The following is a 57671-nucleotide window of genomic DNA, read 5'->3' on the forward strand; positions in this document are numbered from 1 at the left end:
AACCTTGCCTACCTTTTTCTTTTCCTGCCGTTGCTCATCTATCGATAGTAGATTATAAAGGACTTCCCCAATCGCATAGACACCGATTATTACGATGAGAAAGTCGATTCCTTCACTTAAATGGGAAGAACCGAGCGTAAATCGGTATATCCCCGTCTGTGTATCGATTCCCACCGTGCTAAGTGCCAGTCCTATCGTCATCGCTAAAAAACCTTTCACCATTTTCCCGATCGATAACGAAACAATTGCTGATAAGGTAAGCAGCATCAATAAAAAATACTCAGCCGGCCCGAATTCCAACGCAAAAGAGGCCAACGGCTCCGCGAGAAAAATGAAACCCACTACTGCGATCAAACCACCAATAAAGGATGCAATCGCGGAAATCGCCAGAGCCTGACCAGCCATGCCCTTCCTGGCCATTGGATAGCCGTCAAACGTAGCGGCAATAGCCGAGCCATCACCAGGCGTATTCAATAGAATCGAACTACGCGATCCACCATACATCGCTCCGTAATAAATGGCCGCCATTAAAATGATGGCACTAACAGGATTCATGCCAAACGTCATCGGAATCAATACTGCCACGGCTGTTGCAGGTCCGAGTCCGGGAAGCATACCGACAATGGTACCGAGGAAACCTCCTATGATGATCCAGACAATATTAATCGGTTGGATCGCTATCGAAAAACCTTCCATAAAGCTGTTAACATCCATGCTGCAATCACCTCCCTAAGGTAAGCTCACACCCAGCAGCTGACTAAATGCATACCATGTCAAAAAGGAAAAACTGACAGCGACAATGCAGTTAATCAACCACTTTTTCCGACCGTTTATGAAAAATAATAAACCGCCTAAGAAGAATGCAGTAGACAGTAAAAATCCAATTTGATCAAAAACAAGGGCATAGCAGCCACCTAAACCAATCGTTGCCGCAATCAATTTCGGTGTCCTGCCGGAAAACAACTGACGGATTTCTTTATTGTCTTTTGCTGCATGCTTTAACTCTTGAAACAAATACACCACGCTTAATAGCAGCATCAAAATGCTGATACCAGCAGGAAAATACAAGGGAGCATTCGGATTTCCGAGATTTGCTTTTGGCAGCTGTAGCGAGCTGATGAAGAACAAACCGCTGAACACAATCAGAAATATTGGCACCCCCAGTTTGATCCCTTTCATCATCACTATCGCCTCCCTTCTTCTATAAGAAGCCTGTCTATCGAAATGACAGGCTACCTTTTATATCTTCTCTATCACTTCCTTCTGCCCATTAGTTATCAAGCAAACCAGAATCATTTACTAAGCGTTGATACAAGTCATGCTGTTCCTGTAAAAATGCTTTTGTTTCCTCGCTATTTTTGTAAAAATCCTCCCAATCATTATTTTCGAGGACCTGCTGCCATTGTTCTGTTTGGACCATTTCTCCCAGTTTTGCATCCCAATAGGCAATCTCGTCCTCTGTCATATCAGGTGGTCCCATTACCCCTCTCCAGTGTGGGAAGACCATATCCACGCCTTCATCCTGCCAAGTCGGCACATCCTCAATGTCTTCAAGCGGTTCATCCGAAGAAACAGCCAATATTTTAAGCTTTCCAGCTATATGTTGATCCTTCACTTCTGACAGTGAGGTTGTCACTGCATCAACATGGCCTCCAAGCAATGCGGTTACGACATCTCCTCCCCCCTCGTAGACAAGGAAATTAAGCTCCGCTGGATTGATCCCGAATTCACTCGCTGCTTGTACAAGTGATAAGTGGTCATCATTCCCTAGTCCAGGGCCTACTCCTATTTTCACGGAACTCGGATCCTCTTTTGTAGCCTCTAGAAATTCGGACGCTGTTTTATAAGGAGAATCTGCAGGAACAGCAAGTGCCTGCCATTCGGTCGCAAGCGTGGCAATTGGTGTGAATTCTTCATATGTTAATTCACTTTGTTCCAGTAAATTATTGGTAAGCACAAGACTGGAATTGACAGCGAGTGAGTGGGAGTCTTTCGACTTTAAGTACTTCCAGCCGACTTCACCCCCACCGCCCGGCTTGTTGACGACATTGATATTTTTATCGACCAAGTCCTGTTCCGACAGCACCTTCTCCAGCGAACGGGCAGTCAAATCCCAACCTCCACCCGGCGAAGCAGGAGCGACCATCTCTATGTTTTTATTGGGATATCCATCATTTCCGGAAGCATTCCCCGAACATGCTGCTGTTATAAAAATTACGGACATAGTAAGAAGAACCTTGATAAATTTTTTCATGTAACTCCCTCCTAATACTTGATTTATCTGTATCCTACTAATACACCCTCTTTATGTAAACGTTTTCAAAATATTGTTTTTTAACAAATTAAAAAACATTTTGTGCATTAAATGCACAAAATGCGAAAAAAGTGCTTCCCTGCTAACTCTTTTTTATTTTGTGGTAGAATACCGTCGCTCGGGACGTCCGACAATTCCATACATTTGTTCAACAACTGCTTCATTTTTGCCCACTAAATATTCCAAATACCTTCTTGCAGTTGTCCGTGAAGCACCAATCTTTTCAGCTGCCTGCTCGGAAGTGATCCCGTTTTGTTCGATGGAAAGTATTTCTTTTACCTTTTCCAGCGTACGATAATCGATGCCGGTTGGGAGGGTGGCCGTACTTTTTTGCTCGTTTTTGGAACCAAACACTTCCTGCAGTAGTTCTTCATCGACTTCCTTTGTCGATTGGATTATTTCTTTTTTCTTTTTATATTTTTGCATCGATTGTTGAAATTGTTCCATTGTTACCGGTTTGATCAAATAATCCTGTACCCCATAGCTTAACGATTTTTCCAAATATGCTTTGTCTGTTGCAGCCGTAATCATCATGATGTCTATCATCGGATAGCTTTCCCGTATACGATGAAGTAAGTCTGTTCCTAACTGATCTGGCATGTAAACATCCAGTAGAATCAAGTCGACAGCATACTCACTGAGTAGTTGCAACGTTTCCTTGGCATTAACAGCTTTACCGACCAGTTTCATGCCCGGTACTTTTTCCAGAAATGCTTCATGGATTTGTGCTACCCGAAAATCATCCTCCGCAATGATCACCTGTAACATCCTTCATCCCCCTACCCTCTTGTTATTTTCATGAATTAGCTTCGGAATAACCACCGTAAATACTGTACCCATACCAGGACTGCTATTTACTTCAATCGCTCCATTTTGTGAATAAACCTCCTCTTTCACATTTGCCAGACCATCCCCCCTGTTTGTGCCCTTTCTTGAATAACCTCGATCAAATATTTGGTGTTCAGCCCCTTTGTCCAATCCAGTTCCGTTGTCAGCTATTTCAAATATAATATCATTTCCTAAATCAGTGACAAAGAATGAAACCTCTGGAGAATCACACTCCCTCACTGCATCAAATGCATTGTTGATAAGATTTCCCAATATCACAATCAACGGTGATAATGGAATATGCTCTGGCAGAGGGGCTAGTGAACTTCCCTCTTCTACTTTAAAGCTAATCTTTTTTTCGGATGCCTTTGCAAATTTACCCAATAATATAGCCTGTACTTTTTCATCGCGAATCTGTGAAAAAAACATTTCTGAGACCTGTTCCTGTAAATTCGCCTCATTCTGAATCAATTCAATCGCTTCCTGCCTTTTACCCAGTTGGATAAATCCTAGAATAGCATGTAGCTTACCTGTAAATTCATGTGCCTGGGCACGGAGATCCTCGGAATACTGCCTGACCTCTGAAAGAGCATCCACCATCTTTTTTATCTCAGTTTTATCTCGGAAGCTTGCAACAGTTCCCGTCTTTCGTCCATTCTCCATTAATGGTCTTGTATTAACAATGATGATTTTATCCTTGTATTCCAGTTCCTTATTGATCGTTTTTTTCAGTGACTGGATCCTCTTGATTAATTCCTGAGAAGGGATAACATCCATGATGTTCTTTTCAATTACCTCTTCTCTTCGAATATCCAGCAAATCTTTCGCAGCCACATTCATCGTTGTAATTACTCCTTGATGATCTATCGCAACAATGCCTTCTTTGACAGACTGCAAGACGGCTTCCCGCTCTCTATATAAAGCCGAAATCTCAAACGGCTCCAATCCCAATGTATCTTTACGGATGCTTTTGGCCAACAGAAAGCTTCCGGCAATACCCAGCAGAAAAACCAATCCGGCAGCAAGTACAATTTTAGAAATATCGGACAAAATCTCGTTGTGGATCGCTTTCATTGGAAAATCCACCGTGACAACGCCCTCAACCTTTTTATAATCGTCGTAATCGATTGTAACCGGTGCAACTCCCTTTAAGACCTCGCCTTCTTCATTTCCTGTTTCAAAAACGTAACTGCTCCCGAAAACAATCGCCTGATATAAATCTTTTTCGGAAGCGGTTACATTTTCCTCGATAGCAACTGTTTCATCCTTTGCCGTCCCTATAACCCGTCCTGTACGATCCATTATAGTAATAATCGATGCACCGGCCTCTTCTCTGATTTGTTCTGTCAACTGCTTCATTTCTTCCAAAGTAGCTCCAGAGCGGAAGGCATCCTGAACACCAGGCATGTACGAAATCGTTTTAGCCGTTTGCAAAGCCAAGCTTTCCGCATTGGCTACATCTTCCCGGGATTCCATATAGCCTACCATAAAGGTAATCAGACTAATGACAAGTAATAGAAGGGTTCCTACCAAACCCAGAATTTTGATATGGAGTGAGACTTGCAATCGGTTTCTCATGGATACCCCCTGTTTTTACTTTTAGTAGGATAACTTTGTTTCCCCTATTAAATCATAATTCTCTCCTATTCTCACCAAGACTTCGGCACTATTTTACATAAACTGTGCTTTTTCTTTGAAGAAGTAGTTTGAAGAAGAAGAAGAAGGGGAACTTCTAAGTAACTTCGAGAAGCGTTCTATATAAGAAACACTTCTACTATATCGAAACAAAAAAGGGAGAGGACAACAGATGAAAAAGTGGCTGTTGATTGTTTGTGCCGGCTTGCTGGCTGTGCTGTCTGCCTGCAGCTCCGGAAGCGCTGACAATACAAACGCAGAAGGAAAAGTAGAGCTTGATTTTTGGACATTTTGGGGATCGGAGACAAGGCGCCCGATGATCGAAAAACTGATTGAGGACTTCAACAATTCCCAGGATGAAATAGTAGTCAAACATACATATGTACCGTGGGGAGATATTTGGACGAAAAACCTGGCAGCGATTGCTGCAGGGGATCCGCCTGATGTTATTGTCAATGATATCAGAACGGTAAAAATCAGAGCCTCTAACAACCAGGTAGAGGATATGAGTAAATGGGTCGATGACGATTTAAAAGACAGTTTCTATCCGCATCTATGGGATGCCGTGACATACAAGGACAAAGCATATGCCCTGCCTTTCACTACTGATACTAGAATGCTTTTTTATAACAAGGATGCTTTTCGTGAAGCAGGACTTGATCCGGAAAAACCACCCCGCACTTGGGAAGAACTCAAAGAATACTCCGACAAACTCACCGTCAAAAATGCTGACGGCGGATACGAACAAGTCGGTTATTACCCGAACTGGGGAAACTTCACCACCCATGATTGGATGATTAATGCCGACGACGGAAAAGGCTTGATGGAAGGCGGAGAACCGACCATCAACACCCCTGCTAAAAAAGAAGCCATCCAATGGATGTACGATTGGAAACAGGAACTTGGTTCTGAGGCCGTCCAAAATATGAAAGCGGAATTCGGCAATGAACAGCAGGATCCGTTTATATCCGGAAAGGTTGCGATGTGGGCAGAAATCGGTACGTTCTATAAGCAACTAGAGGAGTTCGGCGGCGACCTGGATTACGGGGTAGCGACGATGCCTGCTTATAACGAAGATACAAAACCATGGAGTACTGGCGGAGGATTTGTCATGGAAATACCGAAAGGCGCCAAAAACCCGGAAGCTTCCATGAAATTCATTAAATACTTAACGGATGTCGAAGCACAAACCTACTGGGGTGAAAATAACTTCGACAACATTGCCAATAAAGAAGCTACAAAACAAATCACGGAGAACCTGGATGGCAAAGGGGCCGAGATTTTCCAAAAATCGATGGAAAGCCTGGAATACACGTACTTGTCGATTACTCCACCAGAGTATCCGGAATACGAAAATCTGGTCAATCCGCTTATCGACGATGCGCTCAATGGAAAAATTTCCGTTGAGGAAGCACTCGATCAAGCACAAAAAGATGTAGAAAATTCCGAGCAATAGCTTGAACATTAGGAAAAGCGGCAGCGGCACCGCTTTTCCGTTCATCTTTCTGTAATAGCTCCTTCCCGGAGATTTCATCAAGAATGGCATATGATTCATCACTTCACAGGTATGGAGGCGAGAAAGTTGAGTGGAATAAAAGAGCATAATGTTGCAATCAGTACTACACAGCAAAAATCGGTACATAAAAGCAAGAGCCGCAATATCTCGGGAAGAAAACCGAAGATCAGCAAATTGTCGCTGAAAGAAAATATTTGGGGCTATATCTTTATTGCTCCCTGGATTATCGGTTTTCTCGGGCTTACTCTTGGCCCCCTGCTGTTCTCATTAGTAACCAGTTTCACCGATTATAATGTTACCTCCCAGATGAATTTTACCGGCTTCGACAATTACAAGCGGATGTTTACCATGGATCCATTATTTTGGACCTCCCTGTATAATACCGTCTATTTTGTGGTATTCTCTGTTCCATTGACCACGGCCGGCGCTGTCATTGTTGCCATGCTGCTTAACCAAAAAATGAAGGGCATTAAAATTTTTCGTACGATTTATTATTTACCCGCTGTTTTATCTGGAGTCGCCGTCTACTTTTTGTGGATGCAGCTACTCAGCCCATCTACAGGTCTGGTCAATACAGTCCTTGCCTGGTTTGGCATTGATGGACCTGCCTGGTTGTTTGAACCGGAATGGACCAAACCAGCGCTCGTCATGATGAAAATGTGGAGTGTTGGCGGCGGCATGCTGCTTTATCTGGCAGTCATGCAAGGCGTGCCAAAAGCGATGTATGAGGCCGCAGAATTGGATGGAGCCGGATCAATCCGCAAGTTTTTCCATATTACACTACCCATGATTACACCGATCATTTTCTTCGATATGGTGACATCGACAATCGGTGCCTTTCAAATTTTCCAGGAAGCTTATGTCATGACCGACAGCGGCGAAGGCGGTCCTTCCAATTCCTTGTTATTCTACAATCTTCATATGTGGAACAACGCATTTGAAATTTTCAATATGGGATATGCGTCAGCAATGGCCTGGGTGCTATTTATCATTGTCATGATTCTGACCTTCCTTCATTTCAAATTGAGTAAGAAGTGGGTTTACTATGAAAGCGGGGATCAAAAGTGAGCAATTCCATGATTGGCAGCAAGAAAAAACGGATAACCAAGAAAACGTTGATCTATCTGATTTTAATCGGCGGCAGCCTGATTATCCTGTCTCCAGTATGGTGGATGATCGCGACTTCTTTGAAAACACCACAGGAAATCGCCCAGTACCCGCCAAGCTTTTGGCCGGACAGTTTCCGGTTCAGTAACTATCTGGAAGCATGGCAGACAGCCCCTTTTACCCGCTGGACATTGAATACCCTGCTTATCTCGGGTCTTTCAACGATAGGCAGTGTATTTGCCAATGCGTTTATTGCTTATGGCTTTGCCGTCATAAAATTCAAGGGGAAGAATTTGTTGTTTGGTATCGTCATGGCAACAATGCTGATCCCCGGCTTTGTCACATTGGTTCCGCAGTATATCATTTTCGCTAAAATCGGCTGGGTAAACACATACCTTCCACTGATCGTGCCGTCTTTTCTGGGCAGCGCATTTTTTATTTTCCTGATCAGGCAATTCATGCGGACCATCCCGAAAGATATGGTGGAAGCAGCAAAAATGGATGGCGCCAACCATTTTCAAATTTGGTGGAGGATCATGCTGCCACAAATTAAACCAGCGTTAATTACCGTAGCCATTTTCTCCTTCAATGGCTCCTGGAATGATTTGCTTGGTCCGCTGCTCTACCTGAATGATGAAAATCTGTACACCCTGCAAATTGGACTGCAAACATTTAAAGGAACGGTTTCCACCCAGTGGAACTACTTAATGGCGATGTCTACCACCGTTCTTTTGCCGATCATTCTATTGTTCTTTTATTTTCAACGCTACTTTATCGAAGGCTCGAATCTTACCGGCGGGCAGAAGTTCTAAAACTAACGTCAAGATTCTATGTTTCTAGCAGATTTCGAAAGATAATAGACAATTATAAAGACGTCCCGCGATATGGGACGTTTTTTTGTTATGTTTGATGTATGGTTTACAAAAGCTAAGGTGAGCTATCAAAAAGCACTCCCCTAGTGCTGGGAATACCCAAAAAAATCAAGAATGATATGACGACAATTTTAGCGGCACAGTAAAAGCCGGGACAAAAGCATGGCCACTGAAGAAAAAACCGAACGAATTCTAAATGCTTATGAATTCGCTCGGTTTTTAGTTGTATATTCTCGTTTTATCCTGTCGTTTGATGTGTGCTTCTCATCGCTACGGAAATAGGCATAACAAAAAACACACCAGAAGAAAAATTATTTCTATCTAACGGAGGCAAGGTACACAGACTCCAGCGGGATGAGCGCGAGCTGAAGATCCACTTGACTTTAGTTAAAACGAACATCTGCAGCAGGAAAATAAGGGAAGTATATCGCCAACAGATAAGATGCAGAGATGAATATGATGAAGTATAACAGGAATATGGTATCTAACCAGGAGAACCCCATTTTGTAATAAAAAGTCCGGTTCGCTGATCCCTGAAAACTTTTTGCCTCCATGGCCACCGCAAGACGATGGGCCCTTCGAATACTTTGAGAAAGCAGCGGAATCGAGTAAAGACGGAATTTTTCAATAAAACCCCCAAACCCGGTCCCGTATTGTAATCCCCGTACTTTCAATGCATGTCGCCGATTTTGCATCTCTTCAACCATGATAGGGATCAACTGAACTGCTGCCATAAAACTGTATGCATATTTCGGCCTTAACTTCAGTTGCTGCATCAAGGAATAAAACAAATACACCGGTCTCGTTGTCAGCGCAAAAACTACCCCCAACACGGCAAATATAAGTCCACGTACACCGATATGGAGCCCTCTAAAAAAGCTTTCTTCCGTAATATGAACCAAACCCCACTCAAACCACGTTTCCTCCCCTTTTCCGAAAAAAATCATCGAGGTGGAAGAAGTCAAAAACAGGATGATAAATGGAACAGAAATAAGTAACAGCCGCTTACATGGATGTCCTGTAAAGCATAGATAAAGTACTAGTACAGCCAACATATAATTAATGATAAAATTTAGATTATGGATAAAGAGTACCTGGATACAAAGCAGGAAAACTAACACCAGTTTAAAACTTGGATTGATTTTATGAAGCCAGGTTTCTTTATAGGAAAATTCCCATAGCATTTATTCTCTCTCCTTATTACAAGACATAGGAAGGATAAATGTCGGTATATTCTTGTGCAGCAACATCTTTCGTCATCCTGCCATTTTCTATATACCAGCATCTACTGGCAAAATTCCTTACAATTTGCCCGTCATGGGTTGCCATCACGATAGTAGTACCTTCTCTTCGTAACCGCTCTAACTCTTCCAATATTGCAAATGTGTTGACTGCATCTTGACCAAACGTAGGCTCATCCAAAAGCAAAATCGGCTGGTTTTGGGCTAGTGCTACTGCGACACTCAATCTTCGCTTTTGCCCCATGGAAAGTTGATAAGGATGTTGGGTTTTATAAGTATCTAAATGAAATAACTGCAGCAAATGGTAAACCCGGTGATCAATCTTTCCTGCATCCCAACCTAGTATCCGCAATGTATAAGCTAACTCGTCGTAAACGGAATTCGTTACAAATTGTAATTCGGGATTCTGGAAAACAAATGACACAAAATCGGAAAGACGTTTTATTTTCTTTGTATTCTTTCCAAAGACATGATAGGAGCCGCTCGTTTTTATTAAATCCATCAAGGATTGAAGCAGGGTCGTTTTTCCAGCTCCATTTTCACCCAATACCGCTATCCATTCACCGGAATAAATGTCGGCATGATCTACTTCGACTCTTTTGTTCTTGCCCCTGAACCCGGAAAATTGATTCAATGAAAGGACTGGTATTTTCCTGATATTAGAGATATCCGGCTTGCTGGGGCGACTGCCTTGCAGATAATCGTCCCATATCCCTGAGTACCATATCCCTTGTTTGTAAAGAGTCTGTTTATACTGTTGAAAAATAACATCCTTTGGACCATCCCCAAGGAGTTCACCTTGCGCATTAAAAAGAACGACACGATCAACATAATCAACCACTTCATCTATTTTGTGCTCTACAATGATCACCGTTTTATCTGTTCCTATATCCTTAATTGTTTTCCAAACCTGGCTGGTTCCATCCGGGTCAAGCAACGCGGTTGGTTCGTCTAAAAATAGCACTTCCGGCTGAAGAGCCAGTATCGAAGCAATTGCTAATCGCTGCTTCATCCCACCAGAAAGTGTTTGGATATTAGTATGAATCGAATCAAGTTTCAGGCCGACTTGATGTAAATAATAATGTATTTGATCATTCATCTGGGCTTGCGGGATTTTTAAGTTTTCAAGAACGAACGCAATTTCCTCATCTACATAAGGCATACAAAATTGTGTATCTGGATCTTGAAATAAAAAACCCCAGCTTTCCGGTATCGTCCATTGATCTGCTTTTACCGGTACATCAATGGATTTGGGAATCAATCCAGCGAGTACTTGCAAAAGCGTAGATTTACCAGCACCGGATGGGCCTAACAACAGTACTTTTTCTCCCTGTTCAAAAGAAATCGAAAAATCTTTTAACAGCATAGAATCATTCCCTGGAAACTTCAAACGCAAGTTTTTCACACTGGAAACAGTAGTCATGGCCATCCACCTTTCTACTCCAAGGCCTTATAATCTTCTATTGAGGCTTGGCGAACCAAGCTGGTAACCCCTGTTTTTTCCAACGCTTGGACAATTGTGTAACCGACCATACCAGCGATAATAACGGAACTGAGTAATCGGAAGCCGACCATCAACAAGAAATTCCATAGCGCCAAATCATTGATATAACCGTAAAAATAATCAATACCAAGCGAAGCAAATCCTGAGGCAATACCTGCTAGACATACAACGAACAAGTCGTAACGCTTGTAACGAAAGACAGCAAAGATTAGTTCCGCAGCTAATCCCTGGCCAATACCAAATAATAGGGTGGATATTCCCCATTCCCCACCAAAAATAAATTCACCATGAGCAGCCGCCACCTCAGCAAGCAAAGCTACACCTGGTTTTCGAATAATCAGAAACGCAACTATGGCTGCAATAAACCACATACCATAAATCAGCTGTTCTACTTGGAGACCAAAGGTGGAGAGCACCCCATATAAAGGTCCCCATAATTTATAAATGATCCCGAAAATAATTGCGACAATAATCGTTACCAACAAATCTGTCAATTTCAACCCTTTACTCATGATTAAGTCCTTCCTCCTATTAATAAAATTTTTTTTTGCACAAAAAAACCACTTTCTTTACCAGCGCAAAGAAAGTGGTTGTATTGGATATATCATGAAGCACACAAGTCTATATGTATCCGCTACTCCACTTCCCTCCGCTGGTATCAACCAGATCAGGTTCCAAGGGTCTTAAAGTTTCACTTTAATCTCAACCTTTCTTCCATAGATGCCATCATCTATTTCAAGGTACCCCTAGTGGACAAACAACTTATTCTATTTTGTATCGTTATCTTAACACATAATGAACAGGTATTGTCAATGAAATAATGAATCCGTTCTTCGCTTTTTCAATCCTTATCCAAATCCGTATCAAACAAAGATTTCTTTGTGTCCTCTGGTTCTTCTAGGCGGTCCATATCGAAATGGCGACCGACATTTGATTTGTTGATTCCGTTTTTCACCGCTGTTTCAATGACAACATAGAGAATAAACAACGATATTACATAGGTAATAATAGCAACGAGTCCCATACATAATCCCTCCTAACCATCTATCCCCACTATAAGACAAAAGCGGAAACAAGAAAAGGTAACCGAGGCTCTGCGGTTACCTTTTCCCTATCTATAACGTTACCCGATCCGAGTATTTTTCAATCAACTGCTGGTTATGCTCATCAGCGCCTTCTATGTTACCGCTTAAAAAGACAGGCGGCTGAAAGCCATCCTCCGACATCCGTTTAATAGCTTCCGCAAATAATCCATTAATAATAGCAGCTCCAATCACCGTTGAGCTCGGTGCGAAATTCACTTGTACCTCCGGGTGGCTAAGCAGTGCATCTCCAACCGGAGCATGATTATCAATCACAAAATCCACCGCATCAAACAAATGCTTGCCACTTGTATGGCGTGATGGCTGGCTTTGTGAATACTGTATCGAGGTGATTCCGATGACAAAGGCGCCTTTCTCTTTGGCAATCCCCGCAACGTCAACGGGTACCGGATTGCGTCCAGAGGTAGACAACACCACCATGATATCTCCTTGGCGGATGTCCTGCTCCTCCATGAACTTTGCTGCATAGTCATTCTTTCTTTCCAACGTAGAAGAACGGACTGCTCCTTCGTGCAGCATCAACGGTTCATGAAGGATCGGATGCACGGGGACTAGTCCACCTGCACGATAATAAACCTCTTCCGTCAAAATATGCGAATGGCCACACCCAAACAAGTGGATCACTCCATCGTTCTGCAGCGAGGCAGAAATTTTTTCAGCAGCCTCGCGCAAAGCTGTAAACTCTTTTTCTTCGATTACTTGTAACAGAGAATGAACCTTTTCAAAGTAATTGGCTAACATCCAAACCCTCCCTAGTTTTGTTCTGTCTCCTGTTTAGCCGCTTCTATTAATTGAACCATGTTTTTTAAGGCGATATCAATTATATAAATCCCCTTATCCTCTGTCGCCAGGGTGGCATCCCCTAATACAGCGGTTTCCGTGAATTCCTCCCAAGGGGTAGGCGTGACATCTGCACTCAACGGAATATCAGGAATATCATTGATCGCCTTCTCCATTTCTACCAGTTCCGGGGCAAGATACAACATATAGGAAGTCTCTATTTCACAGGCATGGAAATAGGTGCCATGGGAGGACGGTGTTTCCCTCACTTCTTCTGCCGCCTTATTCATGCCCGGATAAAATAAATACAACACTTTCATTTTCGGGCATGTTTCATACAATTCACGAGCAGCTTCTTTCAAAGCTGTTCCATTGCCCAAATGGCCGTTCACCATGGCAAAGACCTTAATACCCTGTCGATAAAGGCTTTCGCCGATATCGTTAATATAGCTGATCAGGGAACGATTGCTGACGGTGATGCTACCAGGAAATTGACGCAGACTCCATACTTGTCCATACGGCAACGTTGGCAAAACCAAGCCATTTACCACTTCAGCAAGCTTGTCCGACAGCCGTTCAGCCAAAAAGTTATCGGTTCCGAGCGGCAAATGCGGACCATGCGCTTCCACTGCTCCAACCGGAAGAATCGCAATTTTGGAACGCTCGATTTCTTCTTTAATGTTATAGGAGTTTTGATATTGAAACTTCACAACAGCACCCCTTCTCTAGTTTTTGAATGTGAAACACCGTGCGGGATTTTCCACGAAAAATTTGGTGATCAGTTTCTCTCCGTCAAATCCGAGACTGTCTGCCTCTGTTTTGAAGCGGGGAACCCACTTGGCGATGATATTTTCCAATCCAAGTCCGTAATCATAGTGTTTATAATAAGACTTTCTGGCAGTGTCTCCGCTGACTAAAATTTGGTCCTCATAGCCTTTGCGGACCAGTTCCAAAATACAGTGGATCCGGGTGCTTTCTGGTGCATATTTAATTTTGGAAATACCATCAAACGAAAGAAACGCACCAGTTTTCGCCACTTGTTCGTGATAAAAAGGGTCCGGATTGCGATCCATATGCCCGAAGCTGACATATTCCAGGTTAATTCCTTCTTCCTTAAGCAGTTCGATTTGTTCGAGTACCATTGTGCCTGCTTCCGTGTGTGTGTGAATCGGGGCTTTCGTTTCATGATGTGCCCTCGCAACCGCCCGCAAAGTTTTTTCCTCTAATGGAGTGATCCGGTTATAACCCGTTCCAAACTTCACCTGCCCGCCTCTCCATTTTGTCCCTTCCAATCCTTGTTCCACTTCCTGAATGACGAAATCTGCAAGCTGATTAACCGTTTTATCTTTAATCCATTGATGATAAGTTTCGTAGTCACCGACAAGTTTTTTCAAATTGTCCCGCATTGGTGCATCCCATAAAAAGCTTTTGTTAAAACCGGCTGTTCCGATGATGGTGATCCCGGTCTCTTCGGATATTTGCTGTACGGCGTCTACATCCCTGCCATAATCCACTGCGGTGGCATCGACAATCGTTCGGCCGCCGTGCTTTTTAAAATCCAACACATCGAATTGCGATTTTTCCTTGTCGTCCAACAAAAGATCATCCGCCCCCTGTTCCACCCAGTAAGGCGGACGGCAGACAATGTGCTCATGTGAATAGGTAAAACCCAATTGATCAGGAGAAACATCCCCCGCAAAGGTACGTACAAAACTCATTTTATCCCCTCCAGAGTAAGTGGAAAAAGGGCAAGACTGCTGCCCTTTTTCTCCTTTGTATTTTCGTTAGAACAGTAATTGCGCAAGAAACCGGATGATTGGACCAAGTATGAACATGTCAGAATCGGCAGCCCACATAGCTGTATCCGGTATTGTATCTGCCAAAAGCATTTTCACCGTGATATATTGTCCCCAGGCGACGACCGTGGAGGTGATAAATCCGGCCATCAAAGCACCGCGGACACCACCAGTTACATTACCAAACACACCTGCAGTCGCTGAATGGAAAAACAAGACGATCATGGTCGGGACAAAAATGTATCCCACTGTGTTTCCAAGTACAAACAGCCATAGCAAGGCTCCGGCGAATGATCCTAAGAATCCAAGAATAACGGCGTTCGGTGCATAAGGGAAGACAACCGGACTGTCCAGCGCTGGTTTCGCCCCCGGCACTATTTTAGTCGCGATTCCTTTAAAGGCTGGAACCATTTCCCCGATAAACATACGGACCCCCATTAAAACAACTGCGATACCGGCAGTGAACGTAAACGACTGTACGATGGCATAAATAACGAAATTTTGACTGCCTGCACTTGCTACAAGTTCTTCTGCGCCTGGTGTGTCCTTAAAGGAAATAATGACCGCACCGACCAGGAATAGCAAGCCCATGGTCAAAGCTGTGATGACATTCGAATCCCGAAGAAATTCCAAACCTTTTGGAAGTTTGATTTTTTCCGAATCATTGTCTTTGTTACCGAGCACCTTACCTGCCAGTGCTCCAAGCAAAGCAACAGATGCGGACGTATGACCTAAAGCGATGTTGTCGTTTCCCGTGATTTTTCTCATAAACGGCTGTGTCAAAGCTGGCTGTACCGTCCAATAAATCCCCATGATAACAGCAAGGAACATAACCAGTTTACCAAAGGAAACATCTCCGACCGTATGCACGACAATCCCGGCAAAAATGGTCGTCGTCCAAAACATCATATGACCGGTTAAGTAAATGTATTTTAATTTAGTAAACCTTGCCAGTAAAACGTTGATCAGAAAACCAATCGTCATGGCCAGCGTTACGGCGCTGCCGTACTCGGCGTTAAAGGCATTCTGGCCCATAAATTCACCAAGTGGCTGTTCCGATAAATTAAAAACTTCTTTCCATAGCGGTTCAAATACCGTCAAGGCGCTGACGATGATGTCAGAACCGGCACTGATGATCAAAAATCCGATAATTGCTTTGAACGTTCCGCTTACCCGCTGACTTGCTGTCTTATCCTGTAACAGTAAACCGACCAGCACGATAAACCCTAATAAAATCGCAGGTGTTCCAAAGACGTTGTCGGCTATCCAATAAATGACTTCCACCTTGTTTCCCCCTTCGTCTGCTTGCTATTTTGTTTTTTAAGCTTTTATGCCTTGGCTATATGCTCGTCAATCGCCTGGTTGATCTCATCCATATCAAAGTAGTTATTAACGATGATCAGCTTGGCACTATGTCCTTCCAATCCTTCTGCCAGTTCATTGCTTGTGATAATATAATCGGCGCTCATGCTTGATGCCGAAGATACATCCATATGTTCGACATCAGCCCGGATTCCTTTCTCACTGAGTGCCTGCTCCACATTCATCTTCAAAATCAAGCTTGTTCCCTGTCCTAGTCCGCAAACTGATAGTACTTTAATCATTTGCCTTCCCCCGTTTCAATGATTGTTTTTATATCGCGGTAACTTGCTGCCGTTCTTAACTGGTTAACGTTTTCTTCCTTGTTGAGAAGCACCGTCAGCTTCTTTAATAAATCGACATGTTCTTCACTTGATGAAGCCCCAAGTCCGAAAATCAATTGGACAGGGTCATTGGAAGAATGTCCAAATGTGATCGGATCCTTCAACTGCAACAGGGAGACAGATGCTTCCTTCACCCCGTCTTCTGGCCTTGCATGGGGAATGGCTATGTGTGGCGCAAGGACGAAATATGGTCCATTTTCTTGAAAAGACTGCACCATCGCATCGATATACACGTCCTCCACCGTCTCCGCATCTGCCAGTAAAACCCCCGCCTGTTTAATGGCATCTTCAGCATCCGCAGCTTTTGCCCCGACTTTCACTAATCCCTCTTCTAAAAATTTCATGATCAAACTCCTTATCTTGATGAGTAGGTTGTAATGATTTTGCAGATTTGCTCCTTGTTTTTTGCATCCAGTATTGCACGTTTGTCATGGGAAAACATATTGGTTAACTGAGCCAAAGCTTTTAGATGCTTTTCGTTATTTTCCGGAGCCAAAACTATGAAGATTCTGACTTTTTTGCCCAGCATCTCTACTGGTTGCCGCACATGCAATAAACTGATTCCCAACTGATTGACACCGTCTTCCGCACGACCATGAGGCATCGCGATAAAAGGAGAAATCACAACATACGGACCTTGCTTCTCAATATTGTCTACCATCGAATCGATATAACCTGCTGTGATGTGCCCCTTTTCCAAAAGTGGGCTGGCTGCCAATTCGACTGCTTGTTGCCAGCTCCCCACGTTCGCTGCAAACAGAATATGATCCTCGTTGATTAACTCCGTCAAAGCAGGTTTCAATCTGGCTTCAGCTGTCACAGCGGGATGGTAAAGATACTTCCGCAATTCCTGCTTTAGCTGCCCTACTTCCCTTATTTCTGCATAACGTTTCACAATGTCCATAAGGGTATCTACCGAGTATGGTTGATAACCGTTATTATCTGTGAACAACGCATTTACCTGCTTTAGGAGGGTTTCCTTGTCATGGTTATCGAGCAGTGGATTGACTAAGCAAACAGGGACTCCTCGATCCGGCAAGGGTACCGTCGAGACGATAAAATCAACTGCTAGTTCCATCTCGCGATATTCACGTAACGAAGCAATACCGGTAATATCCACTTCAGAAAACAACCCTTCGAGCTGACTCTGTAGTAAACGAGAAGTCCCGAGACCATTGGTGCAAACAATCAGCATTTTTCTGCGTGTCTGGATGGACAGTCCTTCTTTATGCAGCCATCCGCTAAAATGAATCGCAATATAGGCAATCTCGCTTTGGTTGATTTTTTTCCCGACAAAACGCTCGAAATGATAGATGACCTTTTTGGTTAATTGATAGATTTCCGGGAAGTTGTCTTCCACTGAGTCAAAAGCCAATTCCCCCATATCTATGCCATACTTGATTCGGTAATACGCAGGCTTTAAGTGTAAAAGTAAGTTGGTCTCCATCCCTGTCCGATCTGTAAAAGAAACCACTGCAACCAGTTGGAAATCCTCGATCATCTCTTTAACTACTTCACGCAATCCGATAATTTCCTCGTTTTCATCCTCGAGACTTGGGTAATAGTTCACTTTCGAACCCAATAAATGCTTGGCAAAGTAATATCCTTCTGTTGCTGGTATCTCTGCATGCCATGTGTTCTCCACTTCGGTTATAAAGTCTTTTGCCGCGTTCCATTCACCGGTTTGTTCGATGACAGTCTGTTCTACCGGATCGATATCCACGTATTGCTTTTGCTTGATCCGCTGCAAAAACAAGTAAAAACGAATGACAAGAATATTGAGGACTTCATCCGTGAACTGAATACCCAAACGCTGCTCACACCGGCTCAATTCGCGATAAATTCGTTTTAATTCCGTCTGGTCAAAAATCATATAGTTGCTGTCTTCTTCTTTATCCGCTTCAAAAGCCTGGTCATGAATCAAAGAATACCAGCCTTGCTGCGGTTTGATCATGGCAATATAGTTGATCAGCGCTCTCCTGATATCGGTCTCCTTGCCGACAACCTGATACCCGAGCTTCCTCCGGGAAGTAAGCTTCAGTCGATAGCTATCGAGTTCTTCCCGCAAACTTTTCAAATCCTCCAGGACTGTGTTCCTGCTAACTCTGGTAATCGCTATCAAATCTTTTAGAAACAGAGGCTTGGCACTGGCCAGAAAGTAAGTGACCAGCCACGCCTTTCTTTCTTCAGGCGACAGCTCATAATAATAAACCGGGAACACGAGCAGCTTGCGCATGATTTCCCGTTTCGCCTGCTTTTCCAAGTACAAACCCGCAGCTCTTATTTGCTGTATTTCACTTATTTTGTTTTCCTTCAACCAAAAATTGATCTTATCCAAGTCGTTATAGACCGTCCTTCTCGAAACATTGAATTGCTCGGCAAGTTTTTCCACTGGAATATATAGCTCACTATGAACAATTTGAGTTAACATGGCAGTACTGCGCTTATCCAAACTCATTGTTTTCCCCCCTTGGGCAAAACTTAATTTATCGGCCTTAGTCTAACTATATGCCAAGCCCCCTGGAATCAAAAGACCAAATCATTCACAGACTTTTGTGCAAAACCAAATGGTTGGTATTACCAACCAAAAAAAACTCGCCGAATGGCGAGTTAGAATGTTTACACATTGTCACACAGGGGTCTTCTTTTCACTAAAAAAATATGTGACTATCTTATCGAGTTATTTGATGAAACTTCAAACGTTCATAAAAAGAATTGAAGTAATTAAGATGATAAAAAGAGGTTAATGCTCTCAAAGTGAGTTGAAGAGGTTGAATCTTTGAAAAGATTTTTTTATTATTAATCCTACTCCCAAAAAATCAAGGGAGTTTTTTGGAGATGAAATAGATTACGAATCATTAGCCTTAGCAAAAACTCTTTATTTGATTTTCCGTGATCCCTTTCATTAATCTCAGTTCACTAATTAAAAATTCATGTGCGTTATCCAACATTTTTTTCTCGCTTGTATTAAGTACCTTCTCTTTCTTCATACGCATTAAGTCACGTACAACTTCTGCACCTTCTTGCATTTTACCCGTTTTTATTTTGTCTGTGTTCACTTTATACCTTTGTTTCCACGGCAGTAATCTATCTGATTCTCCATGCTGAAAAATGTGTGCGATGTGTTTTAATGCAAGGATGTCCGTAACCGGGCGTACACTCGAACTCAATATTTTACCAGCAGGAATCATGATTTGCATATTACTGATTAACATTTTTATAACGTAATACTGTTGTTTTTTCCCTGAGACTTCCTTTTCTTCAATGGCTTTAATGATACCTGCTCCGTGCATTGGATAAACAATACTATCGCCTACTTGAAACAAATCGTCCACCTCCATATATGGTAACCTTCTTAAGTTTAACACAAATACTATTTTTATCAAATTTTCCATAATATCATAATTCAATTTTACTAGTCAATCTTTTTCTTTCATCTAAATCAAACGATTGCAGGGACCCATTGCATCCCTATAAAAAAGACACTAACCCCTTAGTGTTAGCGCCTGATCGGTGAATAGTAATTTTCTAATGCATAGTATATTTTTATTCGCATTACATACAAATGGAACTTTTGTTTTTTCATCTTTCCTCTTAAACATTAGCCGGCAGCTGCTCCACCACTCGCCCCGGCAGAGTTATTACGTTTCGTAATCATGTTGGCTCCCGTTACAACGGCAATGAATTCCTCATTTGACAACTCCGACGAGTGGTTACGCAATTCATAAGCAGGTGACTGGAAAAATCCGCTGACCTTTTTAAATGTAGCAGTTAAATTTTCATTTTCATCATCGAGGATATCATAGTCCTTGGAGAAGGCTTCTGATCTAATTTCATACATACCCTGATAGGAATTTTAGAGAAAAAAGCCAGCTTTGCTTTCGTTTTCCGACTTCTTCATATTGATTTTTCACTACCAACCCTCTCAACAGAAAAGAAATGAACCTTTTATAACAATAAGCCCTTCTTTATCCATGACATCCACTCCAGAAGAAAAAGCGCTCTTTAAATCCAGTAATCCAATCTGTTCATGGTCTTCATTAAAAATCTCCGTCGTACCGGCAGAGAAAAAGTTATCTTTAAAATAAATGGACTCCCCCATTAATATCCCCCCTTAAAATATCGTTACTCTAACTACGCAAAAACGCAAAACAGGTTTCACCTTCTCAGCACATAAAACTTGATCTTCTAGGAAGAATAAAGACAGAAACTACAAGAAAGGGGCCGAGATGATAATGGAAGAAATCAAAGTGGGGGAAACATTCACTATAAGTGATGAAACAAATGAGGATCAAACGGTTGAAGTTTTGGCAAAGGTAACCTTAAAAAACACGGACTATGTAGCCGTCAGCTTTGCAGAAGACTTACAGGAGGAAAACGAAGACGATATAGACGTCTTTTTCTTAAAGATAGACAATGAGGGGGATTTATCAGCCATTGAATCTGATGAAGAATTCGACAATGTATCGGAAGCGTTCGATGCAATTTTAGAAGACTAAAGCATCGGAAACGCTGTCCATGGAGGGGGGGCAACAGGCTGATTTTTTGAGGGAGAGACTTATAATAGTCCTCCTTTAAAGAAATAACCAACTTATCATCCATCATTTCTATGATAGATTTGAATAACGCTCCCTCTTTGTTTTGCTCTTCTTTTATGGTGATTTGATCTTCTTTTTATGTTAGTTGATCCTCTTCGGCGTTGAGTTGATCCTCTTGAAGGAGAAGTTGATCTTCTTCGCGTATTTTTTGATCTTCTTTTATGCCCACCTGATTAGGGTCCAATATTTTCCTCCGAAACTAAACACCCGCCAATAAAACAGCGGAAAGGAAATAAAGCGCCATCCCTTGTTAAAGGATAGCGCCCGATTGATGAAAATTGTTCGTTGTATTTCATGTAATAACCGAAGTTCAACACTTTTCCCATTCCATTAAAAATTCTTCTTCAGAAGTCTGTTCATCTAATGTTTCTTCTTTTATTACAAAGCCATTCTTCCAATAGAAATCAACGGCTTTTTTATTTTTCTTGTACACCTTTAATTGTATATTTTCCCTTTGATTTTTTATAAAATCTAACAATCCCTTTCCATATCCCCCGCCTTGATGCTTAACATCAATAAACAACGCAGCCAAATAATTATCGATCATCGATACGAAGCCGACAACCTCTTTATCGTTACTTACAACATAGGTTTCAGACATCGGGATATACTTTTCTGCCATCTCCGTTTGTTGTGATGTCCAATAATTCTTATCAATAAAGTTGTGTGCTATTAAAGAACCTTCATACCATATTTCTACTAATCTATTGACTTCTGTATTTTTGTTTTCTCTAATATTCACCATCTCACCCCGATAAATATTCCATGCCTTATTCAATTAAATGGCTCGATTACTGTTGTTTTCTGACTATCAGTTACAATCGAGTATTCGCCAGTTAATCGTTTTAATCCTGATGTATCCGAGATACGCAACCCTGTTTTAAAGGCAATCCATACGATGGGATTACCTCTTTGGGCAGAAGATATATAGAGTCATCTGCCTCCAAGCGTTATAGGATGGTCCTCAAGTCTGGCCAGCCGGCACCTTCTTTTCTTTTGCAGAAAACACAAGTTTCCAACTGATCAAAGCGGCAATAAGCACTACCACCAGATAACCAATCACTCCGTATGGCAAAAGGGTTGCCAGGTAATGCACCCCGCCAAATAGGCCGACGATGATCATTAAAATGATGTTCTTAGCGGTATCCATATCAGACGCGAACTCGAACGAACGGGAAAAGGGGTATGTTTGGTTGTTTAGTAGTTTATAAGATAACAGGGCATGCAATACACCTGTCATTACGATCACAAGCAGATCCGGTACAATCCGGAATGAAAACATCGCCAAAAAGAAAATACTGAGTACAACCATGAGCGGTAAATAAAGCTTGGTCAATAAAGCTTTTAAAGCTGCCCGGTAAAAAATGGATTCATCATGAATCGGAGTGGCCCGAAAAATCCATGCACCCTTATAATTGCTGGAAAACTTGAGCATATGAACGACAGCCGGAATCATGATGTTTCCTAAATAAATGGTCAGGAAATATTTGCTTCCCGGCAACCCGCCGAACCCATTCATGCTTATTTCATTGAACAGAAAGATAAACGGAAACACAAAAGCAAATCCAAGCGAAGGATAAACTTTCAACTTGAATTCCCGTTCCTGTTTCATCATCAGTGCTGAGAAACGGAAAAAAGTCCGCTCTTCCTTGCTCTTGCAGACAATGTTAGCTAATAAGTGATCGATACGATGTGCCCTTCGCTTATTGTCTCCACTATATTGCAGCAGCTTTTGCAAATTTTGTTCAAAAGAGGGAACGAGTTTGCTGTATATCACAATGGCCAAAATCGGTACCACGACCGAAAGGATGGAATAGCCGACAATGTAGCCCGCAGAATTGTTGTTCAATATCCACTCAAATGGCGCACTATACCAAATCGGCGGCAGCAGTAAATGCCACCATTGAAAGGTAACCTCGAAGTTCAAATCGGAAAAGTCGAATATTCTCACCAACACTTGGTAACCCGCTACGATACCGACCGAAAGCAGGATCTGCACATAATTGATGACATCTTTTAAGCGTTCTCCATCAAAAAAACGCAAAATAAATATGTAAATGAGTGCTGTCAACACCACAATCAGCATACCGGTTAGCAAAATTTCGATAAAAAAGATAACGGTAAACAGAACTCCGTTGACAAACAAACCGACAAGCAGTGGAACCATAGCGAAGGCACCGGTCACCTGAGTCATATAGATACAGACGTGTACCACCTTTGCCATACTGACTGTCCGCTGGTTGACAGGTTTTGTGTGGAGGATGTTTTTGTCTCTTACATCCAGCAGGACAGCAGAAAAATCAGCAATCATGGTGGTCATGAGAATAAACATCATCATGGCGAATACAAGACTCATCTGAAACAGATAGTAATCGCCAAACACAATGAACGGAATGAGAATCAATCCATAAAAAGCGTATAAGCCTAGAGATTTGATAAATTGATTGCCTTCTTTGGTTTTCGACTGTTCAAAAATCGTCGGGACCCGTCGCTGATCCATCGTCAGCTTCACCTGCAAGATCCGCCGCATAACCGGATAATCGACCCCCAGCATGGTAAACAAACGGCTCAAATAGTCCAGCATTCGCAAGGATAAGAAATTCTTCATCAGCTTCCACCTTCCCGGACGATCGACACAAACGATTCGGCGATTTCGCGGTGTTCATTGAAACCGGTCAATTGATTGAAGATTTCTTCCAATGTCCCTTCCTCATTTTTTGCCTGCAGTTCAGCAAATGTCCCATCGGCAACGATTTTTCCGTCTGCCAGCAGGACGATCCGGCTGCTGATTTTTTCGACCACCTCCATGATATGAGAGGAATAAAAAATCGTTTTTCCTTCGGCAGCAAGCTGGGCTAGTATTTCTTTGATAATCATCACACTGTTTGCATCCAGCCCACTTAGCGGTTCATCGAGGAATAGCAAATCAGGATCATGCAGTAAACTGGAGATGATCAGTACTTTTTGTTTCATTCCTTTAGAAAAGGAGGAAATTTTCGTGTGGAATACACCACGCATTTCAAATTTATCTAGTAGAAGCAAGGCTTTCCGCTCGGCAGCTTCGGGATTCATCCCATACATTTCGCCCGTGAACGTAAGGTATTCGCAGGCAGTCAAGTTGTCATAAATCTCAGCATTTTCCGGAACATAGCCGATCTTCCGCTTATAGGAAGGATCTCCATCGGCGATGTCTTGCCCAAAAATTTCCACCTTGCCGTTATACCCTCCTACCAGTCCGAGCATAATTTTCACGGTCGTACTTTTTCCGGCCCCGTTAGGTCCTATGTATCCGATGATCTGGCCGGGATACACGTCCAAATCGATCCATTTGAGTACCGGATCCCCACCATAGCTCATCGATAAGTTGGACAGGGAGAGGATTTTTTCGTCCTGATTGACCACCTTTTCATCACCTTCTTCATTAGTATGTACTTTTACCTTAACATAATTTTCCTTTCTGTGAGGTAGTGATTTTCAGGAGAAAAAGCGTAAGTACCTATCCATGACTGCACTTAATAAAAACCAAACCATAACAGGATAGGCAAAATGGAATTCACACCAGATGGGGAACATCTCCAGCAACGGAGGCAAGGTGCGTAGACTCTAGCGGGATGAGTGCGAGCTGAAGATCCACTTGGCAAAGCGGTATTCTTTGCCAAGTTAGCTGAAGCCGGACACGGAAAGCGAAGTACCTTGCCGGAGTGATGATTTGATTTGCACTATTACTAAGAGAAAGTTAGAATGATTTACTTTTTCCTAAGTTAATTGGGGGTTATTAAAAATATAAAAACCGAACGAATCGCTCGGTTTTTGTTGTGGTCGCTATACTACTGTTCCAGCCCCGCCTTTTCGTAATATTGCCGCCTCTTACTCTGGAAGGAGGTAAAAATCTTTATATGTTATATCCCAGCTAACAGCTTCTCCTATCAAACATGTTTCACAAAGCTCGCTTTTATTTCTTCGAGCACCTCTTCACCTGGTCGATCCCAAATGGCCTGGTTGATGATTTCCACTTCAATCGGGCCATAGTAGCCGGCCGCTTCCACCGCATGACGGATTCGGTTGATTTCAATTACCCCATCCCCCATCATTCCTCTCCCTTTAAACATGTCCGGCACAGGGATAACCCAGTCAGAAACGTGAAAACCGAGAACACGACCAGTCGCTCGTTCAATCTGTCGATAAAGTTCGGGATCCCACCATACATGAAAGACATCGACAATCACGCCTACCTCTTCAGGTCTGAACTGCTCGGCAATTGTATTGGCCTGATTCAGCGTTGAAATGACCGATCGGTCCGCCGCATACATTGGATGCAATGGTTCAATACCGAGCTTAATCCCATAGGATAGGGCAAACGGAACAAGCTTGGCGATCCCTTCTTCCACATGCTTTCTGGCCGTCTCTATGTCACGGTCTGGTCCCGGTCCGCAGACAAGCACAAGGGTATCCGTTCCGAGCTCGGCAGCTTCCTCTACTGCCCGTCGGTTATCATCGAGACGCTGCTCTCTTTCCGCTGCAGTCGATGCCGGAAACATCCCGCCACGGCAGAGACTCGACACATGCAAACCAGCATCGCGAATCATATTCCTGCTCGCCTGCAAGCCTGTTTCTTCTACTTTGTGCCGCCACAAAGCAATCTGTCCGATTTCCGCTTCTTCACAGCCACGGACGGCCTCTTTCAGATTCCATTGTTCTGTGGTAATTTGATTCAAACTCAATCTATTTAATATTGCCGGTTTGGTCATCCTTTGTCCCCCTGTTCAATTCCAGCTTGTGCCAGCAAAAGCTTCATCCTGGTTGCGGCAAGCTCCGGCTTTTCCAATAAGCCCGCCTGGTCTGCAAAGACAAATAAATCGGCCAAATGCGTTATCGAGCGTGCGCTTTCCCTACCGCCGAGCATACGGAAATGCGTCTGATGTCCATTCAAATAAGCCATGAATACCACACCGGTTTTATAGGAAAACGTCGGTTTTTGGAAAATATGCCGGGCAAGCGGCACCGTTTTTTCCAATATCCCATCATAAGCAGCTTCGTCTCCAACGTCCAACGCATGTAAGGCTGCCGCCGCAGCAGGGGCAATCGCATCAAAGATACCGAGCAACGCATGGCTGTAACCGTGCTCGTCCCCCTTGATCAATGCCGGATAGTGAAAGTCATCACCGGTGTACATACGCACAATTTCCGGAAGGAGCCGGCGCATTTTGATTTCCTGCCCAGCATCCAACAAGGACACTTTTATGCCCTCGACTTTGCTTTCGTTATCCCGAATGATTGCCAGGCAGACATCCATCGCTTCGTCAATCGATTCGTGTCCCCAGTATCCTTTCAAGGCTGGATCGAACATATCACCAAGCCAGTGCAAAATCACCGGTTCAGAAACATTTTCCAGGATACAGTTGTAAACATGCCTATAATCATCCGGTCCTTTGGCACAAGCTGCTAGAGCCCTGCTGGCCATCAGAATGATCTGGCTACCTTCCCCTTCGATAAATGCACATTGCTCTAGATAGGCATTTTTCACATCCTCCAAGGTAACATCCGGCGATGGTGCGAGTTGATCGGTTCCTGCTCCACTGGCGATTCTGCCGCCAACCTCCCTCGCTTCCTTCGCTGAACGGCGGATTAAATGTTTGGCATTTTCCCAATTCAACCCCATTCCCCGTTGGGCGGTATCCATTGCCTCTGCTACCGACAATCCAAGCGACCATAAGTGATGTCGGTATGCCAGGGTCGCATTCCAATCGACACTGGTATCGAAAATCGGATCAGCATCTGCCAACGGATCGGCAACGACATGAGCAGCAGAAAAGGCGGTCCGGCTGGAAAACTTTTTTTTCGGTGGTATGGAAAATGGGAAAGAGGCCTTCATTTGATAGGTGTAGAGCTTTCGGCCCTTCGCAGGTAAAATCAATTTGATGCTCATACGCATCCCCTCCTATACAATCAGTTCTGGGACTTCTACCCAGCATCTTTCTTTCCAGGACTTCAATGCCAAGTCAGATAACTGGGTCCCTTTAGCACCCTCAAGTAGGTCCCAAGGAAATGGTTCGTCGGCAGCAACATGTTTCAGGAACAATTCCCATTGCAATTTGAAGCCATTGTCGAACGTTTGATTGTCGGGCACCTCTTCCCATTGAGAAAGAAAATCATGCGGGTTCGGTATATCCGGATTCCAAACCGGCTTTGGAGTGTTGACGCGATGCTGTGTTTTACAATCCCGAAGTCCTGCTACGGCACTGCCTTCCGTCCCGTCAACCTGAATGGTCAATAAGTCGTCCCGATTTACTCGGACCGCCCAGGATGAGTTAGCTTGAACAATAACCCCATTTTCCAATTCAAACGTGCCATAGGCCGCATCATCTGCCGTACATCTGTATTTCTCCCCTTGTTCGTCCAGTCGTTCCGGTATATGGGTTGCGCCGATACAAGAAACCGAACGGATACCACCAAACAGGTTATCGATTACATAGCGCCAGTGCGCAAACATATCGACAATGATCCCGCCGCCGTCTTCCTCCCGGTAATTCCAGGATGGCCGCTGCCCCTCCTGCCAGTCTCCTTCAAACACCCAATAACCAAATTCGATACGGACAGACAGCATCTTTCCGAAGAATCCTGCATCAATCAATCGTTGGAGCTTTAACAAGCCCGGCAGAAATAATTTGTCCTGTACGACACCATTTTTCACCCCCGCGTGTTTGGCGAGCCTGGCCAATTCGAGCGATTCCTCCAAACTGGTGGCAGTCGGTTTCTCACAATAAATATGTTTGCCCGCTTTTATTGCCCTGCGGATACTATCGCCCCTTCTCACCGTTGTCTGGGAGTCAAAGTAAATCTTGTTTTGTTTATCGGCAAGCGTCTCTTCGAGATTCGTGCTCCAACGCTTGATACTGTGCTGGTCAGCCAATTTCTTCAGCTTTTCCTGATTTCTTCCTACTAAAATGGGGTCGGGCATCAAGGTGTCACCATTGTTTAAAACAACCCCACCCTGATTTTGGATAGCGACAATAGAACGAATCAAATGCTGATTTGTTCCCATCCGACCCGTAACCCCGTTCATAATGATTCCGATTTTCTGCTGCATGTATGTAACCCCTTTCATCGTTATGACTCTATCATAACGGCATGAAAAAAATCCGTCTTACTAATCTAAGAACGGATTTCTAAGAATCGGAAACGGGTTAGGAATGGCTGCTTTATTTTTGAATTAACTCCTGATTGTAGGCGGTACGGTATTTCTTCGGAGAAATTTGCACAACATTTTTAAAGGCTCGATAGAAGGTCGATAATGATTCGAAACCTACTTCAAAGCATATCGATGCGATATCTTTGTTTGTACTTGCCAACAGTTTTTTGGCAAGATCGATACGTACCTCGGTTAAATACTGCATCGGGGTGACCTGGTAGCGTTCTTTGAAAATATTGTTCAGATGACGGGTACTGATTCCCAATTTATTCGCTAGGTCCGTCGAACTGAGAATTTCGAAATAATGGGTATCGATATAGTGTTGCAATCGCTCTGCGCGTAGCACGTTGGCATCAAATACATCAGTGTCATTCTGCGACCTAGCAAACTTCAAAAGCAGTTCAGAGAGAAAAATCCGCATTGCCACGTAATTAAGCTTTTCACCCTGGGATTGCTCATAAAGCATTTTCCGAAGCAGCTGCCGGACGTTGCTTCCTTCAAAGGGATTCAGTTCGACAAACTGCGTTTCAGCAAACGATTGCTCAAGCAATTCATTTTTAACGGAGTTCTCCAATATCGTTTGCTCAAACGCAAGAACAAGTACCGTCAGCTTGGAGTCGGAAATGATGGAATGATCGGAATAAGGGGAAATAACAGCCACATTGTCCTGTTTAAAGGCATAACTCTTTCCGTTCAGCACAATCCGGCCTTCTCCTTCCAGAGCATATAAAATTTCGTACACCTCGTGATGGTGCTCGCTGACTAAATCTCCTGCCAGATGGTTGCTTTCATAAAGCCGAATCCCTTCCTCGGATAAGTGCAAATCCACACGGTTGATTTTCACCAGCTCCCCCGTTCTATTATTTCGATTCTATTAGTTATATATTAGCATAGGAAAGGTTTCATGACTCCGACAGCCGGTCATGTTTTACGCATGAAATTTCCGCTATCCTGAATAAATGCATTCCCATTGACGTTGTAGATATTATAGCCGGCAGGTTCTCCCACAGAATTTTGAGAGTTCTTGTATTGCAGACTCTTTGGCAGACTGTTTCTCACTTTAATCTCCTTACAGTCAGCCTTGTCTAAGGCATTCTCTTTCACTAACAAGATATTGAAAAGCTCTATGGAGAGAATGTACACTTTCATTCATCTTTGACTAATTGTGCATGAAATTAGAAAAGGAAATAAAACACTAAAAAAGCCTGGGTTTAACCAAGCTCCTTTTACCGCTAATCTTCTATTAAATTAACTTTGATCTTTCTAAAACGTACTATTTTGCCGTCAACGCGATTCTGCTTTCCTCTTTCAACCCAACCTAATGGTGTCCACTCGAGATTCAAGGAATAGATACGATTCAAGATTGCACAAATCATACACTGGATAAATGATTCAACCGCCATTCACCATTCTCATTCGCTCTTTTATGTAATGATGGTAATTTTTTTCTTCATCCAAACTTAAATTGTCAGATTCCTTCTTGATAATAATTGCAAAAACGTCTGACAGATACAGAAAAAAGTGATGATCATCTTCTGTAATTTTTTCAAAATCGCTCCATTGGTAATGATCATGAAAGTTATCAGTGCTTCGTTCCAGTCCATTGTCCGAAATCACCACCCTGTAAGCGCCCAACATGGGATGCCGTTTGGTTTTCCTGTACATTCTCTTAATACTTAACAATGTTAGTTTGTCATAAACAGGGGAGAAAACCAAAAAGTAACTGAGCGTCAAGACAACTGTCAAGAGGAGCTCACTGGTAAGGGGAGCTCTTCCTAACGATAACAACATAAAGACAAATATACAGATAGACGTTATAATCCCTGCATATTTTTTTCTGCTAGTATGTAGCTTTGTATTGGCTAGAGTGTTCTTTTGTAAAGCCATCACATCTTCAAGCGTTAACCGATATCTCACCTCTACCATAATCTTTTCCTTTCTGGAGGTTTTCTCCTCTTATACTTTTACCAAGTGTCTTATTCGAACGTTTCCAAGTCTTCTATTTTCCATCTCGTTTTTTCAAAATCCGGATCATTCCACTCAAAACCGACCTTTCCAGCGTTCAATGTCTGATCCTCCGTCACATTTCTCACCCGTACAACTGCTTGTACAACATAAGGCTTAGCAGTCTGAGAATCTCTAAACGCATTCATTTCCGAATAAGCGGTATTCAATGTGATACCGTACTCTCCGCTTTTGTGCCCTTCTCCGCTTTCTATCCTTTTCGTACGCTCTTCCGGACTTTCCTCTGTTTGATCTTCCTTTTTCTTTGCTTCCGACTGATTCTGCCCTTTTTCCGATTCATCGCTTTGACAGGCTGATAGAGAAAGTACAAGAAGAATGACTACTATTATGGAGATAGAATCTCTTTTTTTCATATAACCCCTCTTCCTGTTCCATTACAATTTTACCATAATATGTTATTATTTTGATGAATTTTTTTACTTACTGCAACATTCTTCCATTTTCCACAACATCTCTTCTCCTGGACTGAAATGGACAATCTATTAAAAGGCTGGCCCATAAGTTTTTTAATACTTATGGGCCAGCCTCTTTTCACACAATACACTTAAACTCCATCAAATGGTAGGAAGGTTAATTTATAGTATTGTTCTGGTACAGTTGTTCCACTTCCTCCTCGCTCAATACCTCCTTGAACATTTTCACTTCATCGATGCTGCCTTTCATTTGTAAAGCGCTAGGATTCCATGGTGCACCGCCGATAATCAGTTCCTTTTCATTATCAGTGATGGGGCTGGAGCCTGCTGTCGATTCTGCCACTTTTTCTCCGTTCATATAGGCGACCAATTCCTCGCCTTGTTCCCAAGTTAAGACAAGATGCGTCCATTCCTGCGATGGAACCGAGCCTTCCTTCATAGACAGTCTTCCTGTCTCCGTCCACAACTCTGGATAAATCCCTTCTTCGACGCCGACCACAAAGCCGTCGCCGATCGAAGTTTTCCCAATAATTTTCTGGTCGTTGCCAGCATCATCAAGCTTTACCCAGAAACTGATCGACAACCGATCACCTCCATTCAGTAATACAGAATGGGGGATTTCAGCCCAACCGCCATCTAGGCGCAAAGCTTGGCCAAATTTCCCTTCTGTAAAAGAGGCATTTCCACTAACAGATACGTCATGGCCATAGGGAGATCCGTCCGCAATGCTGTCTATATTGTCCTCATCGAATCCTAGATCCAGTACAGCCTGGCCAGCATAAAGGACATGGAGATCAGCAGACAAGCCATTGACCTCAACTTTGTGGATACCTGCAGGTACACTCGGAATCGTGAAGTTGACCGTTTCGGTTTCATCTGGAGCCAGGTTCACCGTTTTGGATTCCAACAGTTCGCCATCAAAGGAAAGGTCGATTTGTCTTTCTCCTTCCATCAACCCGATATTTTTCACTTCGACTGATACCGTAGCATCTTCTTCCGGTTCGACGGAATTCGCTTTCAGGTTGTCAAACTCGAAGATAGGTGTTTGTTCAACTTCTCCGCGATATTTCCATTTCCCCTTTCCAGAGGCGGGTTCGCTGCCAACAAAATTTGAGATCGTTTCTTTCAATACATTAGCGTCCGCTTTCAGCTGCTGCTGTGCTTCCTTTGAAATGTCGGATGATTTTTTATTCACCTTATTAATAAAATCATCCAGTTTCTTGAGCGACTGCTTCATGTGGTATTTATCAAACTGGCTGCGGGACTGGTCGAGCTTTTTCTGTAGTTGTTTTTCCAACTTTTCCTCAATATCTCCAGCAGCGGCAAAGTCGCTTACTTCCTTGGCAGCATCAGCGAATTTTGCGCCTGTATCCCGGTAACCGAGCAGCTCTAGCTCGCCAATCACCGTCTCATCGGCTCCCCCATTATCTTTGATGATAAGGCGGTAAAATTGATAGTTCCCTGGATTTTCAATCGAGAACGGACGAGTAAAGTTGCGCCATTGAAACCGCTCATCTTCCCTTCGGTCCAGCACGGTCCAATTTTTCCCGTCATTCGAACCAATCAGCGTCCACTTCTCCGGATCCTGTGGCTGATCGGAACTGGAGGTAACCGTGTACATGAGTGCATGTTTTGCACCGTCGGCAAAATTGTATTGCACCCAAGGTTCTTCGCTCTTAAGTGTCAGGTCTGTGGTCGAAGTATTGTCGAACAGCTTATCAGCCGTTCCCTGGTCCGAATGATACGTGGTTCCTTCATCGTCATCCGTTAAATCGTGAAGGGAATCAACCGATAACTCGGAACCATCGGTTTTTGAATCCGTAATCGAATCTGGAAGTGCCTCTTCTCCTGTTCCCCAATCCGATGGAGAATCTCCCATTTCAAAATCGAGAACAGCCCCATCGGCTATTGTCTCATGATCGATGGTGAGTTGTTCATACGGTTTTCCATTTACTTTCAGGCTTTGCACGTACTTGTTTTTGTCACTGACGTCTGGAGCGTTGATGACGATGTCTTTGTCATTTTCCAGATGAATGGTCATCTTTTCAAAATACGGAGCACCAACCGCATATTCCGGTGACCCCATTTGCAATGGATAGAAACCGGCAGCACTGAATAAGTACCAGGCAGACATTTCCCCATTATCCTCATCGCCTGGGTAGCCCTGACCAATTTCACTTCCCAGGTACAGACGTGATAGTATTTCACGTATTTTTTCCTGCGTTTTATCCGGCTGGCCGGAATAGTTGTACATATATGGAATGTGATGTGCCGGTTGATTGCTGTGCCCATACATTCCCATGCGTACATCCCTGGCTTCCCGCATTTCATGGATCAGTCCGCCGTAGTGTCCCGGATGCTCCGCTGTTTCTGGCGTGGTGAAAAATTCGTCCAATTTCTCAGCAAGTCCTGCTCTTCCTCCATAAAGATTTGCCAGTCCCTGCCCGTCCTGGGGCACATGGAAAGCCATATTCCAAGCATTCGTTTCTGTGTAGTCGCCGCCCCATTCAGCCGGATTGAACGATTCCGCATCGGTCCGCCATTCTCCTGATGGGTTGCGGCCCATGAAGAAACCTGCGTCTTGATTGAACATTTCTTCATAGTTGCCGGCCCGCTCTTTATAATAGGCGGCATCTGTTTCATATTTTTTCTCGCCAGTTTCTTCTGCCAGTTTATCTGCAATATTAGCGATAGCATAGTCATTGATGTACCCATCCATCGCCCACGACATGCCCTCGCCGGTAGCCGTATTGGTATAGCGGTCAAAAATCGACGAAGCAAGCCCTTTACGGCCGACACTGTCGTCATCGCTTCGGACGGCAGCATTTTTAATCGCCGATTCATAGAAGGCATCGACATCAAAATTGGTTACCCCTTTCAGATAGGCATCAGCAAAAGCTACGTCAGAGCTTGTTCCGACCATCAAGTTCGCATAACCTGGAGACGACCACCTGGAAATCCAACCGCCATCCTTATACTGCTGTACGAAGCCGTCGATCATTTCTCCAGCCTGGGTTGGCGTCAACAAGGAGTATGCCGGCCAAGAAGTCCGGTATGTGTCCCAAAACCCATTGTTGACATATACCTTGCCATTGACGATTTTCGCCCCTGTTTCTGTTGCCGTATTGTCTCCTGCTGGATCGGAAAAAGAACTGGCATATTGGTATTTCGGTTCTTCTGTTGTGCCAGTATTTTCATACCCGACATTAGGATACAGGAACAGACGGTACATGTTGGAGTACAACGTGGTCAACTCATCTTTGCTGGCACCTTCCACTTCGATGATATCGAGCTTGTCTTCCCATGCCTGCTTGGCAGACTCTTGCAAGCTGTCAAAGGTATCATCCGGCTGAATGTCCTGTTCCAGGTTCTTTTTGGCCTGATCTACGCTCAGTAAGGATGTCGCGACTTTCATGGTGACCGTTTTGCCAGCGGATGTATCGAACGCGTAGTACCCCGCTACATTGTCCCGGCCTTCGCCTGTCAACTTCCCGCTGTCGATGACATCCTGGTCAAATTCTGCATATACGAACATGCGGGTGGCACCTGTCGAAAGACCACTCTTCACGTCGGTATAACCGCTGAGTGTTTGTTCCTCTGGATTCAGTGTCAGCCCTCCATTATTATTGACGTTGTCAAAAATCAGCTTGCTGCTGTCTCCGGTAAAGGTAAAACGAAGCATGGATGCCCGGTTTGTCGGCGTCATTTCGGTCTGAATACCATTTTCAAATTGGACGCTGTAATAATGCGGCTTGGCAATCTCATTTTCATGCTTGAAAGCAAGCGCCCGCTCTTCACGATCTGCACTTGGCTCTTCGGCCGCGGACGGCATTACTTGGAACGTCTGGCGGTCACCCATCCATGGACTTGTCTCATGACTGAGTGAAAAAGCCTCCAACTCGGGCAGATTATCTTCGTTGTTGGCCTGCTGATAGGTGTACAGCCAGCTAGTCGAGCCAGCATCGGTTACAGGGGCCCAAAAGTTAAAGCCGTGCGGTACAGCGACTGCAGGAAAATTGTTGCCCCGTGAAAAGGTAGAATTGGAATTCGTTCCTCGCAAAATATTTACATAATCGACCGGGCTGTCATAAACAGGTTCCTCCGGATTACCTTTAATATGAATATCATCGATACTTCCTTTAAACACACCAGGGCCCTCCGGATTGTCGTAAGCTACAAGAATACGGTCGATCATTTTTCCTTCCGCCACTTCGCCGATTTCAGCTGACTTGAAGTTCCACTGATTGGCATAAAGTGTTTTGGATTCTCCCTGGGCCTGGGGAGTCAACTCTATCCCATGCTGGTCTTGTGCTCCGAGTTCGCTTAAATACGTCCCATCAGTAAAAGCGAGATCCACGGACACATAGGTACTGGAGTAATCCAGGTGGTCTTCGTCCGCGAACTGCGGATGCACATAATAAGAAAGCTTTGTTTCATCTGTTACCGCTATGTCTACATCAAACACTTTGTTATACGAATAACCCCTGTCTGCTGCTGTGTGAGTCCCTTGATAAGTCAACGCGCTTTGCCCGGACCATCCGACATTTGTTTTTCCTGTGTAACTGCTGTTCGGTCCGTCCCCTACCATAGTCTTCATGCCGCCTGTCGTTTCTACAGGAGGAGCATCTTCCCCATTGGAAAGGGCGATTTCCGCTAATTGCGTCAATCCTTCACCGGCATTTTCGGTGATTTCAAATCGATAATATTGATAAGCTTGATCATTGCTGAACTCATAAAGTTTTCGCTGATAACGCTCGTCGAATTCCTGATCAGTCTGTTTATCGAGCTCCGTCCAATCCTGTTTATCGTTGGAACCATATAGCGTCCAATTTTTCGGGTCTCTCCCAGGTGCATCATTGGCCGATGTGAACGCATATTTGATCACGTGCTCCGGTTCGGAAAAATCGAGTTCTATCCACGCGGTCGGCTCAAATGCCAGCCACTTCGACTGGCTTGTCCGATCGATAAGCATATTCGCGACTTCATTAGGGGGGTTCTCAGCGCTGACCGTGACGTTTTCAACACGCTGGGTGATATCTCCCTGAATCCCTTCATGGACAATTTCCCCGTGGACACCTGAAGTTTTTTCTTCCCCATCAATGGTTTCTACCGCATCTTCCCAGTCCGGTAATCGATCTTCCGCTTCAAAAGATGTTGAAAAATCTACATCTTCCCCTTCTTCTGCATAAGTACGGTTGATTCCCAGACCAGAAACCGCATCCATAATTAATAACAAGATAAGAAAAACAGAAACATTTCTAAATATAATTCTTCTTTTCACAAACTTCCCTCCCATTGGTTGGATGTTGTCCGATTTACACAGATTGTCATTCCTTCCTTTTTCACCTCCTATAAAATGAAGCGCTTACATATATCGAGTTCATTATAAAAGACAAGATAAAACTTCCTCAACTTTTGTTATTCGAATTTTCAGAAAATGGTTAAAAGGTAACACGTTAAGGGGATAAATGTATGGAGGGAAGGACTTATCGCCTACTGCTTAGAGGGATTTAAATGGAAGAAAAATAACCAGAAGCGGGTGTTTTATACCCGCTTCTGGCTAGGATCAATTATCTAAAAATCCTGGCTGCTCATAGCTCGGATTAGGATAGGTATAGAATCCTTCCCCGGTAGCCGCTCCTAGTTTTCCTTTATCGATATACTCCGTTTTCAACAGTTCTGCCAGTTTTTTGAACTGCGGATCACCTGTTTTATCCGCCTTCGCTTTGACAATGTTATAGGAAGTCGTAATTCCGACAACATCCAAAATGGCAAACGGCCCTTTAGGAGCTCCGGTTGCAATCATCCATGTTTTGTCGATGGTTTCGACATCTGCCACTTCATTCGACAACAGTAATTCCGCCGCATCCAACAACGGAACTAGCAGCGAATTCAAAATATATCCCGGCTGCTCCTTATGTAAAGGCAAAGCAACCATTCCGATGGCTTTCGCAAACTCAATTACTTCTTCAAAGTACTGATTATCTGTTCCAGGATGCTTCATGATTTCCGCCGTATTGTTCTTCCAAATTTCATTAGCAAAGTGTAGGGCCAGAAACTTCTCCGGACGGCCCGTCGCATCCGCAAACTGGCTTGGCAGCAGGGTAGAAGAGTTGGTGGCAAAAACCGTTTTTTCCGGTGCCACTTCTCCCAACTGATTATAAAATTTCGTTTTAATATCGACCACTTCCGGAATCGCTTCAATGACAAGATCCGCATCCGCTGCTGCTTTTGCTAAATCAGAACTGAACGAAATACGATCGTAGGCAGCATCCAAGTCTGCTTCAGTCGCTCCTAAATCCTCCAGATAACTGCTTTTCAGTTTGCTGATTCTCTCTTTCGCTTTCTCCAGTGCTTCATCATTAATGTCATATACAAATACATGAAATCCATGGTATGCAGTCTGGTAGGCTATTTGACTTCCCAATACGCCGCTTCCCGCTACTGTGATGTTTTGGTAATTCATGAGAATTCCTTCTTTCTGTGTCATTAGGCCAAAATGCCTGTCCTTTTATTATAAACCTTTACAAAAAAAGAATGAATGGAAATGCATATCAACAAACTGCCGCCGACCAGAATAGTGCTGCTGCCACGTTAGGAAGAGCAATTTTGCTCCTGTGTTATAATGCAATGGAAATAGTTCAATTAACGGAAAGAAGTGATAGAAGTGAAAGTACTCATCGTAGGGGCAAGCGGAACGATTGGAACAGCAATCGCCAAAGAACTGGAAAAAGATCACGAAATAATCCGCGCTGGTCGTAATGGCGCTGATGTTCAGGTGGATCTTCAATCAACAGATAGTATCAAGGACATGTATGAAAAAATCGGAAAAGTCGATGCAGTCATCAACGCCTCAGGAGGGGCAAGCTTTGCTCCCGTTGCGGAACTAACACCAGAGTTAAATGAGGTTGCAATCAGCAGTAAACTGAAAGGACAAGTGAATTTGGTGCTTCTGGGAATCGATTATGTGAACGACGGCGGCAGCTTTACCCTGACAACAGGTGTCATGATGGATGACCCTATTCCCAAAGGAGTATCTGCAGCCATGGCAAACGGAGGCGTAAAAGCATTCGTCAAAGCAGCAGCGATAGAAATGCCAAGAGGGATTCGTATCAATAATGTCAGTCCAAATGTTTTACAAGAATCCCTAGACAAATACGGCGACTTTTTCCCCGGATTCGAAGCGGTTCCTTCTTCGCGGGTGAGCCTTGCCTATAAAAAAAGCGTCGAAGGAAAACAAACTGGACAAACCTATGAAGTCTATTGACAGCAACCATGGAAAACCAGGAATGAATCGCGATTCATCGCTCGTTATGCGAACAATTGACTGAATAGATATATATAATTCAATACAATCACCCAGGATGTAACGACAAGCCGCAAAGCGGTTGACCAAACAGGTAGAAAAAAGTAACTAGCTCACCATAGATCAGGGGCGGTTACTTTTTTCTGTTTACTAAAGCTTCATAAGTTGTCATTCAATCACCCCCCCTTCTACAGGAGATGCTGCTCGGGTGATGAAAAGCACGCCATTCAAATGGCCCGGGGACGTGTTTAAAAATAAAAAATTTTATAAAGCAACGGCATCAATGTAACCAACAAAACAATGACCATGACAATGTAAAGCAAGTTGGAAACCAATATTACCATCCATTTTCTGTGCTTGATCTGGTACCTGTAACTAACAATCCACGAAAGTAATAAGAAAATCAGAAAACCTATATCAATCGGGTTAAAGGTTGGCGTTCCATCAGGTGCACTAATATCCACGAACATGGCGATCCCGAGAAAACCGATAGCGCCTAACATTAATAAGTTGATAACATGCACAGCAAAAAGATACACATTTTTCATATAACCACCATCCTGGTAATTTTCGTGACAAACAATCTTTGTGAACAACATGAAATGGAGTAAACAGCGTTCGTTCCTTTCCAAGGAATGGACGAACGGAATAAAAATTTCATTTATGCAGAAAGTACCTCTGAATCAACCAATGGAGGTATATTTTTATGAAAAGAAGCATCTGTGGTTTTTCTTTTTTGATGGGTTTGTCTTTCCTCTTATCTTCCTTGCCTGTTGAGGTTATTTCTGCACAAGACCAGGATACCTTTAAGGAACAGATAGAAAACTTCGGCAAAAAAAAGACGAACAAAATGCCCGTTAATTATACATTAAGCGAGGCCAAAAGAAATGGAGACATCACACCTGGTAATATGACCGAGAAGCAGAAAAAAAGAATTCTCGAATTTAAAGAAAATGTGAAGAATAAAAAAACCGATTTTATCCGCTTTTCTTCATTTAGTAAAGGGGGAATTGCACCGATCATTAAAGAATATCAATTTAACGGGGAAATCATATATTACCGGTATGATAGCACCAGGTCCGTCAATTCTTCCCAAAAAGTTGTGGAAGATTACTGTAAAAAAATCGAGTACTTAGACAAGCCTTTCAAATCAACTTTCCTGACAAATTGCTTTTATAATGAATCTATTGAGTTTTAACCACATCTTTCAATTCGAAAATTTATTGATGGAGTGACATTTTTCGAAAAAAGCCCTATCTTTTTGACTCTTGAAGAGAGAAATCTATGCCATAACATAATCGAAGATAACGCCGACAAACACAATACTCAATCCAACTGCAAAAGGAACCCTTTTCTCATTCACTTTCGTTTGTTCAAAGACAGCAAAAATAAGCGCCATCATCCCTATAAAAAGGATGCTTCGAGTAAATAGGAAGTATTCATGGGAAATAATTCGGGAAACTTTTGAATGAAACCCGACATGATTCCGAAACTGCCGATAAATATAGGAATTCTTAATTTCCAGTACATGACGCCAACCAACTTTCCGAGAGCAATTTTTTTACAACACTATCTCCATTGCTTCCTAGTGCACGATCCCTCTCAAGTATAACATAATTTTCCAAAACCAAATTAAAAAACAGGAATACGAAAATCGCATTCCTGTTTTTCCTCAATCTATATTATTACACAACTGCCAAACTTCTGTCCGGTTCTCCACTGTCTGTACTGATTTTGACCGACTGGCCGCTTTGTAATGCCACATCCTGGTCAAAATGCCGGAAGGTCAGCGCTTCTCCGGATTTCAACCAATAGGAAATCCCGTCTTTTTCCATGGTAACCGACAGCAGCCTGTTTTGGAATTGCAAATTGAAAGACGCAGTCTCCCACTTTTCTGGAATGACCGGTGAAAAGGACAACCCGGTTTCTTTCAATCGCAGGCCGGCAAAACCATAGACAATCGCCATCCATGTCCCGCCCATGTTGGCCATATGCAATCCATCCTTTGTATTGCCATGCGTATTATCCAGATCAAGGCGCGCCGTTTTCATGAAATAATCATACGCCTTTTGCTGGTAGCCAAGCTTGGATGCCATGATGCTGAATATACAGTAAGACAAGGATGAGTCGTGGGTGGTTACCTGTTCATAATAATCGTACGACTTTTGAATGGTTTCCAGGCTTTGCTCATCCTCCAGCAGAAAATGGCCAAGCACCGTATCTGCCTGCTTGCATACTTGATAACGATACAGGGTCAATGGATGATAGTTCAGCAGTAAAGGAAATTTCTCCTTCGGCGTGCCCGGTAAATCCCAGCGCCGCTTCTGCAAAAAGGTATCATCCTGCGCATTGATGCCCAACTTTTCGTCGTACGGCAAATACATGTTTTCGCCTGCCAATGACCACTCGTTTACTTCTTGTTCATTGAGGGACAAAGCATCCTTTAATTCACCAAGCAGGACACTGTCCACCTCTTCCAACAGCTTATATACCTTCACTGCCCAGGTAAGATTGTGCTTAGCCATGACATTGGTATAATAATTGTTGTTGACGATACACGTATATTCATCCGGCCCGGTAACATTGTCGATACGGAACTGTCCTTCATACATATGGCCGGTCTCCATCCACAGCCGTGCTGTTTCGAACAGTACCTCCGCCATATACTCCTTCAGAAAGTCGACATCTGTCGTAGCCAGAAAGTATTGAATATAGCTATAAGCAATATCAGCACTTATATGATACTGTGCTGTACCAGCCGGGAAAAAGGCGGAAGATTCGGTACCGGTGATTGTCCGCCACGGAAATAAAGCTCCCTGGCTGTGTCCCATTTCTTTGGCACGCTGCCTGGCACTGTCCAACGTAGAATAGCGCTGGATGAGCAAGTTTTTAGCCAAGTCAGGATTGGTCATCAAAAAGACCGGGAACATGTAGATTTCCGTATCCCAGAAGTAGTGCCCTTCATATCCTTCACCGGAAAGTCCTTTCGCCGCAATGTTGCTGACCGGGTCCTTCCCTACCGACTGGAGCAGCTGAAATAGATTAAAACGAATGCCTTCCTGCAGCTCTTCATCCCCTGCGATCGTTACGTCGGAGTTGCGCCAAAAGTTATCCAGGTATGCAGTTTGTTCGACAAGGAAATCTTCAAAAACGGCACCTTTTATTTTCGAAAGGAGGTCGATTCCTGTCTCAACTAGTTTTTCCTTATGCCGTAACGTGTCAGTGTAAATGTTGAACTTGGTGAATCGGATTGGACCGCTTCCGTTACAACTATACGTTTCTTCCACCTTATTCTCATATATTTGGCTAATATATTGGTAACCAGCCGCTGCTTCTACCACCGTCTCCGTTACACAGGAAACCTCCAGCTTCGTCACCATTGTTTCGCTGCGGACAATGCTGTATGTGTCTTGCTGGCCAACTTCTTTGATAAGTGTGCGTTTTGCATGGCCTGAAGCAATCCGCGGGTCCTCTTCATCTGTATAATTGGAGACGTCGCCATTAAGCGAAGAAACAATCTTAATCTCTTTGATTTCGCTGACTGGTTCTACTTTTATATCCATCAAGAATAATTCTTTCAGGGCAAAAGAAATCAATCGCCGGAAATGAAAATTCACTTCTTTTCCTTCTGGAGAAACCCAATGAATGATCCGCTCGGAAAAACCTTCATCAAAATGGAGATGCTGCTCATATCCGAGTATCTTCCCGGTAAACAAAGAAAACGGCTCGCCATCTATTTCGATTCTAACGTCCTGCGCATCGATGATATTGACCAGCTTTTGTTGAGAATCCGGAAAAGCATGTAATTTCTCTCCATAGCTGATTTCCGTTTCATCATGAAATGCATTTATATAAGTGCCGCGAATGGAACGAATGTCTTCCCGATAGCCTTCCTCGAAGTTCCCTCTTACTCCCACGTAACCATTTCCAAGGGCAAACAGACTCTCATTCAACAACAAATTGTTTTCATCTAATGAACTTCTGGAAATTTTCCAAGTCATCGTATCAAACTCCCCTGCTTACAGATTGCCATAGCCGGATCAACAGTTATGTTTAAGCAATAAATGCTATCTATTAATAATTTATGGGGTTTTTACAAGATTGGCCCCTCGTATATAACAATTACCAGGGCTTTTTCCAGAGTGATTGTTGCTTTAATACCCTCCAGCCACAAGATTTTAAAATCATAGAAAGCAGATGATAAGCGGAGGAAATACCAGTGCAATCTAATCACTCATTTTATATAGTAAAAAAGCCTTTGTTAAAAAGAATGCCATAGAGTCAGAGTTACAATTTACACGGAAGGGTTATTATACTCCACTGTTCCGGTGGATGACAATACCAATCCCGAAATTTAATGGACATATTTTTACGATCTGACAGTTTCTGCCCAAATCCCTTTATTACCAATCAATGATAACGCATTCATAGATAGCATATGAGGGGAAGTCTGGAAGTCATTCATCTGCTTCATTCATCTGCTTCATTCATCTGCTTCTTCTATAGACTGAAAATAAACGGGCCACATCCAAGGTTTCCCCTGTTCCTGGCAAGCTGAGCCATTGGCAACAAGATAATATTTTGTTACAATGCTGTCTTGTGGCTCCCTGTTTTCTAACAGGACGAGCGGGTAGGGAGAGGGCTAATTTAATAGGATAGACCGCCATGAAACATAATTGGTTTAAGCGACTCTTTGAGCTTGAGCAGAATGAGACGACGGTAAAACGGGAAGTGATGGCGGGATTGATCGGCTTTTTTGCGATTGTCTATATCATTGCCGTCAATTCCCTCATCTTATCGGAGGCGGGAATACCGCTGGAAGCAGCCATTTTAGCAACAATCGCCGCTTCTGTCGCCGGCTGTTTCATCATGGGTTTTTATGCGAACGTGCCGATTTTGCTTGTGCCTGGAATGGGAATCAACGCCTTGTTTTCCTATACCATCGTTCAATCGATGGGCGTCACCTGGCAGGAAGCATTGGCCGTCGTATTTATTTCCGGCTTGTTGTTCATGTTCATTGCATTCACCAGGTTTGCGAAAACGTTAAGTGAAGCGATTCCCCAGTCGTTAAAAGAGGCAATCACAGTCGGACTCGGATTGTTTTTGATGCTGATCGGACTGGAAAAAGGCGGGTTGGTCGAAAAAGGAACGAATTCGATTATCATGCTAGGCGAACTGGGTGATCCCCAGGTACTTGCCACGATTTTGACCTTTTTGATCGCCATCATCCTGTTCATACGAAATGTTCCGGGTAACTTCTTAATTACGGTGGTTGCCGGCACATTAATTGCATGGATGTTTGGTCTCATCAACGTGCATGCAGCAGGAGAAACATCTTTTTCATTCGGGGAATATATGGATGTTTTCGGGGCAATGTCCTTTGCAAACATCTTATCGTTAACCTTCTGGATTGCCGTGTTTTTGATCACCATGGTGCTTGTGTTTGAAAATATCGGACTCACCCATGGACATGTGAACTTTATTAACCGACCGGAAAAGTTTGCCCGCGCGTTTCAAGCAAACGCTGTTTCCGCAGCACTGTCCGGATTGTTCGGCACCAGTCCCACTGTCGCAACCGTGGAAACAGCTGCAGGGATGGCGGCTGGCGGGAGAACCGGTCTGACCACCGTAACAACAGGGACGCTGTTTTTACTGTCGGCATTTTTCATTCCGGTCATCAAGCTCATTCCCGACAGCGCAATCGCCCCGATTTTGATGATTATCGGAGGATTGATGCTGGAAAATATCCGTCACTTGAACTTGGAAGACTTAAGCGAGAGCTTCCCGGCCTTTTTCATCATCGCCATGATTCCATTCACATACAGTATTGCGGATGGAATCGCGGTCGGCTTCATCCTTTATCCGATTTTGAAAATCGCCATCGGAAAAGCGAAGGAAGTCTCCCTGGCCTTGTATGTCATCGCCGGCTTGTTTTTGTTTAACTTTGTCTTTCATGTAATGAGTTGATGGAGACTGGATAGATAAGATGAAATCAATCCTCCTTCGGTTGGAAAGGTGAAACCTCCCATCCGAAGGGGGATTTTTATTAGACCGGGGTGGCTAATGGCTATCGTTAAGTGCTCCTATTTATTTCGGTAGTACTTTTTAAAAGCGCCGACCAGTAACATAGCTACTCCAACATAGTTGATAACAAGGCCGAAAACAATATACCTATATTCAGTCGTAAATAAACCGATGAGCGACACACACAAACTTATCAAAAACAAAACCGCACTTATGATAAAAAACTTCATCCCAGATCCCCTTTCTAGACCTTTAAACCCTTTTGCAGACAAGGCGGATACACTCCATAGGACACGGCTTCTACTTTTCGTTTGAGAACTTTCTTTTTCGAAAAACAAAGCCCAACAGTAATAAGAAGATAGGGATAAAACTAATTAGCCTCCATCCGTTTTCCGCTCCATAAAAATAATAAGCTATTGGGATAGAGGAAATGAAGCTGATAAACAATGCCACCGAGGATTTTTTTAAAATGCCAAAAAGGAAAGTGACAATAGAAACCACTAAAGACGCTTGCCATAGAAGCATGATTACGTTAAACGAGTCCATGAAATGCCTCCTCCTATTGGGGTTCAAGCGAATTACGTACCAATTTTGAAAATCACTATCTAAAAAGCAAAAGAAGTCTCTCAGGCCTTGTATGTAATCGCTTGTTTGTTTTGGTTACACTAAGTCTTTCAAGTAATGAGTTGACTTAGAATATTAAAGATTTATATGGATGCTTTCTCCTAACCATAATTTTAATCCCTTTCAGAAGCAACCATCTCCCTGCCCACCAATCCTCTTAAGCTTGTTCTTATGATTTAACGATTAGTCACACTACCATTGTCTTTATGAGGTATATTGACTTGTTTTGGAAAAAACGATGTATAACGACCAAAGAACTCTAGGTGGAATGTTTTATGTGTGTTGGGAGCAAATTTCGGATCTTGATTGGGCTAATTACTCTCCAATCGTTACTTGTCGAAGATATGACCAAAAAATGTTACCTGATTAAATAAACTTATTAAAAGTAAGCTACCATAATGGTTGGAAGGTTTACTTAATAACCAAAGGCTTACCTGTCTATTTCTATTCGGTATGCGAAAGTTGATATCACAGGGTCTTTTAGTTGACGATGATAGGATGCATCGTATATTCTACGCAGGTACATGCAAAAATAAGGCAATCAAATGACGCCTTAAAATAAGGAGAGAGTTTCATGGAGCATTTATTTACCCCATATAAATTGAAAAATCTAGAACTCAAAAATCGGGTGGTTATGCCTCCGATGTGTCAATATTCTGTTACAAATAAAGACGGTATTGCGACTGACTGGCATTATATACATTACGTAAGTAGAGCTATTGGTGGAGCGAGCATGATTATCATTGAAATGACGGATGTCGAGCCAGATGGACGAATTACGGATAATGATTTAGGCTTATGGTCAGATGAGCAAATCCCGGCTTTAAAGCGCATTGTGGATGCCTGTCATCACCATGGTGCGAAAGTAGGTATTCAAATAGCTCATGCTGGACGAAAAGCAGAAGATGCAGCTGAACCTGTAGCACCATCAGCCATTCCTTTTGATGAAAACTCTAAAACACCAAGAGAACTTACTGTTGATGAAATTCAAGAGATGGTTGAGAAATTCCGTCGTAGTGTTGCACGTGCGATTAAAGCAGGCGTTGATGCCATTGAGCTTCATGGTGCGCATGGCTATTTGATTCATGAATTTCAGTCCGCTTATACGAACAAAAGAACGGATGAGTATGGGCAAGACTTAGCTAAGTTTGGTAGAGAAGTGATCCAAGCTGCAAAAAGCGAAATACCAGACGATATGCCTTTAATTTTCCGAATCTCAGGAAAGGAATTTGTTGACGGCGGGTATGGTATTAAAGAAAGTATTGAACTGGCAAAAGAATACAAAGCTGCAGGTGTGGATATGTTCCATGTAAGTGCGGGCGGCGAAGGTCAGATTGCTGCTCATGGAAGACCAGGAACACACGCCGCTTATCAAGTTCCATTAGCTAGAGAAATTAAACACACTTTAGACGTTCCCGTCATTGCCGTCGGACGGTTAGATGAACCTGTTTTAGCCAATGCTGTGGTAGGGAATGAAGATGCAGATCTTGTTGCTGTTGGAAGAGGTATGTTAAGAAATCCATATTGGACACTTGAAGCAGCTACCAAGCTGAAAAAAGAAACCACATTCCCGCAACAATATGTAGTAAGCTTCCCAGAAGCACGGAAGCAATAGGAAGATTCAACAATAATTAAAATTTCGGCTCTACAATATTTGTTACACACAAGCTCCTATCGCTACTATGCTTGAATTGTCAAAAAAACAAGAAAGCAGATAGGAGCTTTGTGTACCATGCCTTTACCAGGATTTTAAAACGAATCTGTCCTATCGTAACGAATTTTGATTTATTCGCTCTTTTATGGCAATTGGTTCCCTGCCGCCCTGTACAGCTCGTACCATTCTTCCCTTGTCAACTCAATATCCGAAGCTTTTGCAATCGCGGATAGACGCTGCATATTCATCGTTCCGACAACCGGCTGGATGTTAGCTGGATGGCGCAAAATCCAGGCAATTGCGATAGCAGAGTCCGTCACTCCTTTTTTCTCAGCCAGCTCTTGAAGTTTTGCATTCAACTCCGGAAACTTGTCATTCCCGACAAACACTCCCTCGAACATGCCAAACTGGAACGGCGACCATGCCTGGATGGTCATTTCATTTAACCGACTGTAATCCAGAATACTGCTGTCCCGTACAACCGCCGGGTCGTGTTGCATATTAACGTTGAGGCCGGCATCGATCATCGGCGTAAACATCAGACTCAGTTGCAGCTGGTTGATGATCAAATCATCCTGTAAATATTTTTTCAGGAGTTCGATCTGCATCGGGTTCTGGTTGCTGACACCGAAATGACGGACCTTTCCGCTTTCTTTCAGCTTGACAAAAGCCTCTTTCACTTCCTCCGGCTCCATCAACGCATCCGGCCGATGGAGCAGCAGAATATCGATGTAATCTGTATTCAACCGTTGCAAACTGCCATCGACTGAATCAAGGATATGTTGCTTCGAAAAATCAAAAAATCCACCCCTGATCCCACACTTGGTTTGAAGTACGATATCCTCACGGTTGATGGAAGTCTCCTTTAAAGCATTGGCAAAGACTTCTTCCGATTTCCCGCCGCCGTATATATCGGCATGATCAAACAAATCCACCCCATGCTCCACCGCATTTTCAATCACGTTGGCAGCATCTTGACTGGACAGCTTGTCCATCCTCATGCAGCCAAGCGAAATTTCCCCTGTATGTAGGTCACTTGTTCCCAATCTGATTTTCTTCACAGCGCCACCCCTTTTCTTATAATACTTTTATTCTATCATGTAGCAGAAAAGAAGTCGCAAGGAATACTCCAACTCTTTTCATCCATACTTTTTAAGACAGTGGTTATTTTTATCAGGGAGAGGGAAAACGTTTATCAACAAGTATCCCCGTCAGGAGGCGGCTGACATGATTAAAGGTATTGGCCATTTGGCCCTCACTGTGGAAGACATGGAACGTTCGCTTGATTTCTATTGCCAAGTACTCGGGTTCGAGCATGCCTTCAGTATCCAGGATGACAATGAAAATCCGTGGATTGAATACATCAAAGTAGGCACCGGAAGATTTATCGAACTGTTTTATGGAGGCAAAAACAAAACAGAAGCAGACAGCAACCGCATCGGCTTTCACCACTTATGTCTGGAAGTAACGGATATCGAAAAAACAGCCAACCAGCTAAAAGAAAAGGGAATCAAACTGGATAGCGAGCCAAAGCGTGGTAAAGACGACAACTATCAGTGTTGGGTTTCTGATCTGGACGGCAATTCGATAGAGTTTATGGAAATCAGCAAAGCGTCTCCGCACTGGGCGTGGTACGATTAAAAAGGAGGCTATCGCATGGAGGAATATGACAAACTGGAGGCATTCCCTACAGAAGATCCAGCTTTTGAAAGAATAAAAGAGCTCAAAGCCAAAGGAATACCAGAACGACATATTTGGGTGGTTTCCCAACATAAAGAAGACGCAGACATGTTGAAGGAACTGGCCAATATCCAATACAAAACCGTACAAGGAGCCACTAGCGAAAAGTTCACTTCCCTTTTTTCGGACAAAGGTGTCGAGGAAAAGGTGCTGGACAAATTCAACATTAATCCGGAGGAAAAAGAACAATATATTGATCGGTTGAATGAGGGGCAGCTGCTTTTGTATGTGGAGGATCCCGATTTAGAAGATAGTGTTTCTTATCCGTCTGCCCAACCGACTTTGTTTGATATTACTCAGAAGAGTAATAGGAATGAAGGTTCAGAGAGGGAGTAAAGACGACTTCTCCCTCCTTCTCAAGAACAAATGTGAATCAATTCACAATTCAGCCATAACTTTTTGACTAAAATGTGAAATCATTCACAATATTCTTTTCTTCTCTGCAAATCGTGATAAGATATAAGTGTAATAAGAAATAAACAAGATTTTGTAAAAATAAATGTGAAATGTTGAACAAAGTTTTATAGCCCTTATCTTCATTTAAAAAGGAGTGTTCTATTATGTTAGAATTATTGAGAAAAAACAATGTTGTCGCTGGTCTGTTAGCTGTCATCCGGATTTACCTTGGTTACCAATTCCTTCACGCAGGGATTGAAAAATTAACAGGCGGTGGTTTTGACGCCAGCGGATTCCTGCAAGGCGCCATTGCTTCTGCAACAGGTGAACATCCAGCCGTCCAAGGCTGGTGGGCTACATTCCTTGAACACGTCGCACTGCCAAATGCAACGCTCTTCTCTTTCCTTGTCATGTGGGGTGAAGTACTTGTCGGTATCGCTTTGATTCTTGGATTGTTGACCAACTTTGCAACCTTGATGGGCATGATCATGAACTTCGCATTCTTGTTCAGCGGAACCGTCAGCACCAACGGCCAAATGATTCTGCTCGCCATCTTCGTCATCGTAGCAGGCGCCAATGCTGGGAAATATGGCTTGGACAGATGGGCAATGCCTTACCTGCAGGCCCACGCACCGATCAAGAAAAACCATAAAAAAGAAACCGCAACGGTTTAAACGAATGAACCGATCCATCCTATCAGATCAAATCACCAGGTGATTTGGTCTTTTTTTATGGTGATTTTTTTCCTCCTAGAAAATTATTTGTAATTTTATGTTAAAATCGAATCAATAGCTCGAAAATTCACATTTTAGAAAAGGAGACAGTCCATCGTGCGGAAGGAGAATGATTATAAAGCGATGCAATGGTTCGGTTATGTCATTATACTGTTGTCACTGCTGGCAGACCGCTCAATCAGCGAATTCGGACGAGGACCTGTATTCGGTTTTTCTTATTTTGCTTGCATAGGAATTGTACTGGGGGCAACCATTACATTCGTTTACTCGTATAAAGCAAAGAGAATTACAAAAAAGATACGATGAAAAAGCAGGGTTGATCCTGCTTGTTGTTTTCTGAAAGATAAGGAGAAACATATGGAGAGCTGGCTGATAGATATTGTTGATACATTTGGTTATATGGGAATTATGTTTTTAATTGCGTGCGAAAACATTTTTCCTCCTATTCCTTCTGAAGTAATCCTGTCTTTTGGCGGATTTTTGACGACCACTTCCGATTTAACGAAAATAGGTGTCGTCCTCTCGGCCACAGCAGGATCTGTCATTGGAGCGATCGTTCTTTATATAATCGGTCTCCAACTAGACGTTTCCCGTTTAGAAAAGATAGTCAATCGGTGGGGACACGTCCTCCGACTCAAAACATCCGATTTGTATAAAGCCGATCAATGGTTTGATAAGTATGGACCTTGGACCGTTTTCTTCTGCCGCTTTGTTCCACTCGTAAGGAGCCTGATCTCCATACCGGCTGGCATGTCCAACATGAATGCGGTAGTATTTTTGCTACTCACAACCGTAGGCACGTTGATTTGGAATGTCGTACTAGTGTATGTTGGGGCTTCCCTAGGGGCTTCCTGGCAAGAAATCGTGCAAACGATGGAGGCTTACGCCCGTGTTGTTTATCTATTACTAGTTGTCCTGGTTATCCTGCTGGCTATTCTCTTCTTTCGCAAAAGAAAACGTCATGGAAAGTGAACAAAGGAGGTAACGTTCGAATGGCCATTTTCACAAGTTACATTATCGCCCTATTGGCAGCTGCTATTGCTTATCAATTTAGTGAAGGCAAGTCGAAAAAGAAGAAATACAAGATTTGGGGATTTACAATTATGCCCCCTCGTTGCTTTTGGATTGGGATTGACGTATGCAGTACTTGTAAAAAGTGGCTGGGCCGCCATGATTATGCTCTACCTGTTCCCGCTGTTTTTTCTGATCGGCCTTTTTATTTTACTAGCGGGGATTTTTAATAAGAAAGAAGAAACTTCACGAAAGGATTCTGTACATGAATAACTCCTACAGTAAATGGTCTGCCATTTTAGCCATTATTTGTGCAGCAGCTATTTTTGCGTCGTATGCCATCGCCCCTAAGCAACCCGAAGGCATGATGGTCGTCTTGATCCAAGTATTGTTTTTCACCGCAATTATCACCGGGCTTCTCAGTCTGATTTTCAGCTTTGTCGGAGTTAGAAAAAAAGAACCCGGCTATTTGAAATTTGTCGCCCCTGTCATCGTTTGTTTGGTTATATTGACGTTCCTTATATCGTTTGCAATCATGGTCGTCAGTTTTTTTTAAAGCTTGTTATTTTTCAAGAATGAAAGGAAGTAAAAATGTTAGTGGCTAACGAGGATCCATTAAGCACAGAGACCAGGCGGGTGAAGCAAAAATTCAAATGGGGATGTCTGATCTGGCTGGGGATTTTCGGAGCTGGAATCCTCGTTCTAGCCATCCTTTTTATAGGCCCTGAGACTGTTTTTGGCTACTCCTATCTTTTTGCACTGCTGGTTCGCATCGTTTTGACGATGTATTTACCCTGGTTGACACTACCTGCAGCAGTAATAAGTCTTATCCTCTCCAAAAATACCAAAAGAGCCATCATTGCAATAGGCGTCTGCATTTTGGTTGAAGTCTTGGATAACTACGTTCAAAGCGGTCGCGGGCCAGGTTCAGGAGAATATCTCCTATGGCTTGTAGACGACGGGACAATTTTGGATTATTTATGGGTGATTGGCTACCTATACCTTGTATATTGGTGGATAATAGTTGTTAAAAGGAAAAAGAAAAGGGAGGAAAACAATGAATCTCGGAGATGAATACTTGAACATTATCATTCTACGATTCAAAAGCGTTAAAAGACTTGGAGAACAAACGATGAAGCAACTATCAGAGAAGGATATTCATTGGACTTATAACTCTGAATCCAACAACGTCGCCATTATCGTCAAGCATTTGAGTGGGAATATGGTCTCAAGATGGACGGACTTTTTAAATTCCGACGGAGAAAAACTTGACAGAAACCGGGAGGACGAATTTGAGGATACCATTTCATCGAAAGCTGAACTCCTGGAGATTTGGGAGCGAGGTTGGAAAACTTTATTTGATGCATTAAATAGCTTAACAGAATCCGATTTATTAAAAACCGTTCCTATCCGTGGAGAGGGTCTCTTAGTTATCGATGCAATTGAAAGACAGCTGGCGCACTACGCTTCCCATATTGGCCAAATGGTTTATATCGGTAAGCTGGTAAAAGATTCTGACTGGGAAAATCTCAGCATTCCAAGAGGAAAATCACAGGAATACTTGCAGCAAATGCTCGATCAGCATAAAAAGAAAAATTAAACCATTATTTTACTAGATAGGGGGCTTAGAAATGGATGCAACCTTTCATGTCGATCATGCAGTATTTAACTATCGCACTGCAGCCGTAATGATTAAAAATGACCATGTTTTGCTGCATAAGCAAGTTCATGAAGATCATTGGGCGCTCCCAGGCGGCAGAGTGGAAATCCTAGAGGATTCCCAAACGACAGTGCAGCGGGAAATCAAAGAAGAACTGGGCTGGGATATAGAAGTACATAACTTACTATGGGTGACGGAAAATTTTTTTGCATATAACGAACGGGATTTCCATGAAATCGGGTTGTATTATCATGCTTCACCACAAGCATCGATAAAAGTCGAAGCCGATACTTTTTACGGGGAAGAAGGCAATAGACTTATCTATCAATGGGTTCCACTGGAGGAACTAAAAAATATAAATCTGGTTCCATGGTTTCTAAAAAACTCACTTCTAAATGTTCCAGCTGCTATTGAGCATAAAATAATCAAAGAAACGTATGACAATTTCCGGGGAAATAATCAGAAAAAAGACAAAGGCGGTTGGGGGAAATAAAAAGCAACCAACCGGAACATTCAACTTGATTTAACCGGTGTTAATGACTTTTGTTACGCTCTGGTTGGGTAAGAGCTTTTCCGACAATACGTTTGGATAGTACCGCCTCCTCCTTCTTATAGCCGTTTCATTAGTCGGAACCATTCTCTCTTTCTTTGGAAATTCAGCTGAAATCGGCTTAACGGTCAGAGCTTTAGCAATCATCCTTTTCATCAGAATCATTATTTACGGAATTCTATTTTAATGGAAAAGAGGCTACTCCATGGTCAAACCAGTTAAGTTAAAAAAGGGAGATAAGATAGGAATCATTACTCCATCTTCCCCTGCACCAGTTCATTTTAAACAACGTTATCAAAGAGGTCTGGAACAATTAAAGAAACTTGGCTACCAGGTGGTAGAAGGAAAGTGTTCTACTCAACAACAGGCTTATCGTTCTGGAACAATAAAAGAAAGAGCCGAAGAAATCAATGCATTTTTTTATGATGACGAGATTAAAGCAATCATCAGTACGATAGGTGGTACCAACTCGAACTCTTTATTGCCTTACATTAATTACGACCTTTTGAAGGATAATCCGAAAATCGTAATGGGATATAGCGACGTAACAGCATTGTTGTTAGGCATTTATGCCAAAACAGGATTAATCACGTTTTATGGGCCGGCGATTGTCCCTTCGTTCGGAGAATATCCTGAAATGCTGCCAAAAGGGTTGGAATTTTTTCAGAATGTGACAGCCTTGCAGAAATCCTCCCCTTACACCCTTGAAATTCCGGACGAATGGACGGATGAAATGCTCGATTGGCATACACAAAACCGGGCAAAAAAAATGTATAAAAATGAGGGATGGAATTGTTTGCGGGAAGGCAAAGCCTCCGGAAAATTGATTGGCGGCAACTTAAATACCATGTCAGGTTTTTTGAATACCCAATATTTTCCCGACCTGGACGACTCCATTCTCTTTATCGAAGATTCCTTTAAAGATATGGCGATGGAAGAAAGACTGTTCAGCATGTTAAAGGTATCTGGTATTTTTGATAAAATTAGTGGATTGATCGTTGGAAAACACGAACAGTTTAATGATTTAAGCGCTCCATTTACATTAGATGAATTGTTGCTGGAAGTGATCGGTGACAGGGATATCCCCATTCTCACCAATGTAGACGTCGGACATACTTTCCCTTCTCACGTTTTCCCCATCGGGATAAAGGCAGAATTGGATGCTGATCACGGGGAAATTGTTTTTTTGGAAAATGGCGTCATAGCGCATTCTGAATCTTAATCAATGCCTGGACTGAATAACAATATCGCTGCCACTCGTTGTCGAGTGGTTTTCTTCTTTTGATTCTTTTTGTCTACTTTCCCGCATGCTTTTTGCAATTATCTGCTAATCCGATTACATTAAAAGAGAGAACGATATTCATTTCGAAAGAAGGACACAAACATGTCAGAACTCGCACAAACCGCTTCAGCAAATAACACAAAACGCCCTCTTGTGTTAGCAGCTTTGGTGATCTCCATGTTCATGGCAGCAATTGAGGGAACGATTGTCGCTACGGCGATGCCAAACATCGTCGGGGATCTTGGCGGTTTTTCAGTTTACAGTTGGGTTTTCTCTTCTTTTCTGTTAATGCAGGCAGTCACTACGCTTATCTATGGAAAACTATCAGACTTGTTCGGCAGGAAACCGATATTTCTAATAGGCGTCGTCATATTTTTGGCCGGTTCCCTGTTATGCGGACTGGCTACGACGATGACGATGCTAGTTGTGTTTCGGGTCATACAGGGTCTGGGCGCTGGGGCGGTCCAGCCAATCGTCACGACCATTGTGGGAGATATGTACACCGTCGAAGAACGTTCCAAAATCCAGGGCTATTTGGCCAGCGTTTGGGGGATTTCTTCCGTTGTCGGTCCGCTGCTGGGAGGCTTTATTGTTCGTTTTTCGGACTGGGCATGGATTTTTTGGATGAACATTCCGCTGGGGATTATCGGGATGATCGGTGTTATTATATTTTTCCATGAGGATGTTACCAAGGAAAAGAAATCGATCGACTACATGGGCTCGAGTTTGTTTTTTATCGCCATTTCTGCTTTGATTGTTGTGCTCGTACAAGGCGGGGCAGCCTGGGCTTGGATTTCGCCGCAGGTACTGATATTGATAGCCATATTTATTGTTGGGGCCGTTTTGTTTATTTGGCAGGAGAAAAAAGCCACAGCACCAATGATGCCACTGGGAATCTGGAATAACAAATTGATTACCATCGCCAACCTGGCAACCTTGACTTCCGGCATGATGATGATCGGGTTGTCCAGTTTTCTGCCAACCTATGTACAAGCCGTAATGGGGTATTCCGCCATTGTTGCCGGGTTTACGTTGTGCACCATGTCGATTGGCTGGCCGATTTCCGCAACCATTGCCGGCCATCTGGTATTGAAAATCGGCTTCAGGCAGACTGCGATTTTGGGAGGAACTGCTCTGGGGATCGGCGGTTTGCTGTTTATGTTCCTCGATCCTGGGAAAGGACCTGTCTATGCGGGGATAAGTTCGTTTGTGGTTGGCGTAGGAATGGGATTGTCCAGCACTACCTTTATTGTTGCAATTCAAAGCAGTGTCGACTGGAAAACACGCGGCGTGGCTACATCCTTGAACATGTTCATGCGTATCATCGGCAGCGCGCTCGGTGCAGCAGTCCTCGGTGGTGTGCTCAACATGCGGATGAACCAATTGATGCAGGACAGCGGGGACTCCGGCTCTGATATCATCGACAGCAGCTCTACCAACGCACTGCTGGACGAAACCATGCGCAGCCGCCTGCCGGAAAACGCCCTAGAACAGCTGCAGGCCTCCCTGTCCACAGCATTGCATGCCGTCTATATCGGCCTGTTCGCCATCGGACTCATCACATTCGCCCTGACCCTCTTCTTCCCCAAGATAGAGCGGAAATAAAGTAGAATAAGGGGACAGTCCCCAATCACGTATAGGGACACACTTTGGCTGGCGTCGGGGACTGTCCCTGCCATAGGAAAAGCCCGAACCAGCGGGATTTCCGTTTATTCTATCCAGCTTTGAGCCCGATTTGGGGACTGACCCCATAGCCAAATGGGGTCAGTCCCTCTATTCCTACTCACTCATTGGCAGATTTAGTGAGTAGAAGAAAGTTTAGGAATAAAAATGTTTAATCCATGCCTCTTACAAAAGGATGTGTTATTTTATTGTAAAAATAGTTGGAGACAAAGTGGTACTTAAAGAACCCGATCAACAAGCAATCGATGAACTTTATTACTGGAAGTATGAAGAGCCAGAACAGGCTGCAAAAAAGTGGAATGGGCCGTACATTCCCGAAGAAAGGGTCAGTAAACAAGAATACGATGTGAGCTGGCGACGGGAAGAGCCGATTGCTCCTGGCGTTCCTGCCTCATTGATCATTTACGTCGAAGATCAGCTGATTGGTTACGTAGGTGCCTATTGGGTTGATAAAAACACAAATTGGCTGGAAACCGGAATTGTCATATATGACAAAGATTATTGGAACGGCGGTTACGGCACCGAAGCCTATAAACGCTGGATTGACTTTTTGTTCCAACAAACCGACTTGCATAGACTCGGTATGTCCACTTGGTCAGGAAATGTCCGCATGATCAAAGTGGCTGAAAAAATCGGCATGAAGGAAGAAGCGAGGATAAGAGACGCTCGAATAGTAGACAATAAGTATTATGATGCCATTAAAATGGGGATGCTGCGAAGTGAATGGCAAAAAAAGCAAAATTAACAGCCATATAAATGCGAATAGATTTGGAACCATGCAGAAAACACGCTTGATTAGGTCAAGCGTGTTTTGCAATAATCCGGCTATTCGGTTTTCTCCGTCATTCTGGATAACCAGCTATCGAGTAGAAAATAGTGGTGGCTTAAATTTTTATAGATCTTTATGGCCACTTCTTCATTATAAGTGTGAACCGTAAGATTCCGATCATCTACCATGGAGAGAGCAGCGATTGCCTCATCTTCATTGAACAAACCTACTTCCCTGCAACTGCGAATCACACTCTTAGGAGAACCACAAACTAGTCCCTCTACAATAAACAAATAATCCTTTGCTGCTTTCCAACATGCTTCAAAAGTGAATTCAAAGCGTTGGATTGACGCATCGCGCTCAATATCATCCGGAGTTTCTATCATCACCAGCTTTTTAAATGCCTTCAAAGCATTCGCTGCTGCTTGAAATCGCTGTTGGAGTCTTTCCATAAGATAACCCCCTCTTGAAGGATGTTCTGCTTTAAAGAGTCATTGGCTTCCGCTAACTCAACAACATCTATATGATAAGGAATCTTACTATTTTCAAGAGCATCAAGCAATCTTTGCTTAAGAGCAGGGGAAATAGGACGCTCGGCGTCAATAGCGATATCAATATCAGAACTCTGCTTTTGCTGCATTCTTGCCCATGATCCAAATAAATATACTGTCACATCATGATGTGGCATCGTCTTTTCCACAACACGCTTCAGTTCATTCAATGTTCGTTCGTGTGAGTTCATTTAAATCACACCTTTCCCCTTTTCCTTTAGTATATCACACCATCCTTCATACAAACTGTTGGACGGAATGGGGGGACAGTCCCCAATAAGTAAAAGGGACTGTCCCTCTCTTTTTCATTGGGACACATAAACTCGGTTACGGCCATTCTTTTTAGCTTGATAAAGTGCTTTGTCCGCATCGTCGATTAAATCAGCCGCGTGTTTGGTTGTTTCATCAAAATTTGCAATTCCTATTGATACGGTGATATTTATTTGATGCCCGGAGTTTAAGATAAAAGTGAAGTCCTCAACATTTTTTCGGATCAGTTCACTTATCTCAATTGCCTGGTTAAGCCCGCAATCACGTAAAATCGCTGTGAACTCTTCCCCTCCATTCCGGCTGACAATATCAAACGATCTAGTCGAGCTCTTTAAAATGCTGGCTAACTCTTTTAAAACAATGTCCCCTTCTGCATGGCCATACGTGTCATTTATCTTCTTGAAATAGTCAATATCGATATATAGGAGTGAAATCTTTTCATTTGTTCTTTCTTGGTTGAACATTAACTGATTGAATACCTCATCAAACTTCCTGAAATTATTCAGCCCTGTCAAACCATCGGTGGCTGATTCTGCTTTGTATTGATTGAATAGTTCTTGGCTCCGTCTTATATATTCGATAATAGAAAACGAAATGAACCCAGCTAAGTAGGATATCCCCCAATAAATCGGAATCAAATGAAGCAACAGCTTTATATCATTTAACAGATAGAAGACAAGGACAGTAAAGACGAGATTAGAAAATGTGACCATCCAGAATATCTTTTTCTTTTTTGATAGTTGCCTGCGGGAAATCAGCAAAGCGGCAGCAGAAATGAATGTTACCAGGAATA

58 protein-coding genes, 1 pseudogene and 1 riboswitch (2 of these 60 cut by a window edge) are annotated in these 57671 nt (G+C 43.1%); of the genes and pseudogenes, 21 read left to right on the forward strand and 38 right to left on the reverse strand.

Annotated features, from left to right (window positions below):
* From ERJ70_RS15965 to ERJ70_RS15985, 5 genes are all read right to left on the reverse strand, one after another.
* On the reverse strand, positions 1–714 hold the beginning of the coding sequence (locus ERJ70_RS15965) for a tripartite tricarboxylate transporter permease (protein WP_209365775.1). Its footprint begins 804 nt before the window's first position; the window shows 714 of its 1518 coding nt (coding positions 1–714); it begins with the start codon at positions 712–714; its stop codon lies off the left edge, out of view.
* A 15-nt stretch (positions 715–729) separates the two neighbouring features.
* On the reverse strand, positions 730–1182 hold the full coding sequence (locus ERJ70_RS15970) for a tripartite tricarboxylate transporter TctB family protein (RefSeq protein ID WP_245208032.1): 453 nt from the start codon (positions 1180–1182) through the stop codon (positions 730–732).
* An 88-nt stretch (positions 1183–1270) separates the two neighbouring features.
* Positions 1271–2254: a tripartite tricarboxylate transporter substrate binding protein gene (locus ERJ70_RS15975; protein ID WP_209365776.1), complete on the reverse strand. Its 984-nt coding sequence runs from the start codon at positions 2252–2254 to the stop codon at positions 1271–1273.
* A 153-nt stretch (positions 2255–2407) separates the two neighbouring features.
* Positions 2408–3082 carry a response regulator gene (locus ERJ70_RS15980; protein WP_209365777.1) on the reverse strand — a complete coding sequence of 225 codons (675 nt, stop codon included), beginning with the start codon at positions 3080–3082 and terminating at the stop codon, positions 2408–2410.
* A gap of 3 nt (positions 3083–3085) precedes the next feature.
* Positions 3086–4720, reverse strand: coding sequence for an ATP-binding protein (locus tag ERJ70_RS15985; RefSeq protein ID WP_209365778.1), 1635 nt, complete (start codon positions 4718–4720; stop codon positions 3086–3088).
* Between the two features lie 229 nt (positions 4721–4949).
* On the opposite strand from ERJ70_RS15985, the gene ERJ70_RS15990 reads away from it, so the two are divergent.
* The 3 genes from ERJ70_RS15990 to ERJ70_RS16000 all read left to right on the forward strand — a co-directional run bounded on the left by ERJ70_RS15990 (position 4950) and on the right by ERJ70_RS16000 (position 8212).
* Positions 4950–6233, forward strand: a complete 1284-nt coding sequence (locus ERJ70_RS15990; RefSeq protein WP_209365779.1) for an ABC transporter substrate-binding protein — start codon at positions 4950–4952, stop codon at positions 6231–6233.
* Between the two features lie 234 nt (positions 6234–6467).
* The gene (locus tag ERJ70_RS15995) at positions 6468–7361 is read left to right on the forward strand and encodes a carbohydrate ABC transporter permease (protein ID WP_309507472.1); all 894 of its coding nucleotides are present in this window, start codon (positions 6468–6470) and stop codon (positions 7359–7361) included.
* Positions 7362–7369: 8 nt separating this feature from the next.
* Positions 7370–8212 (forward strand): carbohydrate ABC transporter permease, encoded by an 843-nt coding sequence (locus ERJ70_RS16000; RefSeq protein ID WP_209369452.1) that lies wholly within the window; start codon positions 7370–7372, stop codon positions 8210–8212.
* A gap of 443 nt (positions 8213–8655) precedes the next feature.
* Here ERJ70_RS16000 and ERJ70_RS16005 read toward each other — a convergent pair whose 3' ends face one another.
* The 14 genes from ERJ70_RS16005 to ERJ70_RS16070 form a co-directional block, all read right to left on the reverse strand.
* On the reverse strand, positions 8656–9456 hold the full coding sequence (locus ERJ70_RS16005; protein WP_209365780.1) for an energy-coupling factor transporter transmembrane component T family protein: 801 nt from the start codon (positions 9454–9456) through the stop codon (positions 8656–8658).
* 16 nt (positions 9457–9472) lie between these two features.
* The gene (locus tag ERJ70_RS16010; RefSeq protein ID WP_209365781.1) at positions 9473–10936 is read right to left on the reverse strand and encodes an ABC transporter ATP-binding protein; all 1464 of its coding nucleotides are present in this window, start codon (positions 10934–10936) and stop codon (positions 9473–9475) included.
* A gap of 14 nt (positions 10937–10950) precedes the next feature.
* A complete protein-coding gene (locus tag ERJ70_RS16015; protein WP_209365782.1) occupies positions 10951–11529 on the reverse strand; it encodes an ECF transporter S component in 579 nt (192 codons plus the stop codon).
* 115 nt (positions 11530–11644) lie between these two features.
* Positions 11645–11775, reverse strand: a riboswitch (TPP riboswitch).
* Positions 11776–11858: 83 nt separating this feature from the next.
* Complete coding sequence (locus ERJ70_RS16020; protein WP_209365783.1) at positions 11859–12041, reverse strand: hypothetical protein; 183 nt, start codon at positions 12039–12041, stop codon at positions 11859–11861.
* A gap of 91 nt (positions 12042–12132) precedes the next feature.
* Positions 12133–12861, reverse strand: a complete 729-nt coding sequence (locus ERJ70_RS16025) for an SIS domain-containing protein (protein WP_209365784.1) — start codon at positions 12859–12861, stop codon at positions 12133–12135.
* A gap of 11 nt (positions 12862–12872) precedes the next feature.
* A complete protein-coding gene (locus ERJ70_RS16030; protein WP_209365785.1) occupies positions 12873–13610 on the reverse strand; it encodes a creatininase family protein in 738 nt (245 codons plus the stop codon).
* 15 nt (positions 13611–13625) lie between these two features.
* Positions 13626–14618 (reverse strand): phosphotriesterase family protein, encoded by a 993-nt coding sequence (locus ERJ70_RS16035; RefSeq protein ID WP_209365786.1) that lies wholly within the window; start codon positions 14616–14618, stop codon positions 13626–13628.
* A gap of 66 nt (positions 14619–14684) precedes the next feature.
* Complete coding sequence (gene ulaA, locus ERJ70_RS16040) at positions 14685–15980, reverse strand: PTS ascorbate transporter subunit IIC (RefSeq protein WP_209365787.1); 1296 nt, start codon at positions 15978–15980, stop codon at positions 14685–14687.
* Positions 15981–16024: 44 nt separating this feature from the next.
* Positions 16025–16297 (reverse strand): PTS sugar transporter subunit IIB, encoded by a 273-nt coding sequence (locus ERJ70_RS16045; protein WP_209369454.1) that lies wholly within the window; start codon positions 16295–16297, stop codon positions 16025–16027.
* Positions 16297–16743, reverse strand: coding sequence for a PTS sugar transporter subunit IIA (locus ERJ70_RS16050; RefSeq protein ID WP_209365788.1), 447 nt, complete (start codon positions 16741–16743; stop codon positions 16297–16299). Before ERJ70_RS16050 ends, ERJ70_RS16045 begins: the two co-directional genes overlap by 1 nt.
* A gap of 11 nt (positions 16744–16754) precedes the next feature.
* Positions 16755–18857: a BglG family transcription antiterminator gene (locus tag ERJ70_RS16055; RefSeq protein ID WP_209365789.1), complete on the reverse strand. Its 2103-nt coding sequence runs from the start codon at positions 18855–18857 to the stop codon at positions 16755–16757.
* Positions 18858–19263: 406 nt separating this feature from the next.
* On the reverse strand, positions 19264–19740 hold the full coding sequence (locus ERJ70_RS16060; protein ID WP_209365790.1) for a CarD family transcriptional regulator: 477 nt from the start codon (positions 19738–19740) through the stop codon (positions 19264–19266).
* A 260-nt stretch (positions 19741–20000) separates the two neighbouring features.
* Entirely contained in the window at positions 20001–20240 is a 240-nt protein-coding gene (locus ERJ70_RS16065) for a hypothetical protein (RefSeq protein WP_209365791.1), read from the reverse strand.
* Positions 20241–20324: 84 nt separating this feature from the next.
* Complete coding sequence (locus ERJ70_RS16070; protein WP_209365792.1) at positions 20325–20501, reverse strand: hypothetical protein; 177 nt, start codon at positions 20499–20501, stop codon at positions 20325–20327.
* A 133-nt stretch (positions 20502–20634) separates the two neighbouring features.
* Here ERJ70_RS16070 and ERJ70_RS16075 point away from each other — a divergent pair, with 133 nt between their 5' ends.
* Complete coding sequence (locus ERJ70_RS16075; protein WP_209365793.1) at positions 20635–20898, forward strand: DUF1292 domain-containing protein; 264 nt, start codon at positions 20635–20637, stop codon at positions 20896–20898.
* Between the two features lie 409 nt (positions 20899–21307).
* Here ERJ70_RS16075 and ERJ70_RS16080 read toward each other — a convergent pair whose 3' ends face one another.
* From ERJ70_RS16080 to ERJ70_RS16130, 12 genes and pseudogenes are all read right to left on the reverse strand, one after another.
* Positions 21308–21742 carry an N-acetyltransferase gene (locus ERJ70_RS16080; protein WP_309507473.1) on the reverse strand — a complete coding sequence of 145 codons (435 nt, stop codon included), beginning with the start codon at positions 21740–21742 and terminating at the stop codon, positions 21308–21310.
* Between the two features lie 47 nt (positions 21743–21789).
* Positions 21790–21900, reverse strand: a pseudogene (locus ERJ70_RS20060) (tyrosine-type recombinase/integrase); the annotation flags it as partial.
* A gap of 61 nt (positions 21901–21961) precedes the next feature.
* Entirely contained in the window at positions 21962–23605 is a 1644-nt protein-coding gene (locus ERJ70_RS16085) for a hypothetical protein (protein ID WP_209365795.1), read from the reverse strand.
* Positions 23605–24354 (reverse strand): ABC transporter ATP-binding protein, encoded by a 750-nt coding sequence (locus ERJ70_RS16090; protein WP_209369456.1) that lies wholly within the window; start codon positions 24352–24354, stop codon positions 23605–23607. The genes ERJ70_RS16085 and ERJ70_RS16090 overlap by 1 nt, the downstream gene beginning before the upstream one ends.
* Positions 24355–24923: 569 nt before the next feature.
* A complete protein-coding gene (locus ERJ70_RS16095; RefSeq protein WP_209365796.1) occupies positions 24924–25745 on the reverse strand; it encodes a sugar phosphate isomerase/epimerase family protein in 822 nt (273 codons plus the stop codon).
* Complete coding sequence (locus tag ERJ70_RS16100) at positions 25742–26923, reverse strand: dihydrodipicolinate synthase family protein (RefSeq protein ID WP_209365797.1); 1182 nt, start codon at positions 26921–26923, stop codon at positions 25742–25744. Before ERJ70_RS16100 ends, ERJ70_RS16095 begins: the two co-directional genes overlap by 4 nt.
* A gap of 12 nt (positions 26924–26935) precedes the next feature.
* Positions 26936–28084 carry a Gfo/Idh/MocA family protein gene (locus ERJ70_RS16105; protein WP_209365798.1) on the reverse strand — a complete coding sequence of 383 codons (1149 nt, stop codon included), beginning with the start codon at positions 28082–28084 and terminating at the stop codon, positions 26936–26938.
* A 112-nt stretch (positions 28085–28196) separates the two neighbouring features.
* On the reverse strand, positions 28197–29030 hold the full coding sequence (locus tag ERJ70_RS16110; protein WP_209365799.1) for an AraC family transcriptional regulator: 834 nt from the start codon (positions 29028–29030) through the stop codon (positions 28197–28199).
* Positions 29031–29578: 548 nt separating this feature from the next.
* A complete protein-coding gene (locus ERJ70_RS16115; RefSeq protein WP_209365800.1) occupies positions 29579–30112 on the reverse strand; it encodes a YcxB family protein in 534 nt (177 codons plus the stop codon).
* Positions 30113–30162: 50 nt separating this feature from the next.
* Positions 30163–30564, reverse strand: a complete 402-nt coding sequence (locus ERJ70_RS16120; protein ID WP_209365801.1) for a hypothetical protein — start codon at positions 30562–30564, stop codon at positions 30163–30165.
* Between the two features lie 217 nt (positions 30565–30781).
* Complete coding sequence (locus tag ERJ70_RS16125) at positions 30782–35905, reverse strand: GH92 family glycosyl hydrolase (RefSeq protein ID WP_209365802.1); 5124 nt, start codon at positions 35903–35905, stop codon at positions 30782–30784.
* 285 nt (positions 35906–36190) lie between these two features.
* Positions 36191–37090: a 3-hydroxyacyl-CoA dehydrogenase gene (locus ERJ70_RS16130; protein ID WP_209365803.1), complete on the reverse strand. Its 900-nt coding sequence runs from the start codon at positions 37088–37090 to the stop codon at positions 36191–36193.
* Positions 37091–37291: 201 nt separating this feature from the next.
* On the opposite strand from ERJ70_RS16130, the gene ERJ70_RS16135 reads away from it, so the two are divergent.
* Entirely contained in the window at positions 37292–37891 is a 600-nt protein-coding gene (locus ERJ70_RS16135) for a short chain dehydrogenase (protein WP_209365804.1), read from the forward strand.
* A gap of 287 nt (positions 37892–38178) precedes the next feature.
* On the opposite strand, the gene ERJ70_RS16140 is transcribed toward ERJ70_RS16135, so the two are convergent.
* On the reverse strand, positions 38179–38478 hold the full coding sequence (locus tag ERJ70_RS16140) for a hypothetical protein (protein WP_209365805.1): 300 nt from the start codon (positions 38476–38478) through the stop codon (positions 38179–38181).
* Between the two features lie 158 nt (positions 38479–38636).
* Here ERJ70_RS16140 and ERJ70_RS16145 point away from each other — a divergent pair, with 158 nt between their 5' ends.
* Entirely contained in the window at positions 38637–39128 is a 492-nt protein-coding gene (locus ERJ70_RS16145) for a hypothetical protein (RefSeq protein ID WP_209365806.1), read from the forward strand.
* A 487-nt stretch (positions 39129–39615) separates the two neighbouring features.
* Here ERJ70_RS16145 and ERJ70_RS16150 read toward each other — a convergent pair whose 3' ends face one another.
* Positions 39616–41931, reverse strand: coding sequence for a glycoside hydrolase family 65 protein (locus ERJ70_RS16150; RefSeq protein WP_209365807.1), 2316 nt, complete (start codon positions 41929–41931; stop codon positions 39616–39618).
* Positions 41932–42595: 664 nt separating this feature from the next.
* Here ERJ70_RS16150 and ERJ70_RS16155 point away from each other — a divergent pair.
* On the forward strand, positions 42596–43897 hold the full coding sequence (locus ERJ70_RS16155; RefSeq protein WP_209365808.1) for an NCS2 family permease: 1302 nt from the start codon (positions 42596–42598) through the stop codon (positions 43895–43897).
* 116 nt (positions 43898–44013) lie between these two features.
* Here ERJ70_RS16155 and ERJ70_RS16160 read toward each other — a convergent pair whose 3' ends face one another.
* Positions 44014–44184, reverse strand: coding sequence for a hypothetical protein (locus tag ERJ70_RS16160; protein ID WP_209365809.1), 171 nt, complete (start codon positions 44182–44184; stop codon positions 44014–44016).
* A gap of 968 nt (positions 44185–45152) precedes the next feature.
* Here ERJ70_RS16160 and ERJ70_RS16165 point away from each other — a divergent pair.
* Positions 45153–46193 (forward strand): NADH:flavin oxidoreductase/NADH oxidase, encoded by a 1041-nt coding sequence (locus ERJ70_RS16165; RefSeq protein ID WP_209365810.1) that lies wholly within the window; start codon positions 45153–45155, stop codon positions 46191–46193.
* A 182-nt stretch (positions 46194–46375) separates the two neighbouring features.
* On the opposite strand, the gene ERJ70_RS16170 is transcribed toward ERJ70_RS16165, so the two are convergent.
* Positions 46376–47293, reverse strand: coding sequence for an aldo/keto reductase (locus tag ERJ70_RS16170; protein ID WP_209365811.1), 918 nt, complete (start codon positions 47291–47293; stop codon positions 46376–46378).
* A 166-nt stretch (positions 47294–47459) separates the two neighbouring features.
* Here ERJ70_RS16170 and ERJ70_RS16175 point away from each other — a divergent pair, with 166 nt between their 5' ends.
* The 13 genes from ERJ70_RS16175 to ERJ70_RS16235 all read left to right on the forward strand — a co-directional run bounded on the left by ERJ70_RS16175 (position 47460) and on the right by ERJ70_RS16235 (position 56033).
* Positions 47460–47873 carry a VOC family protein gene (locus ERJ70_RS16175; RefSeq protein WP_209365812.1) on the forward strand — a complete coding sequence of 138 codons (414 nt, stop codon included), beginning with the start codon at positions 47460–47462 and terminating at the stop codon, positions 47871–47873.
* Between the two features lie 15 nt (positions 47874–47888).
* Positions 47889–48308: a general stress protein gene (locus tag ERJ70_RS16180; RefSeq protein WP_209365813.1), complete on the forward strand. Its 420-nt coding sequence runs from the start codon at positions 47889–47891 to the stop codon at positions 48306–48308.
* 224 nt (positions 48309–48532) lie between these two features.
* Positions 48533–49042 (forward strand): DoxX family protein, encoded by a 510-nt coding sequence (locus tag ERJ70_RS16185; RefSeq protein ID WP_209365814.1) that lies wholly within the window; start codon positions 48533–48535, stop codon positions 49040–49042.
* 156 nt (positions 49043–49198) lie between these two features.
* Positions 49199–49408: a hypothetical protein gene (locus ERJ70_RS16190; protein WP_209365815.1), complete on the forward strand. Its 210-nt coding sequence runs from the start codon at positions 49199–49201 to the stop codon at positions 49406–49408.
* Positions 49409–49459: 51 nt separating this feature from the next.
* Positions 49460–50074: a DedA family protein gene (locus ERJ70_RS16195; protein ID WP_209365816.1), complete on the forward strand. Its 615-nt coding sequence runs from the start codon at positions 49460–49462 to the stop codon at positions 50072–50074.
* 20 nt (positions 50075–50094) lie between these two features.
* Complete coding sequence (locus ERJ70_RS16200) at positions 50095–50343, forward strand: hypothetical protein (RefSeq protein ID WP_209365817.1); 249 nt, start codon at positions 50095–50097, stop codon at positions 50341–50343.
* A 35-nt stretch (positions 50344–50378) separates the two neighbouring features.
* The gene (locus ERJ70_RS16205) at positions 50379–50669 is read left to right on the forward strand and encodes a hypothetical protein (RefSeq protein WP_209365818.1); all 291 of its coding nucleotides are present in this window, start codon (positions 50379–50381) and stop codon (positions 50667–50669) included.
* Between the two features lie 41 nt (positions 50670–50710).
* Positions 50711–51187 (forward strand): hypothetical protein, encoded by a 477-nt coding sequence (locus tag ERJ70_RS16210; protein ID WP_209365819.1) that lies wholly within the window; start codon positions 50711–50713, stop codon positions 51185–51187.
* Positions 51171–51713 carry a DUF1572 family protein gene (locus tag ERJ70_RS16215; protein WP_209365820.1) on the forward strand — a complete coding sequence of 181 codons (543 nt, stop codon included), beginning with the start codon at positions 51171–51173 and terminating at the stop codon, positions 51711–51713. Before ERJ70_RS16210 ends, ERJ70_RS16215 begins: the two co-directional genes overlap by 17 nt.
* Positions 51714–51744: 31 nt before the next feature.
* On the forward strand, positions 51745–52266 hold the full coding sequence (locus ERJ70_RS16220) for an NUDIX hydrolase (protein WP_209365821.1): 522 nt from the start codon (positions 51745–51747) through the stop codon (positions 52264–52266).
* 262 nt (positions 52267–52528) lie between these two features.
* Positions 52529–53545 (forward strand): S66 family peptidase, encoded by a 1017-nt coding sequence (locus ERJ70_RS16225; protein ID WP_209365822.1) that lies wholly within the window; start codon positions 52529–52531, stop codon positions 53543–53545.
* Positions 53546–53707: 162 nt separating this feature from the next.
* Positions 53708–55210: an MDR family MFS transporter gene (locus ERJ70_RS16230; RefSeq protein WP_209365823.1), complete on the forward strand. Its 1503-nt coding sequence runs from the start codon at positions 53708–53710 to the stop codon at positions 55208–55210.
* A gap of 265 nt (positions 55211–55475) precedes the next feature.
* Positions 55476–56033 carry a GNAT family N-acetyltransferase gene (locus ERJ70_RS16235; RefSeq protein WP_209369458.1) on the forward strand — a complete coding sequence of 186 codons (558 nt, stop codon included), beginning with the start codon at positions 55476–55478 and terminating at the stop codon, positions 56031–56033.
* An 80-nt stretch (positions 56034–56113) separates the two neighbouring features.
* Here the strand turns inward: ERJ70_RS16235 and ERJ70_RS16240 are convergent, their stop codons facing one another.
* The 3 genes from ERJ70_RS16240 to ERJ70_RS16250 all read right to left on the reverse strand — a co-directional run.
* Positions 56114–56509 carry an HI0074 family nucleotidyltransferase substrate-binding subunit gene (locus ERJ70_RS16240; protein WP_209365824.1) on the reverse strand — a complete coding sequence of 132 codons (396 nt, stop codon included), beginning with the start codon at positions 56507–56509 and terminating at the stop codon, positions 56114–56116.
* On the reverse strand, positions 56464–56799 hold the full coding sequence (gene mntA / locus ERJ70_RS16245; RefSeq protein ID WP_209365825.1) for a type VII toxin-antitoxin system MntA family adenylyltransferase antitoxin: 336 nt from the start codon (positions 56797–56799) through the stop codon (positions 56464–56466). Before mntA ends, ERJ70_RS16240 begins: the two co-directional genes overlap by 46 nt.
* Positions 56800–56913: 114 nt before the next feature.
* A protein-coding gene (locus ERJ70_RS16250; protein ID WP_245208033.1) for a GGDEF domain-containing protein crosses the window boundary here: on the reverse strand, positions 56914–57671 show its 3' portion. Its footprint extends 388 nt past the window's final position; 758 of the gene's 1146 nt are visible here — the last part of the coding sequence; the start codon falls outside the window, past its right edge — the gene reads right to left on this strand; the stop codon is at positions 56914–56916.

Source organism: Sediminibacillus dalangtanensis, from assembly GCF_017792025.1.
Classification (GTDB): Bacteria; Bacillota; Bacilli; order Bacillales; family Amphibacillaceae; genus Sediminibacillus; species Sediminibacillus dalangtanensis.

Bases quoted from the DNA above. Each gene is read 5' to 3' on its own strand.
- ERJ70_RS16155 (WP_209365808.1), top strand. From the start codon at position 42,596: ATGAAACATAATTGGTTTAAGCGACTCTTTGAGCTTGAGCAGAATGAG.
- ERJ70_RS16100 (WP_209365797.1), bottom strand. From the start codon at position 26,923: ATGAGCATCAAATTGATTTTACCTGCGAAGGGCCGAAAGCTCTACACC.
- ERJ70_RS16050 (WP_209365788.1), bottom strand. From the start codon at position 16,743: ATGAAATTTTTAGAAGAGGGATTAGTGAAAGTCGGGGCAAAAGCTGCG.
- ERJ70_RS16035 (WP_209365786.1), bottom strand. From the start codon at position 14,618: ATGAGTTTTGTACGTACCTTTGCGGGGGATGTTTCTCCTGATCAATTG.
- ERJ70_RS16080 (WP_309507473.1), bottom strand. From the start codon at position 21,742: ATGGTGAATATTAGAGAAAACAAAAATACAGAAGTCAATAGATTAGTA.
- ERJ70_RS16065 (WP_209365791.1), bottom strand. From the start codon at position 20,240: ATGTATGAAATTAGATCAGAAGCCTTCTCCAAGGACTATGATATCCTC.
- ERJ70_RS16010 (WP_209365781.1), bottom strand. From the start codon at position 10,936: ATGACTACTGTTTCCAGTGTGAAAAACTTGCGTTTGAAGTTTCCAGGG.
- ERJ70_RS16130 (WP_209365803.1), bottom strand. From the start codon at position 37,090: ATGAATTACCAAAACATCACAGTAGCGGGAAGCGGCGTATTGGGAAGT.
- ERJ70_RS16075 (WP_209365793.1), top strand. From the start codon at position 20,635: ATGGAAGAAATCAAAGTGGGGGAAACATTCACTATAAGTGATGAAACA.
- ERJ70_RS16195 (WP_209365816.1), top strand. From the start codon at position 49,460: ATGGAGAGCTGGCTGATAGATATTGTTGATACATTTGGTTATATGGGA.
- ERJ70_RS15990 (WP_209365779.1), top strand. From the start codon at position 4,950: ATGAAAAAGTGGCTGTTGATTGTTTGTGCCGGCTTGCTGGCTGTGCTG.
- ERJ70_RS15970 (WP_245208032.1), bottom strand. From the start codon at position 1,182: ATGATGAAAGGGATCAAACTGGGGGTGCCAATATTTCTGATTGTGTTC.
- ERJ70_RS16200 (WP_209365817.1), top strand. From the start codon at position 50,095: ATGGCCATTTTCACAAGTTACATTATCGCCCTATTGGCAGCTGCTATT.
- ERJ70_RS16140 (WP_209365805.1), bottom strand. From the start codon at position 38,478: ATGAAAAATGTGTATCTTTTTGCTGTGCATGTTATCAACTTATTAATG.
- ERJ70_RS16160 (WP_209365809.1), bottom strand. From the start codon at position 44,184: ATGAAGTTTTTTATCATAAGTGCGGTTTTGTTTTTGATAAGTTTGTGT.
- ERJ70_RS16055 (WP_209365789.1), bottom strand. From the start codon at position 18,857: ATGAGTTTGGATAAGCGCAGTACTGCCATGTTAACTCAAATTGTTCAT.
- ERJ70_RS16020 (WP_209365783.1), bottom strand. From the start codon at position 12,041: ATGGGACTCGTTGCTATTATTACCTATGTAATATCGTTGTTTATTCTC.
- ERJ70_RS16005 (WP_209365780.1), bottom strand. From the start codon at position 9,456: ATGCTATGGGAATTTTCCTATAAAGAAACCTGGCTTCATAAAATCAAT.
- ERJ70_RS16215 (WP_209365820.1), top strand. From the start codon at position 51,171: ATGAATCTCGGAGATGAATACTTGAACATTATCATTCTACGATTCAAA.
- mntA (WP_209365825.1), bottom strand. From the start codon at position 56,799: ATGAACTCACACGAACGAACATTGAATGAACTGAAGCGTGTTGTGGAA.
- ERJ70_RS16060 (WP_209365790.1), bottom strand. From the start codon at position 19,740: ATGGAGGTGGACGATTTGTTTCAAGTAGGCGATAGTATTGTTTATCCA.
- ERJ70_RS16120 (WP_209365801.1), bottom strand. From the start codon at position 30,564: ATGAAAAAAAGAGATTCTATCTCCATAATAGTAGTCATTCTTCTTGTA.
- ERJ70_RS16225 (WP_209365822.1), top strand. From the start codon at position 52,529: ATGGTCAAACCAGTTAAGTTAAAAAAGGGAGATAAGATAGGAATCATT.
- ERJ70_RS16150 (WP_209365807.1), bottom strand. From the start codon at position 41,931: ATGACTTGGAAAATTTCCAGAAGTTCATTAGATGAAAACAATTTGTTG.
- ERJ70_RS16185 (WP_209365814.1), top strand. From the start codon at position 48,533: ATGTTAGAATTATTGAGAAAAAACAATGTTGTCGCTGGTCTGTTAGCT.
- ERJ70_RS16175 (WP_209365812.1), top strand. From the start codon at position 47,460: ATGATTAAAGGTATTGGCCATTTGGCCCTCACTGTGGAAGACATGGAA.
- ERJ70_RS16095 (WP_209365796.1), bottom strand. From the start codon at position 25,745: ATGACCAAACCGGCAATATTAAATAGATTGAGTTTGAATCAAATTACC.
- ERJ70_RS16000 (WP_209369452.1), top strand. From the start codon at position 7,370: ATGATTGGCAGCAAGAAAAAACGGATAACCAAGAAAACGTTGATCTAT.
- ERJ70_RS16220 (WP_209365821.1), top strand. From the start codon at position 51,745: ATGGATGCAACCTTTCATGTCGATCATGCAGTATTTAACTATCGCACT.
- ERJ70_RS16105 (WP_209365798.1), bottom strand. From the start codon at position 28,084: ATGCAGCAGAAAATCGGAATCATTATGAACGGGGTTACGGGTCGGATG.
- ERJ70_RS16145 (WP_209365806.1), top strand. From the start codon at position 38,637: ATGAAAAGAAGCATCTGTGGTTTTTCTTTTTTGATGGGTTTGTCTTTC.
- ERJ70_RS16015 (WP_209365782.1), bottom strand. From the start codon at position 11,529: ATGAGTAAAGGGTTGAAATTGACAGATTTGTTGGTAACGATTATTGTC.
- ERJ70_RS16240 (WP_209365824.1), bottom strand. From the start codon at position 56,509: ATGGAAAGACTCCAACAGCGATTTCAAGCAGCAGCGAATGCTTTGAAG.
- ERJ70_RS16115 (WP_209365800.1), bottom strand. From the start codon at position 30,112: ATGGTAGAGGTGAGATATCGGTTAACGCTTGAAGATGTGATGGCTTTA.
- ERJ70_RS16230 (WP_209365823.1), top strand. From the start codon at position 53,708: ATGTCAGAACTCGCACAAACCGCTTCAGCAAATAACACAAAACGCCCT.
- ERJ70_RS16025 (WP_209365784.1), bottom strand. From the start codon at position 12,861: ATGTTAGCCAATTACTTTGAAAAGGTTCATTCTCTGTTACAAGTAATC.
- ERJ70_RS15980 (WP_209365777.1), bottom strand. From the start codon at position 3,082: ATGTTACAGGTGATCATTGCGGAGGATGATTTTCGGGTAGCACAAATC.
- ERJ70_RS15975 (WP_209365776.1), bottom strand. From the start codon at position 2,254: ATGAAAAAATTTATCAAGGTTCTTCTTACTATGTCCGTAATTTTTATA.
- ERJ70_RS15985 (WP_209365778.1), bottom strand. From the start codon at position 4,720: ATGAGAAACCGATTGCAAGTCTCACTCCATATCAAAATTCTGGGTTTG.
- ERJ70_RS16180 (WP_209365813.1), top strand. From the start codon at position 47,889: ATGGAGGAATATGACAAACTGGAGGCATTCCCTACAGAAGATCCAGCT.
- ERJ70_RS16070 (WP_209365792.1), bottom strand. From the start codon at position 20,501: ATGGGGGAGTCCATTTATTTTAAAGATAACTTTTTCTCTGCCGGTACG.
- ERJ70_RS16090 (WP_209369456.1), bottom strand. From the start codon at position 24,354: ATGAGCTATGGTGGGGATCCGGTACTCAAATGGATCGATTTGGACGTG.
- ERJ70_RS16165 (WP_209365810.1), top strand. From the start codon at position 45,153: ATGGAGCATTTATTTACCCCATATAAATTGAAAAATCTAGAACTCAAA.
- ERJ70_RS16085 (WP_209365795.1), bottom strand. From the start codon at position 23,605: ATGAAGAATTTCTTATCCTTGCGAATGCTGGACTATTTGAGCCGTTTG.
- ERJ70_RS16205 (WP_209365818.1), top strand. From the start codon at position 50,379: ATGAATAACTCCTACAGTAAATGGTCTGCCATTTTAGCCATTATTTGT.